Annotated in this window: 58 protein-coding genes (2 of these 58 cut by a window edge); 26 read left to right on the plus strand and 32 right to left on the minus strand. The window is 65.7% G+C overall.

Annotation, left to right across the window (positions count from 1 at the left end; all coding sequences use genetic code 11):
• On the minus strand, positions 1 to 320 hold the start of the coding sequence (locus F0185_RS06655) for a response regulator (protein ID WP_187362454.1). It extends 385 nt beyond the left edge of the window; only the first 320 of its 705 coding nucleotides appear in the window; its start codon is at positions 318 to 320; its stop codon lies beyond the left edge, outside the window.
• Positions 321 to 390: 70 nt separating this feature from the next.
• Entirely contained in the window at positions 391 to 948 is a 558-nt protein-coding gene (locus F0185_RS06660) for a Spy/CpxP family protein refolding chaperone (protein WP_167222727.1), read from the minus strand.
• A gap of 164 nt (positions 949 to 1112) precedes the next feature.
• Between F0185_RS06660 and F0185_RS06665 the strand changes: the two genes are divergently transcribed.
• Both F0185_RS06665 and F0185_RS06670 read left to right on the plus strand, forming a co-directional pair.
• The gene (locus F0185_RS06665; protein WP_167222729.1) at positions 1113 to 1445 is read left to right on the plus strand and encodes an ArsR/SmtB family transcription factor; all 333 of its coding nucleotides are present in this window, start codon (positions 1113 to 1115) and stop codon (positions 1443 to 1445) included.
• A 114-nt stretch (positions 1446 to 1559) separates the two neighbouring features.
• Entirely contained in the window at positions 1560 to 1784 is a 225-nt protein-coding gene (locus F0185_RS06670; protein WP_167222731.1) for a hypothetical protein, read from the plus strand.
• Positions 1785 to 1815: 31 nt separating this feature from the next.
• Here the strand turns inward: F0185_RS06670 and bla are convergent, their stop codons facing one another.
• On the minus strand, positions 1816 to 2724 hold the full coding sequence (gene bla, locus F0185_RS06675) for a class A beta-lactamase (RefSeq protein WP_167222733.1): 909 nt from the start codon (positions 2722 to 2724) through the stop codon (positions 1816 to 1818).
• Between the two features lie 188 nt (positions 2725 to 2912).
• Here bla and F0185_RS06680 point away from each other — a divergent pair, with 188 nt between their 5' ends.
• Together F0185_RS06680 and F0185_RS06685 are read left to right on the plus strand one after the other, a co-directional pair.
• On the plus strand, positions 2913 to 3992 hold the full coding sequence (locus tag F0185_RS06680; protein ID WP_167222735.1) for a cache domain-containing protein: 1080 nt from the start codon (positions 2913 to 2915) through the stop codon (positions 3990 to 3992).
• Between the two features lie 19 nt (positions 3993 to 4011).
• Positions 4012 to 4587 carry a DUF8082 domain-containing protein gene (locus F0185_RS06685; protein ID WP_167222737.1) on the plus strand — a complete coding sequence of 192 codons (576 nt, stop codon included), beginning with the start codon at positions 4012 to 4014 and terminating at the stop codon, positions 4585 to 4587.
• On the opposite strand, the gene F0185_RS06690 is transcribed toward F0185_RS06685, so the two are convergent.
• Positions 4584 to 4877 carry a hypothetical protein gene (locus F0185_RS06690; RefSeq protein ID WP_167222739.1) on the minus strand — a complete coding sequence of 98 codons (294 nt, stop codon included), beginning with the start codon at positions 4875 to 4877 and terminating at the stop codon, positions 4584 to 4586. The two genes, F0185_RS06685 and F0185_RS06690, sit on opposite strands and share 4 nt — an antisense overlap.
• 122 nt (positions 4878 to 4999) lie before the next feature.
• Between F0185_RS06690 and F0185_RS06695 the strand changes: the two genes are divergently transcribed.
• Together F0185_RS06695 and F0185_RS06700 are read left to right on the plus strand one after the other, a co-directional pair.
• Entirely contained in the window at positions 5000 to 5785 is a 786-nt protein-coding gene (locus tag F0185_RS06695; protein WP_167222741.1) for a hypothetical protein, read from the plus strand.
• An 83-nt stretch (positions 5786 to 5868) separates the two neighbouring features.
• Positions 5869 to 8304 (plus strand): hypothetical protein, encoded by a 2436-nt coding sequence (locus F0185_RS06700; RefSeq protein WP_167222743.1) that lies wholly within the window; start codon positions 5869 to 5871, stop codon positions 8302 to 8304.
• Positions 8305 to 8322: 18 nt separating this feature from the next.
• Here the strand turns inward: F0185_RS06700 and F0185_RS06705 are convergent, their stop codons facing one another.
• The 3 genes from F0185_RS06705 to F0185_RS06715 are packed head-to-tail and all read right to left on the minus strand — an operon-like array spanning position 8323 to position 11959.
• Positions 8323 to 9438 (minus strand): glycosyltransferase family 4 protein, encoded by a 1116-nt coding sequence (locus F0185_RS06705; RefSeq protein ID WP_167222745.1) that lies wholly within the window; start codon positions 9436 to 9438, stop codon positions 8323 to 8325.
• Positions 9435 to 11657, minus strand: coding sequence for a glycosyltransferase (locus F0185_RS06710; RefSeq protein ID WP_167222747.1), 2223 nt, complete (start codon positions 11655 to 11657; stop codon positions 9435 to 9437). The genes F0185_RS06705 and F0185_RS06710 overlap by 4 nt, the downstream gene beginning before the upstream one ends.
• On the minus strand, positions 11654 to 11959 hold the full coding sequence (locus F0185_RS06715) for a hypothetical protein (protein ID WP_166889331.1): 306 nt from the start codon (positions 11957 to 11959) through the stop codon (positions 11654 to 11656). Before F0185_RS06715 ends, F0185_RS06710 begins: the two co-directional genes overlap by 4 nt.
• A 123-nt stretch (positions 11960 to 12082) precedes the next feature.
• On the opposite strand from F0185_RS06715, the gene F0185_RS06720 reads away from it, so the two are divergent.
• Together F0185_RS06720 and map are read left to right on the plus strand one after the other, a co-directional pair.
• Entirely contained in the window at positions 12083 to 12670 is a 588-nt protein-coding gene (locus tag F0185_RS06720; protein WP_167222750.1) for a TetR/AcrR family transcriptional regulator, read from the plus strand.
• Between the two features lie 8 nt (positions 12671 to 12678).
• The gene (gene map, locus F0185_RS06725) at positions 12679 to 13473 is read left to right on the plus strand and encodes a type I methionyl aminopeptidase (protein ID WP_167222752.1); all 795 of its coding nucleotides are present in this window, start codon (positions 12679 to 12681) and stop codon (positions 13471 to 13473) included.
• 95 nt (positions 13474 to 13568) lie between these two features.
• Here map and F0185_RS06730 read toward each other — a convergent pair whose 3' ends face one another.
• Entirely contained in the window at positions 13569 to 14864 is a 1296-nt protein-coding gene (locus tag F0185_RS06730) for an endo-1,4-beta-xylanase (protein ID WP_223164456.1), read from the minus strand.
• Positions 14865 to 15195: 331 nt separating this feature from the next.
• Between F0185_RS06730 and gbpA the strand changes: the two genes are divergently transcribed.
• A complete protein-coding gene (gbpA, locus tag F0185_RS06735) occupies positions 15196 to 16611 on the plus strand; it encodes an N-acetylglucosamine-binding protein GbpA (RefSeq protein WP_167222754.1) in 1416 nt (471 codons plus the stop codon).
• A gap of 3 nt (positions 16612 to 16614) precedes the next feature.
• Here the strand turns inward: gbpA and F0185_RS06740 are convergent, their stop codons facing one another.
• From F0185_RS06740 to F0185_RS06755, 4 genes are all read right to left on the minus strand, one after another.
• Positions 16615 to 17181, minus strand: coding sequence for a DUF2939 domain-containing protein (locus F0185_RS06740; protein WP_370663984.1), 567 nt, complete (start codon positions 17179 to 17181; stop codon positions 16615 to 16617).
• Positions 17182 to 17256: 75 nt separating this feature from the next.
• Entirely contained in the window at positions 17257 to 17706 is a 450-nt protein-coding gene (locus F0185_RS06745; protein ID WP_167222756.1) for a hypothetical protein, read from the minus strand.
• A gap of 8 nt (positions 17707 to 17714) precedes the next feature.
• The gene (locus F0185_RS06750; RefSeq protein WP_167222758.1) at positions 17715 to 18932 is read right to left on the minus strand and encodes a sensor histidine kinase; all 1218 of its coding nucleotides are present in this window, start codon (positions 18930 to 18932) and stop codon (positions 17715 to 17717) included.
• The gene (locus F0185_RS06755) at positions 18922 to 20277 is read right to left on the minus strand and encodes a sigma-54-dependent transcriptional regulator (protein WP_167222760.1); all 1356 of its coding nucleotides are present in this window, start codon (positions 20275 to 20277) and stop codon (positions 18922 to 18924) included. Before F0185_RS06755 ends, F0185_RS06750 begins: the two co-directional genes overlap by 11 nt.
• 204 nt (positions 20278 to 20481) lie before the next feature.
• Here F0185_RS06755 and F0185_RS06760 point away from each other — a divergent pair, with 204 nt between their 5' ends.
• The 3 genes from F0185_RS06760 to F0185_RS06770 all read left to right on the plus strand — a co-directional run bounded on the left by F0185_RS06760 (position 20482) and on the right by F0185_RS06770 (position 24980).
• The gene (locus tag F0185_RS06760; protein ID WP_229476785.1) at positions 20482 to 21774 is read left to right on the plus strand and encodes an efflux RND transporter periplasmic adaptor subunit; all 1293 of its coding nucleotides are present in this window, start codon (positions 20482 to 20484) and stop codon (positions 21772 to 21774) included.
• Between the two features lie 70 nt (positions 21775 to 21844).
• A complete protein-coding gene (locus F0185_RS06765; RefSeq protein ID WP_167222762.1) occupies positions 21845 to 22525 on the plus strand; it encodes an ABC transporter ATP-binding protein in 681 nt (226 codons plus the stop codon).
• Positions 22526 to 22541: 16 nt separating this feature from the next.
• Positions 22542 to 24980, plus strand: a complete 2439-nt coding sequence (locus F0185_RS06770; protein ID WP_229476786.1) for an FtsX-like permease family protein — start codon at positions 22542 to 22544, stop codon at positions 24978 to 24980.
• Between the two features lie 13 nt (positions 24981 to 24993).
• Here F0185_RS06770 and F0185_RS06775 read toward each other — a convergent pair whose 3' ends face one another.
• Entirely contained in the window at positions 24994 to 25440 is a 447-nt protein-coding gene (locus F0185_RS06775) for a DUF3592 domain-containing protein (protein WP_167222764.1), read from the minus strand.
• 120 nt (positions 25441 to 25560) lie between these two features.
• On the opposite strand from F0185_RS06775, the gene F0185_RS06780 reads away from it, so the two are divergent.
• A complete protein-coding gene (locus tag F0185_RS06780) occupies positions 25561 to 26058 on the plus strand; it encodes a hypothetical protein (RefSeq protein ID WP_167222766.1) in 498 nt (165 codons plus the stop codon).
• 13 nt (positions 26059 to 26071) lie between these two features.
• Here F0185_RS06780 and F0185_RS06785 read toward each other — a convergent pair whose 3' ends face one another.
• A complete protein-coding gene (locus tag F0185_RS06785; RefSeq protein ID WP_167222767.1) occupies positions 26072 to 26581 on the minus strand; it encodes a GNAT family N-acetyltransferase in 510 nt (169 codons plus the stop codon).
• Positions 26582 to 26755: 174 nt separating this feature from the next.
• Between F0185_RS06785 and F0185_RS06790 the strand changes: the two genes are divergently transcribed.
• Entirely contained in the window at positions 26756 to 27397 is a 642-nt protein-coding gene (locus F0185_RS06790) for a DUF2238 domain-containing protein (protein ID WP_223164457.1), read from the plus strand.
• On the opposite strand, the gene F0185_RS06795 is transcribed toward F0185_RS06790, so the two are convergent.
• The 3 genes from F0185_RS06795 to F0185_RS06805 form a co-directional block, all read right to left on the minus strand.
• Positions 27394 to 27633, minus strand: a complete 240-nt coding sequence (locus F0185_RS06795) for a hypothetical protein (RefSeq protein WP_167222771.1) — start codon at positions 27631 to 27633, stop codon at positions 27394 to 27396. The genes F0185_RS06790 and F0185_RS06795 overlap by 4 nt on opposite strands.
• A gap of 18 nt (positions 27634 to 27651) precedes the next feature.
• A complete protein-coding gene (locus F0185_RS06800; RefSeq protein WP_167222773.1) occupies positions 27652 to 28932 on the minus strand; it encodes an arsenic transporter in 1281 nt (426 codons plus the stop codon).
• Between the two features lie 107 nt (positions 28933 to 29039).
• Positions 29040 to 29519, minus strand: a complete 480-nt coding sequence (locus F0185_RS06805) for an arsenate reductase ArsC (RefSeq protein WP_167222776.1) — start codon at positions 29517 to 29519, stop codon at positions 29040 to 29042.
• Positions 29520 to 29713: 194 nt separating this feature from the next.
• Between F0185_RS06805 and F0185_RS06810 the strand changes: the two genes are divergently transcribed.
• Positions 29714 to 30451 carry a DNA-binding protein gene (locus F0185_RS06810; protein ID WP_167222778.1) on the plus strand — a complete coding sequence of 246 codons (738 nt, stop codon included), beginning with the start codon at positions 29714 to 29716 and terminating at the stop codon, positions 30449 to 30451.
• Positions 30452 to 30455: 4 nt separating this feature from the next.
• On the opposite strand, the gene F0185_RS06815 is transcribed toward F0185_RS06810, so the two are convergent.
• The 4 genes from F0185_RS06815 to F0185_RS06830 all read right to left on the minus strand — a co-directional run bounded on the left by F0185_RS06815 (position 30456) and on the right by F0185_RS06830 (position 36721).
• Entirely contained in the window at positions 30456 to 30995 is a 540-nt protein-coding gene (locus F0185_RS06815; RefSeq protein ID WP_229476787.1) for a DUF2199 domain-containing protein, read from the minus strand.
• Positions 30996 to 31034: 39 nt separating this feature from the next.
• Positions 31035 to 31799: an SDR family oxidoreductase gene (locus F0185_RS06820; RefSeq protein WP_167222782.1), complete on the minus strand. Its 765-nt coding sequence runs from the start codon at positions 31797 to 31799 to the stop codon at positions 31035 to 31037.
• 207 nt (positions 31800 to 32006) lie between these two features.
• Entirely contained in the window at positions 32007 to 33971 is a 1965-nt protein-coding gene (locus F0185_RS06825; protein WP_167222784.1) for a hypothetical protein, read from the minus strand.
• Positions 33971 to 36721: a hypothetical protein gene (locus F0185_RS06830; protein ID WP_167222786.1), complete on the minus strand. Its 2751-nt coding sequence runs from the start codon at positions 36719 to 36721 to the stop codon at positions 33971 to 33973. Before F0185_RS06830 ends, F0185_RS06825 begins: the two co-directional genes overlap by 1 nt.
• Positions 36722 to 36900: 179 nt before the next feature.
• On the opposite strand from F0185_RS06830, the gene F0185_RS06835 reads away from it, so the two are divergent.
• Complete coding sequence (locus F0185_RS06835; RefSeq protein ID WP_167222788.1) at positions 36901 to 37362, plus strand: hypothetical protein; 462 nt, start codon at positions 36901 to 36903, stop codon at positions 37360 to 37362.
• Positions 37363 to 37387: 25 nt separating this feature from the next.
• On the opposite strand, the gene F0185_RS06840 is transcribed toward F0185_RS06835, so the two are convergent.
• Positions 37388 to 38329 (minus strand): LysR family transcriptional regulator, encoded by a 942-nt coding sequence (locus F0185_RS06840; protein WP_167222790.1) that lies wholly within the window; start codon positions 38327 to 38329, stop codon positions 37388 to 37390.
• Between the two features lie 155 nt (positions 38330 to 38484).
• On the opposite strand from F0185_RS06840, the gene F0185_RS06845 reads away from it, so the two are divergent.
• Positions 38485 to 39351, plus strand: coding sequence for an oxidoreductase (locus tag F0185_RS06845; protein WP_370663985.1), 867 nt, complete (start codon positions 38485 to 38487; stop codon positions 39349 to 39351).
• Between the two features lie 86 nt (positions 39352 to 39437).
• On the opposite strand, the gene F0185_RS06850 is transcribed toward F0185_RS06845, so the two are convergent.
• From F0185_RS06850 to F0185_RS06860, 3 genes are all read right to left on the minus strand, one after another.
• On the minus strand, positions 39438 to 39896 hold the full coding sequence (locus F0185_RS06850; RefSeq protein WP_167222792.1) for a hypothetical protein: 459 nt from the start codon (positions 39894 to 39896) through the stop codon (positions 39438 to 39440).
• 106 nt (positions 39897 to 40002) lie between these two features.
• Positions 40003 to 40752: an SDR family oxidoreductase gene (locus F0185_RS06855; protein WP_167222794.1), complete on the minus strand. Its 750-nt coding sequence runs from the start codon at positions 40750 to 40752 to the stop codon at positions 40003 to 40005.
• A 12-nt stretch (positions 40753 to 40764) separates the two neighbouring features.
• Positions 40765 to 41175, minus strand: a complete 411-nt coding sequence (locus F0185_RS06860) for a hypothetical protein (protein WP_167222796.1) — start codon at positions 41173 to 41175, stop codon at positions 40765 to 40767.
• An 18-nt stretch (positions 41176 to 41193) separates the two neighbouring features.
• Between F0185_RS06860 and F0185_RS06865 the strand changes: the two genes are divergently transcribed.
• Positions 41194 to 41454, plus strand: coding sequence for a hypothetical protein (locus tag F0185_RS06865; RefSeq protein ID WP_167222798.1), 261 nt, complete (start codon positions 41194 to 41196; stop codon positions 41452 to 41454).
• 284 nt (positions 41455 to 41738) lie between these two features.
• Here F0185_RS06865 and F0185_RS06870 read toward each other — a convergent pair whose 3' ends face one another.
• From F0185_RS06870 to F0185_RS06890, 5 genes are all read right to left on the minus strand, one after another.
• Positions 41739 to 42176, minus strand: coding sequence for a hypothetical protein (locus tag F0185_RS06870; protein ID WP_167222800.1), 438 nt, complete (start codon positions 42174 to 42176; stop codon positions 41739 to 41741).
• Between the two features lie 157 nt (positions 42177 to 42333).
• Positions 42334 to 42711, minus strand: a complete 378-nt coding sequence (locus F0185_RS06875) for a hypothetical protein (RefSeq protein ID WP_167222802.1) — start codon at positions 42709 to 42711, stop codon at positions 42334 to 42336.
• Between the two features lie 94 nt (positions 42712 to 42805).
• On the minus strand, positions 42806 to 43555 hold the full coding sequence (locus tag F0185_RS06880; protein ID WP_167222804.1) for a methyltransferase domain-containing protein: 750 nt from the start codon (positions 43553 to 43555) through the stop codon (positions 42806 to 42808).
• 92 nt (positions 43556 to 43647) lie between these two features.
• Complete coding sequence (locus tag F0185_RS06885; protein WP_167222806.1) at positions 43648 to 44220, minus strand: dihydrofolate reductase family protein; 573 nt, start codon at positions 44218 to 44220, stop codon at positions 43648 to 43650.
• A gap of 144 nt (positions 44221 to 44364) precedes the next feature.
• Positions 44365 to 44592 (minus strand): hypothetical protein, encoded by a 228-nt coding sequence (locus F0185_RS06890; protein ID WP_167222808.1) that lies wholly within the window; start codon positions 44590 to 44592, stop codon positions 44365 to 44367.
• A gap of 333 nt (positions 44593 to 44925) precedes the next feature.
• Between F0185_RS06890 and F0185_RS06895 the strand changes: the two genes are divergently transcribed.
• Together F0185_RS06895 and F0185_RS06900 are read left to right on the plus strand one after the other, a co-directional pair.
• Complete coding sequence (locus F0185_RS06895) at positions 44926 to 45807, plus strand: amino acid ABC transporter substrate-binding protein (protein WP_167222810.1); 882 nt, start codon at positions 44926 to 44928, stop codon at positions 45805 to 45807.
• Positions 45808 to 46060: 253 nt separating this feature from the next.
• Positions 46061 to 47146 carry a type II asparaginase gene (locus F0185_RS06900; RefSeq protein WP_167222812.1) on the plus strand — a complete coding sequence of 362 codons (1086 nt, stop codon included), beginning with the start codon at positions 46061 to 46063 and terminating at the stop codon, positions 47144 to 47146.
• 15 nt (positions 47147 to 47161) lie between these two features.
• Here the strand turns inward: F0185_RS06900 and F0185_RS06905 are convergent, their stop codons facing one another.
• Positions 47162 to 48523 (minus strand): sigma-54-dependent transcriptional regulator, encoded by a 1362-nt coding sequence (locus F0185_RS06905; RefSeq protein ID WP_167222814.1) that lies wholly within the window; start codon positions 48521 to 48523, stop codon positions 47162 to 47164.
• Positions 48516 to 50309, minus strand: coding sequence for a sensor histidine kinase (locus F0185_RS06910; protein WP_167222815.1), 1794 nt, complete (start codon positions 50307 to 50309; stop codon positions 48516 to 48518). Before F0185_RS06910 ends, F0185_RS06905 begins: the two co-directional genes overlap by 8 nt.
• Before the next feature lie 383 nt (positions 50310 to 50692).
• Between F0185_RS06910 and F0185_RS06915 the strand changes: the two genes are divergently transcribed.
• From F0185_RS06915 to F0185_RS06940, 6 genes are all read left to right on the plus strand, one after another.
• A complete protein-coding gene (locus tag F0185_RS06915) occupies positions 50693 to 50968 on the plus strand; it encodes a LysR family transcriptional regulator (protein WP_187362455.1) in 276 nt (91 codons plus the stop codon).
• A gap of 100 nt (positions 50969 to 51068) precedes the next feature.
• A complete protein-coding gene (locus F0185_RS06920) occupies positions 51069 to 52061 on the plus strand; it encodes a porin (RefSeq protein ID WP_167222817.1) in 993 nt (330 codons plus the stop codon).
• A 78-nt stretch (positions 52062 to 52139) separates the two neighbouring features.
• Entirely contained in the window at positions 52140 to 53090 is a 951-nt protein-coding gene (locus tag F0185_RS06925) for a transporter substrate-binding domain-containing protein (RefSeq protein ID WP_167222819.1), read from the plus strand.
• 30 nt (positions 53091 to 53120) lie between these two features.
• Positions 53121 to 53867, plus strand: a complete 747-nt coding sequence (locus F0185_RS06930) for an amino acid ABC transporter permease (protein ID WP_166889223.1) — start codon at positions 53121 to 53123, stop codon at positions 53865 to 53867.
• A 1-nt stretch (position 53868) separates the two neighbouring features.
• Complete coding sequence (locus F0185_RS06935) at positions 53869 to 54561, plus strand: amino acid ABC transporter permease (RefSeq protein WP_167222821.1); 693 nt, start codon at positions 53869 to 53871, stop codon at positions 54559 to 54561.
• 23 nt (positions 54562 to 54584) lie between these two features.
• Positions 54585 to 55144, plus strand: the 5' portion of a protein-coding gene (locus F0185_RS06940; protein WP_167222823.1) for an amino acid ABC transporter ATP-binding protein. It continues 166 nt past the right edge of the window; the window shows 560 of its 726 coding nt (coding positions 1–560); the start codon lies at positions 54585 to 54587; its stop codon lies off the right edge, out of view.

Genomic DNA, 55144 nt, shown 5'->3' on the forward strand with positions numbered 1-55144 from the left:
GGCTTGGGCAGGTAATCGTCGGCGCCCAGTTCCAGGCCCACCACGCGGTCGAACGGGTCGCCCTTGGCGGTGAGCATGACGATCGGCACCGACGCCAGCGGCGCGCCGAGGGCGCGGATGCGGCGGCACACGTCCAGGCCATCGGCGTCGGGCAGCATCAGGTCGAGCAAGACCAGCGCCGGGGCGCTCGCCTCCAACGCGGCCAGGCCGGCGGCGGCCGTGCCGGCGTGCGCCACCTCGTAGCCGTTCTGGCCGAGGTAGGTGACGACCATGCCGGCCAGGCGCTGGTCGTCTTCAATCATCAAGATACGCGGAAGCATGCTGGCGGCGACGTGTCGTCCAAAGTGTCGGAAGGCCCAAGGATACATGGCTGGGATTGGTCGCAGGCGTTCATTGCATGCGTTTTTTCATGTGCGCGGCGAAGCGCACGCGCTGCTCGGGCGTGAGCACCTCGGCCGCGTCTTCCACCGCCGCCAGGATGCGCTTGCTGATCTGGTCGACCCGCTCGACTTCCTGCACCCGCAACTGTTCCAGCGCGACCCGGTCGATGGCCGGCGCCATCAAGAGATCGTGGGCTTGTTCGTGGCCGGCCTTGAAGTCGCGATGCAAGGGTTGCAGGTCGGCGAAGGCGGACCTGGCGATGCTTGAGAGGCGCGCCTTTTGCTCGGCCGTGCCGTCGTTGAGCAAGTGCTCGACCATCCTGTCGATGTGCTTGCCGGCGGTGGCGGGGTCCATCGTGGCCAGGTGGGCGCGATGGCCGTACATGCCGCGTCCTTCGTTGGCAAAGCTGGCGCCGGCCAGGCTCAGGGCGCCGGCGGCCAGGCCGAGGGCGGCGCCGACCAGCCAGCGACGGCCGCGCCGCTGCGGTCCATGGCCATGGCCGTGGCCGTGATTGCCTTCATGATCGTGATCGTGGTGGTGGTGGTGCCCGTGTTTGTTCGGATGCATGGTTTTGCCTTTCGTGAGGCGGCGCCGGACTGGCTCCGCATGCTTGTACTGTAGGCGGCGCGGCTGTCCGCTTCATGTGTGGGCGGTAAAGTTTTGTAAAGCGGGTGCTTGCGTGCCTTCGATATTCCCAATAGGATGGAAATATCGACGACGGAGGTTTGAGCATGGAAAACAAGAACGCACTGGCGGCCCTGGCCGCGCTGGCCCAGGAGTCGCGCCTGGCGGTGTTCCGCCTGTTGATCGAGGCCGGCCCGGGCGGCATGTCGCCGGGCCAGATCAGCGAGAAGCTGGGAATGCCGCCGTCGTCGCTCTCGTTTCACCTGAAGGAACTGACCCACGCGGAACTGATCGCGCCAACCCAGAACGGGCGTTACCTGATCTATGCGGCGCACATGGCCACCATGCAAGCCTTGATCGGATTTTTGACCGAGAATTGCTGCGGCGGCAACCCATGCGGACCGGATGCCGTTCCGCCACCCGCGCCAACGCGACTGTAGTAACAACTGCTTACATATTGACTATCAGTTAAAAAATCTGAGGGTGAGATGGCGAACAGTGTTGCCTGATATATAGGCATACTCTGGCTGCAGGATTGTTGATACGGCCAGCACATGACCTACCGGGGCAAGAAAGATCGCAAGGCGTATGGCATGTCGCGCATGGTCAAGGCCATCGATCGCGCCATCGACGCCGCCTCGGATGAAGAGAAAGCGCGCGCGGCACGCTGGGCCTCGGCGTGGGGGGCGATCAGCGGGATTCACACGCGCGGGATCCGGCTGCGCCGCACCGATCTGTTCAAGCAGCTGCCGCGCAGGAAGACCGCCTCGACCGTGTGAGGGGCGCCGTGAACGATCACGCCGCCGCCGCTCACTCCTTTGCGAACGCCGCCATCACAATCCGCGTCGCCTGCGCCAGGATATCGCTGTTGGCCTTGGCCTGGGCATCGGCCTGCGTGTAGTACAGCGCCAGCACCACCGGGGCGCCCTTGGGCGGGAACACGATCCCGATGTCGTTGCTGGACCCGTAGGCCCCGGTCCCGGTCTTGTCCGCCACGGCCCAGCTGGCCGGCACCGCCGCGCGGATGCGGGCGGCGCCGGTGGTGTTGCCGCGCATCCAATTTTGCAGCTGGTCGCGCTGCGCTGCGGGCAAACCATCGTCCAGCGCCACGCGGCGCAGCAGCGCCGCCATCGCCGCCGGGGTGGTGGTGTCGCGCGGATCGCCCGGAATCGCCGTATTGAGCTCGGTTTCCCAGCGGTCCAGCCGGAACACCGTGTCGCCCATGCTGCGGGCAAAGCCGGTCACGCCGCCCGGGCCGCCAATCTTGGCCATCAGCAGGTTGGCGGCGGCGTTGTCGCTGTACTGGATGGTGGCGGCGCACAGCTCGCCCACGGTCATGCCATCGTCCAGGTGCTTCTCGGTGATCGGTGAATACGTCACCAGATCGGCCTTGGTGTAGCGCACCCGCTGGTCCAGCCAGCCGGGTACATTCTTGCCATGCGCGAGGATGGCGGCCGCTGCGATCGCCTTGAACGTGCTGCACATCGGAAAGCGCTCATCGGCGCGGTGACCGAGCCGGCGCCCGTCGCCGGTGTCGATCGCGCCCACGCCCAGGCGCCCGCCGGCCGCCGCTTCCAGCGCGACCAGCTCGGCCTGCGCCTCGGCCAGGGCGGCACCGGCGCCCGGCGTGGCGACGCCCGGCGCGCTGGCGCAGGCCGCCAGCAGCGGCGCACAGGCGCCGGCGATCAGAAGGGTACGGCGGCGCGGGGAAAATGGCATGCAAGTCGTCATGATGGCTTTCTGTTCAGGGGTCGGAGAGACGGTGTTGTATAGCCGCCATTCTCCACCATGCATTGTCGCACCTCAACCATTGTCTTGCGGAAATATGGTCTTCTGTGGATACCCCAACTTCGCTTGCGCACAGTGCGCAGGGCCGCCGGGCTGTCCACAAGAAAAGGAAACTCCCGATGAAAACAGAATCGTTCCGCCTGACTATTTTCCACAAGCTGGTGATGACCTTGCTGGCGGTGGCCTTGATCCCGCTGATCGGCGTGTGGTACGCAGGCAGCAGCCAGGCGCGCGCCGATGCGGCGGCCAATATTTCGCAGCATCTGGTGATGACCGCCAGCGGCATTGCCACCGGCATCACCAGCTGGGACGAGGCCAATGTGCGCGCGCTGCACCAGAGTGCCAAGCTGGAGGATATCCGCAGCATGCAGGCGGCGCGCCAGACCCCGATCCTGCGCACCCTGGGCGAGACCTACGAATGGGCATTTTTGGTGTTTACGATCGAGCCGACCGGCGAGAATATCGCGCGCAGCGACGACAAGCCGCTGACCCGCTTCGGCGAACGCAGTTACTTCCAGGGGGCGATGAAAGGCGCCGTATCGAGCCGCCAGGTGCTGATCAGCAAGTCGACCGGCCGCCCAGCGCTCACCATCGCCGTGCCGGTCAGGAACGCCATGGGCGGCATCGTCGGCGTGCTGGCGATGGCCATGAAGCTCGATGATATTTCCAAGGTCATCAAGGACACCCGCATCGGCGAGACCGGCTATGCGATCCTGCTCGACGCCGACAACAAGGTGATCGCCTCGGGCCGTCCCGACCAGGCCACCGACGCGGTCCAGGACATGGCCAACTACCCGGCCCTGAAGGTGGACGGCATCGCCGACCAGCCGACCGTGTATGTGTCGGGCGAGAAGCGCATGGTCGGCTATGCGCGCAAGCTGCCGCAGGGCTGGACCTTGCTGGTGGAACAGGACTACGCCGAAGCCTACGCCTCGCTCGACCGCCTGGAAACCGGCGCGCGCGCCCTGATCATCCTGACCGCCGCGTTGGTGGTGGGTGTGGCGGCGTTCCTGGCCAAGCAGCTGACGCTGCCGATCAACCAGCTGATCCTGGTCGCCGAACGGCTGAGCAAGGGCGAGTTCACCGAATCGATTCCGGGCACCGCGCGCGGCGACGAAATCGGCTCGCTGGCGCGCGCCATCGAACGGCTGGGGATCAGCATCCAGATGGCCATCAGCCGGCTCAGCCGCAGGGCGTGACGGATTCAGGGAGAACGCCATGACACACCAGGAGCTGATGCCGTTCGGCGGCATCGTGGAGCAATTGCGCCAATTCTGCAACCAGCGCCGCACCGGCACGGCGTTTATCGTCAGCGACGACAACCGCATGGCCCAGGTGCATCTGGACTGCGGCAAGATCGTCATGCTGCTGTGCCGTGGGCAACGCGGCGCCGATGCGCTGGCGGCCATGCGCACCATGCTGCGCGCCAGCGTGCGCTTCGACGAGAACTATGTGGCGAAGAAGGACAACCTCAAGGCGGCCGGGATCAACCTGATGGACTTGCTCAACGATCCGGCGCCGCTGGCGGCGCGCGCGCCGTTGCGGGCGGGGCCGCAGCCGCTGCGGGCGCGGCCGGCGCCGGCCGCGTTCGCGAGCGCCGACCTGCTCAAGCTCGAGCGCATGCTGGCCGCGCACATCGGGCCGATGGCGACTATCGTCTGCGCCGAGCACGCCGACGAGGCGAGCGACCTGCGCGCGCTGGTGATGGCGCTGGCGGCCGAGATTCCCGACAAGAAGCAGGCCGCCGACTTTCGCCTGGAAGCGGGGCGCGCGCTGGGGCTGGGGGCGGTTTAAGGGGGCGAGGGCGCGGACGGCGCGTTGTTCCACGACGTGGCCAGCCAGGCCGCCAGAAAGCCGCCGAGCAGCATCAGCCAGGCGATTCCCATCAACTGCATGGTCCAGGCGAATTTGAGCCATAGCGCCCCGGCTCCAGCCGCGAGCAGGCCGCTGCCGCCCAGCACCTTGCGCCAGAGCGACACGCCGGCACGATCTGGTGACGCGGTAGAGCCGCATTCTTCGCAAGTATCGTGCGCGGCGCTGTTGCTACAGGTGCAGACCTGGCATTGCCACTGGCAAGCTTGCATGGTCGCCTCATCCAGAAATTTATCGGAAGAAGTTTAGCACCAGTTACGGCTTCACATTGAGCGCATTCCCACTGCACAGGCGCTTGCTACGCTGATGGCCTGTTCAGTTTTCTTGGAATGCCATGAGCGCCCAGCCAGCCTGCATCAATCCGTCCGCCACCGCGCCAGCAACGTTCCCAGCGGTGCACTTTCCCATCCGCGCCGTGCTCTGGCTGGCCGGCGTGACCCTGCCGGTCGTCGCACTGACGATCGCCGTGTTTTTCTTGCTCGTGGTGGGCTTCGACCTGCCGCTCGCCATGCTCGTTCCGGCCTTGTCGATCGCCAGCGTACCGTTGGCCAATGCCCTGCTGATGCGCGCCTTGGGCAACGCCCGGCCTGCGCTGTCGCGCCGGCTTGGACACTTGCACGGCTTCGCCATCGGCACCAGCATCCTGTTTACCCTGTTGCTGCTGCCGCACATGGCGGCAGGCGTGGCCGGCCTGCGTTACTACGGCGCCGGCTTGCTTGTGCTGGCGCCGCTGCTGTCGCTGATGGCGGCGCTGGCCATGCGCCGCCTGCTCGAAGCGCACGTGCGACTGCCCGCCGTGTGGCCGGGGGCGCTGCTGGCGCTGGCCATCGTCGGCGCCCCCGAACTGCCGCAAGCCATTACCCAGGCCGGCGTCCACATGGCCAGCCGCGAAGCGCCCACCACCCGCGCGAATGGCTTACGCCTGCTGCGCTCGCTCGGCAACCAACAAATCCTGCTGCGTCTGTGCGATACGGGGAACGACCGCCTCGCCAGCCTGACCGACCTGTTCATGATCACGACTGCGGGAACGACCGCCAGCGATGCGCGCGACGCGTATTACCGCCTCACCGGCGCCACCTACGACGAGCTGCCTGATTCAATGAAGGATGCGGCCGACTAGCCATCCTCGCTTCACATTCAGCGCATTCCCAGCGCACACGCGCTTGCTACGCTCATGGCTTCTCAAGCTTCCCCTGGAACGCCATGATCGAGCATCACGACACCGCCAGTACCACCGTCACGCCAGCGGCGCTCCCCGCGCTCAATTCGTTTACGCGCGCGGCGTTCCGCTGGGGCGGCGTGATGCTGCCGCTGATCGCACTCGGGATGCTGTTCGCCTCGATGTACATGGCGCAGATGACACTCTCAAGCGGCTTCACCATCCACCTGTCCCTGATCGCCATCGTCGCGCTGGCCAACGCCGCGCTGATGTGCGCCATGCTACGCGGCCAGGACGCGCTGGCGCGTCCACTGGCGCTGCTGCACGCCGTGGCCACCGGAGCGAGCGCCGCCTACGCCTTGCTGTTGCTGCCGCTCACAGTGACCGGGGTGGCCAGCCTGGCCTGTCACGGGCGCGCTTTTCCGCTGCTCGCGTCGCTGGCGCCGCTGGCGGCGCTGAGCGCGACCTTGGCCGCGCGGCGCCTGCACGACCAGCGCGCGCGACTCAGTGGCGGCGCGCCGCTGCCCCGCGCCTGGCCGGCCGTGCTGCTGGCGCTGGCGCTCATCGGCGCGCTGGAGCTGCCGTCCGTCATCACCCGGGTCGGCATGCGCATGGCGGCCGGCCAGGCGCCTGCCACCAGCGCCAACGGGATACGCCTGCTGCGCTATCTCGGCATCGAACGCATCATCCTGCGCAGGTGCTATGACGAGCACAGGGAATCGGCCGACCTGGCCGCCATCGTGCTGGGCATGGACGGCGCGACCAGCATGGAGGATGCGCGCGCGATTTACTACCGCCTCACCGGCACCCCGTTCAGCGCCATGCCGCATCCGGTAGGCAATGCCTGGCTCCCATGGAAAATCTACGACAGAGAGCGGCACAGCGCGGTGGTGGGCGGGCGCGTGGCCAAGCTGCGTCTGACCGCGTCGCGCATCGACGGCACCATCGACGCCAGGGCGGCGCTCGGCTCGCTGGAGTGGACCATGCTGTTTCACAACGACGCCGAACATGTCAGCGAAGCGCGCGCGCGCATCATCGTGCCAGCCGGCGCGGTGGTGACCCGCGTCTCGCTATGGGACGACGTCGGAGAGCACACCTTGCCCGCCGCCGGCGGCGCCACGGCGCGCGAGGCGGAATTTGCCGAGCCCGACGTCCGGCGCGCCCCTGTGCTGGTGACCACGGCGGGCAGGGACCGCATCATGCTCAATCTGCCCAATGTGCCGGGCGAACGCGAGCTGACGGTGCGCATTGCGATGAGCGTTCCGCTGGTGCTCAATGAACCCGGGCTGGGCTATCTGCAGCTGCCCTCGTTCAGCGAGCACAATTTCGGGATCGCCCCGGACTTGCGCCACGCGGTGACGGTGCAGTCGGACAGCGCGCTGCGCGGCGCTCCCGGCATGCGCGAGGAAGCCGGCGACCCGCTGGCGTTCGCGGTGCGCGGCGAAGTCGCCGAGCCGCTGCCGGGCATGGGCGCGGCCATCATCGGCGCCTTGCGCACGCCGGCCGAGACCCATGCGTGGAGCCCCGACCCGAGCACGCCGGGCGGCGCGATCGTGCAAGTCATCGGCCAGCAAGCGGCGCGCATCCCGCGCCGGGTGGCGCTGGTGATCGACGGCTCGGCCGCGCTGGCGGCGCAACGGGAACAGCTGGCGCGCGCCGCCACCTCCTTCCCCGGCAACCTGGAACTGGGCGTGATCGTGGCCGGCGGCCAGGCCCCGCACGTGTTCCTGCACGATACCTCCGATTCGCTGGCCAGCGTGCGCCACCTGCAGGACATCGCCTTCGAAGGAGGCCACGACAACAGCGCGGCGCTGTTGATGGCGTGGGAATGGGCGGGGGCCAGCAGCGACGGCGCGGTGGTGTGGATCCATGGCCCGCAGCCGCTCATGCCCGGTTCGGCCGACGCGCTGCTGCAGCACTACCGCCAGCGTCCCAAGCAAGTGCGCATGTACGGCCTGGAAGCGGTGACCGGTCCCAACGTCCTGTGGGAAAAGATGGATGGCATCGCAGCGCTGGCGAGCGTGCCGCGCATCGCATCGCTGCACGACGACCTGGTGCGCCTGCTTACAGGCTGGAGGCCGGCGGCGCAGCAGGTCGTGGTCGAGCGCGGCCGCGCCAGCGCGGCGCAGCCGGCGCGGGAACAGGCGTCGGCGCACCTGGCGCTGCTGTGGGCGGGCGAGCGCGCCGCGCCGCTGCGCGAGCACGGCGCACAGGCCACGCCGGCGCAAGCCGAGGAACTGCAGGGCCTCGACGAGCTGCTGACCGACACGTGGAGCGCGCCGCCGCCCGCGCTGAAAACGCAAGCGGAGAAGGCGGAGGAGGCGGAGAAAGCGGAGAAGGCGGAGGAAATGGCGCCGTCAGGCGAGGACGGTGCGATCTCGGTAGGGGCAACCTGGCTGATGCTGGCGATCGCGCTGGCCGTGCTGGGCTGGCGCCTGCGCTTTCATCGGCGTACGCCGTATCCGGCCTCGCCCGAGTGATCCGGGCGATAGCGAAGCTCAGGGTTCGAGCACGCCGTTGACCAGGTCGGCCACCAGCGCGGTGAGGCGATGCCGTGCGCGCGCCGGCGCGAAGGTGTGCGCGTAGCGCCAGGCCTGGTCGGCGAAGTGGGCAAAGCCGTCCTGGCGCCACGCCGGCGAGCCGGCCAGCGCCAGCTCGGCGCCGATGGCCTGCGCCAGCAGCGCGACGTCGCCGGTCGGCACCAGGCGCGCCAGGCCGCCGGCGATGGCCGGCGTGTTCGAATTGTCGTAGCAAACCACGCGGCAGCCGGCCGACAGCGCTTCGACGATCGGCACGCAAAAGCCTTCGTGGTAGGTGGGCAGGACGAACACATCGCCGTCAAGCAGCAGGCGCTGTTTGACGGCGTCCGGCGCGTCGCCGTGCAGGCGCAGCGACACGCGCTCACCGTACAGGCGCGGCCACGCGTCGGCCGCGCTGCGCACTTGCTCGACCAGCGCCGGATCGGAAAAGCCCAGGTTGGCCACCAGGTCGAGCGCGATGCGCGCGCCGCTGTCGGCCTGCAGGCAGCGCGCCACGGCGTCGAGCAGGTCGGCCACGCCTTTCGAGCGCACCAGGCGGCCGATGAAGACCAGCCGCAGCACGCCGTCCGCATGCCCCGGCTTGGCGGCGCAGGGCTGCACCTGGCCATGCACGGCCAGCGGCAGCACGGAGGCCGACGTGGTCACGCGGGCCGCGCGCAGCACCGCGAGGTTGCTGGCGCTGTCGCAGGCCACATGGTCGGCGAACATCATGTTGCCCATCTGCGCGAACGACTTGTCGATGGTGGCGTGATGTTCGGCGCCGACGAACTGCTTGGGCGTGATGTTATGGAACACCACCAGGCGCCGCACCCGCTCCGGCACCAGCAGGATCAGGTCGAACAGCGGATAGAAAATCCCGAAATGGAAAATAACGGCGTCGCTGGCCTGGAAATGCGTATCGATCATGATGTCGGTCGCGTCGCGCACCAGCCGGTGCGGCACGGCGTGCTCGCAGGCGTAGGTGAACAGCACGACTTCGTGACCGGCTTCCTGCAACCAGCCGATGTTGTCGGCGATGGCGTTCGAGATGGCGTCGTTGCGCACGCAGATGCCGTGGATGACCGAGATTTTCATGCCGGCGCCTTTGCAAAACGGGCCAGCGCAATATCGTACAGGGGCAGGCTGTCCTTCGCCATACGGCGCGAGATGAATTTGTCTTCGAACAGCGCGCGCCCGGCGCGGCCCATGCGCTCGCGCAGCTCGGGCGAGGCGGCCAGCCGGTCGATGGCGCCGGCCAGCGCGGCGCTGTCGCCGGGCGCGACCAGCAAGCCATTGACGCCGTCGCTGACCACTTCGGGCATGCCGCCGGCGGCGCAGCCGATCACCGGGCGCGCCTCGCGCATGGCTTCGACGAACACCAGTCCGAACGACTCGTAGCGGCTGGGCGCGACAAACATGTCGCAGTCGCGGTAGGCGGCGCGCAGGGTGGCGTCGTCGACGCGGCCTTCGAAGCTCACGCGCTCGCCCCAGCGGGCCAGCTGGCCGCCCTGGCGGCAGTGTTCCTTGTAGCTGATCTGCGCACCCGACATGAGCAGCGTATCGTCGCCGATGATGCGAAAGCGCACCCGCGGATGCTGCGCCAGCACCGGGTCGATCGCCGCCAGCAGCACGTCGATGCCCTTGCGCGCTTCCAGGCGGCCGACGAACAGCACGGTGACGCCGTCATCGGCACGAGGCTGCGGCGCCGCCGCCGGCGCCACGTCGGGCATCCCCAGCGGCACCAGGCGCAGGCTGGCGTCGTCGAAGCGGAAATCGTAGGCTTGCTCGATGTCGCGCCGGATCGCGGCGCTGTTGGCGCGGATCGCCTGCGAACGCTGCATGAGTTCTTTTTCGAGCGCCAGCATGGGCGTGCCGAAGCGCGCCATCCAGGCCGGATCGTCGCGCAGCTCGGCGCGCCCCTGCAGCGAAAAATGCAGGGTCGTATGCAGGCTGGTGACCAGCGGCCAGCGCCCGTCGAGCAAAAAGGCCGCGCCTTCGGCGTCCCAGATGGGCGCTTCGACCAGGTCGAGCGGGCGGTGGCTGGCGATGCGGCGCGCCTCCATCAGCGCGGTCGCGCACCAGTTCCAGATTTCTTGCGGGATGGCGCGCTCAAACGCCTCGTACGGTCGCGCGTACTGGCCCAGCGCGACCCGGTGCACCCACACGCCACCCACTAGTTCGACCCGGCTGTGGGTGGTGCTTTCGGCGATCACGTGCACCTGGTGGCCTTCGGCGGCCAGCGCTTCGGCCAGGTCGCGGCTGAAGGTGGCGATGCCGCCGCGGTGATTCGGCGGGTAGTCGCGCGAAACCAGCACCAGGGTCAGCGCGTGCGCATGGCCGATGGTGGCGAACGGCAGGAACTCGCCCTGCCAGCGCGCGCGCTTGGCGGCGTCGATGCCGCCGGCCACCGGCGCCAGGCCGTGCCGCGTGCCGATTTCCCAGGCGCGCGCGCATTCGTCCTCGAAGCGGGCGCGCTGTTCTTCGGTGGCGCTGCCGTTGGCGATCAGGAAGTCGAGGTGGCGCCGGTGCGAGTCGGCCTTGTCGCGGTTATGGGCGTCGATGCGCTCGCGCGTGTCGTAGGCCAGGCCGTGCTTGAGCGAGAAGTAAATGGTGTTCTTGAGGATCGGATAGAACGCGCGCGGCAGCTGGGCGGAATCACGCACGCCGTTGGGCGCGGTCTTGTGGTGCACGTAGGCGTGCGTCAGTTGCCTGAGCAGGTAGCCGGCGTCGACCAGGCGGCAGCAGACGTCGGTCTCGTCGAGAAAATATTCGATCTCCTCGTCGAAGCCGCCCACTTCCAGCAAGGCCGAGCGCCGGAACGAGGCGTTGGTCCCCTGCAGGTAGGGGAACTGGCGCGAGCCCGGAAAACACAGTTGCGGCGTGTCCGTGCGGTGGCTGATGTCGACGTCGCCGACCCGGTTGGCGCTGGCGTAGTGGTACTGGAAGGTGTAGCCGCTGCTGTCGAGCACCCGCCCGCCGGCGCCGCCGACGCCAGCGTCGTCGTAGGCGGCCGCCAGTTGGGTGAGCCACTCGGGTTCGGGAATGGCGTCGTCGTCGATGAACGCGACCACGTCGCCGGCCGCCATGCAGATGCCGATATTGCGCGACACCGACAGGTTCGGGACCGGGCAACGCGCGCTGCGGATGCGCGGCAGCCAGGCGGCGATCACCTGTTCGGAATGGTCGGCCGACGGACCGTTGACGACAATGACTTCGAACTGCCCGGCGTAGCGCAGGCGGCACAGGCTCTCGAGCGTTTCCTGCAGCAGGTCGGCGCGGTCGAGGGTGTTGATCACGATCGAAAAGGTGATCATGAATGCAGCCCGGCCTCCAGCTGGTCGATGCGCTCGCGCAGCTCCGCTAGTTCGCGCGCCATCATGCGCAAAGCGACCGGGGTCGATTCGACCAGGTTGCCGGGGTCGCGCTCGGCGGCCAGCACGCGGGCATTCAAGTCGGCAATGTTCTTGAGCAGCATCGGCAGCTGTTCGCGCGCAAAGGCGTCGCGCCGCTCGTTTTCGTAGGGCAGGCGCGACACGGCCACGGCGATCCGGATCAAGCGCCCCAGCACGGGCAATCCCGCCATGCTGCGCACAACACGTTTGATCAGCATTTTCATCGGGAACGACCTATTAACCTGTACAAGACTGCGGATTTTGCGGGCTCATTAAATATCTGTCAATAGTGCTCCCCTTGAAACGGGCCGCTTGACGAACTCAAATAGAATCTATATTCTATTTGAATGGTCAGACTAGCTAAATACAACGCACACACCTTCATCGACGGCGCCATCTGCATTGCCGCCGCCTGCGGCATCGGCTCGGTGTCGATGTCGGCCATCGCCGTCAAGGCCGGCGCGCCGATCGGATCGGTGTATCACCGCTTCGATTCGCGCAGCACCTTGCTGGCGCATGCCTGGCTGACGGTCAAGGCCGATTTCCGCGAGCAGGTGGCGCGCCACTGGGATGAAGAAGACACCTGGATACCGGTGGCGGCGCTGCTCGACTGGTGCCGCAGCAAGCCGGTGTATGCGCGCTTCCTGCTGCAGTACGAAGACTGTCCCGACCTGGGCGCGCCGCTCTCGCCGGAACTCTCCGAGCTGCTCGAAGTGGAGCAGGCCCGCCTGGACGCCTGTTTCGAGCGCTGCCTGCTGCGCCGCCGCGCCGACGGCGACGATGCGGCGCACACCTTGCGCTTCATGCTGATCGACGCCCCGATCGCCATCGTCAAACCCTACCTGGCCCAAAACAAGGCGATTCCCGCCGCGCTCGACGCGATCCTGCGCGCCTCGCACGACGCCGTCGATGCGCTGGCCGCCTCACCTCACTGAGAAACCCCATGCGCTACTCCACACAAAAAGAACACGGCAAACCGATTCCCCTGTACGACGAGGCGGGCTTCGAAGCCATGCGCGCGGCAGGCCGGGTGGCCGCCGACACGCTCGACTTCATCGCGCCGCACGTGCGCGCCGGCGTATCGACCGCCACGCTCGACGCCATGTGCGAAGAATTCATGCGCGCCGCCGGCAGCATTCCGGGCACGATCGACTACCACGGCTACAAGCACGCCAGCTGCATTTCGGTGAACCACGTGGTCACGCACGGTATTCCGTCGGACAAAAAAATCCTGCGCGAGGGCGACATCGTCAACATCGACGTCACGCCCAAGCTCAATGGCTGGTTCGGCGACACCAGCCGCACCTTCGAAGTGGGTGAGGTATCGATCCTGCACAAGCGCCTGGTCAGTTCGGCCTACGAGGCGATGATGACGGGCGTGCGCACGGTGCGTCCCGGCGCCACCCTGGGCGACGTCGGCTCGGCCATCGATACCTATATCAAGGCGCAGGGTTATTCGTCGGTGCGCGATTTTTGCGGCCACGGCATCGGCCAGGTGTTCCACGATGCGCCGCAGGTAACGCACTACGGCCGCCCCGGCACCGGCATCGTGCTCGAACCGGGCATGATCTTCACCATCGAACCGATGGTCAACGTCGGCACCCACCAGGTGACGGTGTTGCCCGACAAATGGACCACCGTCACCAAGGACCGCAAGTGGTCGGCCCAGTTCGAGCACTCGGTGGCGGTGACCGACAGCGGCGTCGAGATCTTCACCCTGTCGGCGGCTGAGCGCTAAAGGCTGGCAAAAGCGCCGCATCGGCATGCGGCGCCGTTAATACCACATTTTCAGGCCTGGAAAATTGGTATGCATAGCACAGCACCACTTGGTGCTCAAATGCAGGCTTTGCCCGACAATCCGTCGGCCACGCCGCGCATGGCCGGCTTTTGCCGATAGGCGCCGTCGAACAGCAGCGGCCAGTCGGCATGCGCGTTTTTGAACAGGTCGCTGATCAGCCAACTGCTGGGATCGCTCACACCCCACACCGTCACGCCGCCGCGCAGGTTCGCCGGGACCGTGTCCATATACGCCTTGACGACTTCGCAGTAGCGCTTCTTCTGCGCCTGCGCCAGCGCCGGCGTCAGTTCGCGCTTGATGTCGCCGGCCTGGTAGGGTGGGCTGAACGGATTATTGATCGGGATATCGAGTTCGGTGATTTTCACCTTCAGGTTGCGGTCCACGGCCTGCTTGAAGGCCGCCGAGATGGTGCTCACCGACGGATAATCCATATAGATGTGCATCTGGAAGCCGACCCCGGTGATCGGCACCGAACGCGCCCTGAAACCGTCGAGCATGCCGGTCAGGGTGCGCAGCTTGGCGGCGTCGGCCTCGATGTTGTAATCGTTGTAGTACAAGTCGGCCTTCTGGTCGACCGCGCGCGCATTGATGAACGCCTGTTCGATGTAGTCGGCGCCGGTCTTCTGGTAAAACAGCGAATTGCGGTAGCCGCCGCCGTCGTTGATGGCTTCGTTCACCACATCCCAGCTCGCGACCTTGCCTGAAAAATGCGTGGCAATCGTTTGCACGTGGGTCTTGAGCATGGCCAGCCAGGCCGCCTTGTCTCCCTGGTAGTTTTTCATGAACGCCGGCACCTGATAATCCGAGTGCCAGATCAGGGTGTGCGCGTGCAGGGTTTTGCCATTGTCCTTGGCGAATTTGACAAAGTCGTCGGCCTGGGTGAAGTTGTAGGTATCGCGGTCCGGATGCAGATAACTCATTTTCATGATATTGCCGGCCGTGAGCTGGCTGAAATGCGTCTTGATGACCGCCTGCTGCGCCGGGCTGTTGGTGTAGCTGAAGGCTTCATTGCCGTAGGCGACCGACACGCCGACCGGGAACTTGGCCAGCTTGCTCAATTTGCTCACGTCGGCGCCGCTGGTTTTTTCGGACCAGCCGGAGTCGGAGCCGGTCATGACGTCGTCTATCTGGTTGGCCAACGCGGGCGCGGCCGGGTCACCCGGCATCTCAGCAGGCACGTCAGCAGGCGCGGCGATCACAGCGACGGCTTCGGCGGCGGCCGGTGGCGCCGGCGTGGCGGCGGGCGCGCCCGGGTCGGCATCGCCGCCGCAAGCGGAGACGCAGGCGGATACAAGCAGGCAAACACTGAAAGTGGCAGAAAAGAATCGCATCGGGTCTCCGGAGTGGTTTTTGTCAGTTGCAACATTGAATGCAAGGAATCATGAAAACGTTTTCATTAGTAAATGTATAACTTTTTCCTTTTTGGATTGTGCGGTAAACACCCTGCCAAGTCAATCGGGCCGCGCGCCGCATTTACCCTTGCAACATAAGCTTCCATCACGCACTGGTATTGCATGCAGGGGCAATTTTGAAAACCAGTTGACGACCAATTTCACGGCCATCATCCTGACGCCTTTTGAACTGCAAGCGAGCGCGCAATTTCGGCCAGCCCGGCTCCCTGCGTGCTTACCGATGTTGTCCCGCCCCAAAAGGTAAATCACCATGAAAACACTCACCACCATCGCCGGCGCCTGCGCGCTGTTGTGCAGCGCCAGCGCCATCGCGCACGGCTACATCACCCAGCCGGAGTCGCGCAACCTGCTGTGCAAACAAGGCGGTAACAGCGCGTGCGGCGCCATTCAATGGGAACCGCAAAGCCTCGAAGCGCCTTCCGGTTTTCCGGCGCAGGGACCGGCGGACGGCGTCATCGCCTCGGCCGCGCTGGCGCAGTTCGGCGAACTCAATGAACAGACCAGCAGCCGCTGGACCAAGCGCCCCATGACGGCCGGCGCCAGCGTCTTCAAGTGGCAGTTCACGGCCAACCACGCCACCCGCAACTGGCGCTACTACATCACCAAAAGCGGCTGGAATCCGAACCAGAAGCTCACCCGCGCCTCGTTCGACCTGACCCCGTTCTGCGTCATCGACGGCGGCAACCGCCAGCCGCCGGCGCAGGTCAGCCACAACTGCACGGTACCCGCGCGCAGCGGCTACCAGGTGATCCTGGGCGTGTGGGAAATAGCCGATACCCCGAACAGTTTTTACAATATGGTCGATGTGCTGTTCAAGGACGGCCCGACCGTGCCGGTGCCGGAATGGACCCAGCGCGGCGCGATCTATCCATCGGTCGACCTGGCCGTGGGCGACAGCGTGGCCACGCGCGTGTTCGACGCGGCCGGAGAAAAGCCGGAGCTGCAAACCAAGGTCACCATCAACAGCGCCAGCGACGGCCTGCGCAACAACTGGGCCTACCTGCTGGCCACGCGCGTGAACGCCGAACAGCCCTTGCTGCACGCGGGCCAACTGGGCCAGGACGGCAAGATCACGCCGGTGTACGGGCAGAACACGGTGTATGCAAAAACGAGCAGCGCGCTGACCCGGGTCGAAGTGCAGATCAACAAGGACCAGACGCCGCCGCCGGCGGAATTTACCGTGAGCGACCTGCGCACCTCGTATGCGATCAAGGGCGGTGAATTGACGATCAACTTCAGCGTCAGCGCCAATGCCGACATGGAGGTCAGCGCCTATGTGTACGACCAGGCGGGCGTGTCGAAAGGCTTCGCCACGGCGCCGCTGAACAACAACAGCGCGGCACTGGCGCTGAACCTGAACGCACCCAAGGCCGGCGCGCACCAGCTGGTGCTCAAAGCGGTGGTCAAGGATGGCGGCGCGGTGCTGCAGAAAACCTTCCCGCTGACCTTGACGGAAGACGACGGTAACGCGGCCTACGAGCACGTGTTCCCGGCGTCGCTGGCGACCTACAAGGCCGGCACCCGCGTGCTGCAGCCGAAGAACGGCAAGGTCTACACCTGCAAGCCGTTCCCGTACAGCGGCTGGTGCACGCAGTGGACGGCGGCGTCGACCCATTACGAGCCGGGCGTGGGCGCGAACTGGCAGGATGCCTGGATCGCCCCGTAATCGCTAGTTCGGCGCGGCGGGGGTGGGCGGCAGGAGCACGTCCGCCAGCTTCCACGATGCGAAGCCGTGCCGCTCCATCACCAGCGACAGGCCACGCTCGCCGCGATCGGTCTCGAGGTGCAGGATGTATTTGTCGAAGCCGATGCGCTCCGACGTGTACTTCGGATCGGGTTTGGCGGCGTCGTCCTTGTCCGCGCTGTCGCGGCGCGGCTCGATCGAGCCGCGCTGCATCGCGCCCATGACGAATTCGGGAGTGACCATGGCGTCGACCATCTTGTCGGCGAAGGCCATGCCCAGCATCTTGCCAAAATCCGCGCCGGCCTTGGCGGGGTCGTCGCCGCCGGCGCTGTGGCGCGGCTTGACCTGCTCGTTCATGGCCGCGCTCAGTTGCGCCTTGACGCTCGCGCGCAGGCGCGGGTAGTCGACGCGGGCGTTGAAGCCTTCGGCGTTGCGCTCATGGGCCGCCGTACGCAACTGGTGCAGCGCGATCACGGGGGAGTAGTACCAGTACGCGACGCCGGCGCTGACGCACAGCGCGGCGATGCCAAGTTTGAGGTGAGTAGCCTTCACGATTTCCTTCTGTGGGTTGACGCGTGCCGATCGCACACGCCGGATTCTACACGGGGCCGTCTACGCAGCGCGGCATCAGGATAACCAGATGTTCGTCGTGCATTCGAGGGCATTGGCGTGCGGGTCGTAGCGGTAGTGCGAACCACGTCCCCACAAGCCTCCCCAGATGTAATGCAGGACAATCAGATCGGTGCCTGCGATCGGTGCAAAGCCGGCCAGGCCGATGGGATGCCGCCCGGTGTTGCTGAAGATGCCGCGCGGCGGCGCTCCCCACGCCCAATGAATCCCCGATTGCACCGTCATGAAACGGACGTATTCCTGCGGGTCGCGTCTTTCCACGCCATGGTCATTGAGCAGCCATGCGTTCATCACAGGGGAAGGGTAGGTGTAGTCGTCCGTCGCCACGGCCAGCGTCACAGGCCCGTGCTCGGCGATCCAGACGCTGGGCGGACGCGATTCTTCGCCGATTTGCTTCCAGACTTGCAGTAACTCGCCCAGGCATGCCTGGCGCTGCGGATCGTTCATGGCGACAGTCAAAAGGTAATGATAAAGCGCGCGCCGCCGCCGATCGACCTGGCGTACCGCACCGCGCCGCCATTGCGGTGCACCAGCTGGCGCACCATGGCCAGGCCGATGCCGCTGCCTTTGCTTTTGGTGGAAAAGAAGGGCGTGAAGATATCGGCGATGACCTCGTCCGGCACGCCGGGGCCGTTGTCGCACACGTCGATGCGCAGGCGTCCTCCGCGCGCCAGTTTCGCGCTCACGGTGACCTGCGGCGCCTTGCCCGGCGCACTTGCTTCGGCCGCGTTCTGCAGCAGGTTCACCAGCGCTTGCTCCAGCTGGCCCGGATCGGCCATCAATTCGAGCGATCCGGGCTCCACCCGAAAATCGGCGCTGCCGCCGCGCGCGTGCCAGGCCGGCGCGATCAGGACCGACAGCCGCGCGAACATCTCCTGCACCACCACCCGCTGCGGCGCCGCTGGCGGCACGCTGGCCAGCGCGCGGTAGCCGCTGACGAAATGGGTCAGGCTGGCGGCGCGGCGGCCGATGGCGTCGAGCGCGAGCGCCAGGTCGTCCGCCACCTCGGCCGGCAGGCTGGCGCGCACGCCCTGCACCATGTCGCGCGCGCTGTGCGAGAGCGATGCCACCGGGGTGAGCGAATTCATTATCTCGTGCGTCAACACGTGCACCAGCTTTTGCCAGGCCTGCATGGCCTCGGCCGCAAGCTCGTTTTCCATCGGCGTGAGCGCCACCAGCCGTTGCGGCTTGCCTTCGACGCTCAATGCGCTGGCCGTGGCCAGGGCGCGCTCGACGCCTTGCTCGGTATCGACATCGATCATGCTGCGCCGGCCCGGCGCCAGGCCGGCCAGGGTGCGGCGCAAGGCATCGAGGTCGCTCGCGCGGCCGGGCGCCAGCAGGCGGCGCGCATTGGCGTTGAGCGGCTCGGCGCTGTGCGCGCTGTCGATGCGGAACAGGGCGATCGGCGCGTGTTCGAGCTGCGATTCGAGCGCCAGCACGCGCGCGGCGAGCAGCATCTGGTCCTGCGACAGGCCGACCGCAACTTCGAGCGGCGCCACCGCTTGCGCTGACAGGCCATGGCCGATCATGGCCACGGCCACCAGCGCCGCGAGCGCGCTGGCCGCCGTCGCAAGCGAGAGCACCGCCCCATGCGCGCCGGCGCTGACGGCGGCCGCGCCAAGCAGCGCTGTACCGGCCCAGGCCACGCGGCGCGCGGCGGCGTCAGAGGCCATGCTTGCTGCGCTTGCGGTACAGGGCGGCGCGGCTGATCCCGAGCAGGATGGCGGCATGACTGATATTGCCGCGCGCCTGCGTCATGGCGGCGGCCACCGCGTCGCGCTCGAGGGTGTCCAGGGCCAGCATGTCGGCGCCCGCCGCGCGCGGGCGCGCAACGATGGCCGGCGCGCCGCCATGCAGGCCAAAATCGGCCAGGCCGTAGGCGCCCGGCTGGCCCAGGATCACCGCGCGCTCGCAGGCGTGGCGCAGCGCGCGCACATTGCCGGGCCAGTGGTGCGCGCACAAGGCGTCGAACGCCTCGGGCGCGATGGTGCCTGGCGCCTTGCCGTACAGCTCCCGGTAATGCGCCAGGTAGTGGCGCAGCAGGGCCGGAATATCGTCGCGCCGCTCGCGCAGCGGCGGCACGCGCAGCACGATGGTGTTGAGGCGGAACAGCAGGTCGGGCCGGAACACCTGCGCGTCATACAGCCTGGCCTCATCGAGATTGGTGGCGCTGACGATGCGCACGTCGATCGCTTGCGGGCGGTCGGCCCCGAGCGGCGTGACTTCGCGCCGTTCCAGGGCCGTCAGCAGCTTCGATTGCGCGGCCAGCGGCAGGTTGCCGATTTCGTCCAGGAACAGGGTGCCGCCGGACGCCGCCTGGAAGCGCCCCGCACGGTCGCTGCGGGCATCGGTAAACGACCCTTTGCGGTGGCCGAACAACTCGCTCTCGAGCGTCGCTTCGGGCAGGCTGCCCATATCGACGGCGAGGAACTGGCCGGCAGCGCGGCGCGAGGCCAGGTGGATCGCGCGCGCGGCCAGCTCCTTGCCGACGCCATTTTCGCCCAGCACCATGACGTTCGCCTGGGTCGGGCCGACGCTGGCGATCAGGGCGCGCAACTGACGCATCGGCAGCGAATCGCCCATCAGCGGATCGTTGGCGGCGGCCGGCGCGGCCGCTGCAGCCTGCATGCCGCGTTGCGCCAGCGCGCCTTCCACGACCGCGAGCAGGCGCGCGTTATCCCACGGCTTGGTCAAAAAATCGCTGGCGCCGCGCTTCATCGCCTCGACCGCCAGGGCCACATCGGCGTACGCGGTCATGACGATGACCAGTGGCGGCTCGGGCAGCGCGCGCAACTGGTCGAGCAGCGCCAGGCCCTCGGCGCCGTCGGTGCGGCCGGGCGTGAAGTTGAAGTCGAGCAGCACCACGTCGGGCACGCCGCCCAGCAGGTGGCGCGCCAGCTGGCGCGGATCGGCAAGAGTGGCCACTTTGCCCGCGCAGCGGCGCAACACCAACTGCGCCGCGTAGGCCACGTCGGCGTCGTCGTCGAGGATCAGGATGCGGGCGGGGTTGTCGGCCATGGCGGGGAGGGTGGAAGCAGGTGCGCCGATTCTAGCAGCAGCATGCCGGCGCCACCAATCAAAACGGGCCGGGTGTCCGAAAGCGCACACCTGCGCTGTGCGCTTTCGCACGAATGCGCCCGAACACGCGACCATCGCCCCGTGCGGCGCGCATGGCACGGATGTTGCGATCAGTTCCCGCATGACTTCGCAACCCGAGCCGCCATGATTGTTCCGATCGCCCCAGCACCAGAGCGCAGCAGCGGCGCCGCCATGGACCAGCCGTTGCGGCAGCGGCGCGGCAGGCGCGTGCTGCTTGGTGCGGCCATCGTGCTGGCGCTGGCGCTTGGGGCGGCGGCCCTGTGGCAGCAGATCCCGCGCGGCTTGCAGGTGGCGCGCGCCGACGCCCGTATCGCCACCGTGGCGCGCGGCGTGTTCCGCGACGACGTGGCCCTGCGCGCCACGGCCGCGCCGCTGCATTCGGTGATGCTCGACGCGGTCGAATCGGGCCGCGTGGAAGAAGTCTTCGCGCGCGACGGCGCACCAGTCAGGCAAGGCGAGGTGTTGTTCCGGCTGTCGAACCCGCAGCGCCGGCTGGACCTGCTGGCGCGCGAGGCCGAACACGCGCAGCAGATTTCGAACCTGACCAACCTGCGCATCGCGCTCGAAGCGAGCCGCATGGAGCGCGAGCGGCGCGGCGCCGAGCTGGCGTTCGCATTGACCTTGGCCGAAAAGCAGCACGCGCGCAACGCGGCGCTGGCGCAGAAGGGCTTCGTGTCGCCGAACGCGCTGGAGGATTCGCTGGACCGCGTGGCGCAGCAGCGCCGCCTGTACCAGAGCGACAACGCCGGCTACAAAACCGAGGCCGCCACCCAGCGCGACGCGGTGCGCCAGATGGAACAGGCCATCGGCCGCCTGGAAGCGGGCCTGCAACTGGTCAACGCGACCATCGACGCGCTGGCGGTGCGCGCGCCGGTGTCCGGGCGCCTGACCGATTTTCATTTGCAGGTCGGCGAGACCGTCAAGCCCGACCAGCACCTGGGCCGCATCGACGACGTGGACCAGTTCAAGCTGTCGGCCCAGGTGGACGAGTATTACCTGAACCGGGTGGCCGTGGGCCGCCAGGGCACGGCCACCATCAACGGCCGCGCGCATGCGCTGACGGTGAGCCGGATCTACCCGCAGATCAAGGACGGCCGCTTTACCGTGGAGCTGGCGTTCGCCAACGGCCAGCCCGAGACGCTCAATCCGGGCCAGGCGGCGGACGTGCTGGTGACCCTGGGCGGCGCCAGCGAGGCGCTGCTGCTGCCGAACGACGCCTTCCTCAACGACAGCGGCGGCGTGGCGGTGTATGTGCTGGACAAGGATGGCAAGACGGCCGAGCGGCGCGCGCTGCGCAGCGGCCGGCGCAACAACAGCCAGGTCGAGGTGCTGGCAGGGCTGGCGGGCGGCGAGCGGGTGATCGTGTCGTCGTACGCGGCCTACGGCAAGGCGGCGCGGCTGCAGTTCACGGAGTAGACTTTTTTTCATAATGGATCGACGCGGAGATGACACAATGAACAACCCCACACCACACCGGAAGGACGGCATGCTCAAGCTACTTAACGTCAGCAAAACGTTCCAGGGCGGCGACGTGCGCACCACGGCGCTCGACCGCATCACGCTCGATATCGACGCCGGCGAATACGTGTCCATCACCGGGCCGTCCGGTTGCGGCAAGTCGACCCTGCTGTCGGTGCTGGGATTGCTCGACACGCCAGACAGCGGCGAGTACTGGTTCGACGGCCAGAACGTGGCCGGCTGGCGCGAAGCGCAACTGAACGGCCTGCGGCGCGGGCGCGTCGGCTTCATCTTCCAGAGCTTTAACCTGATCGAAGAATTGTCGGTGGCCGAGAACGTGGAACTGGCGCTGGAGTACATGAACGTGCCGGCCAGGGAGCGGCGCGAACGGGTCGCGGCGATGCTCGACAAGCTGGGCGTGGCGCACCGCGCCAAACACCGGCCGTCGCAATTGTCGGGCGGGCAGCAGCAGCGCGTGGCGATTGCGCGCGCGCTGGTGGCCAACCCGGCGATGTTGCTGGCCGATGAACCGACCGGCAACCTCGATACCGCGCATGGCGATGAGGTCATGCGCCTGCTGCGCCAGATTAACGCCGACGGCACCACCATCGTGATGGTGACGCACTCGCCGGCGCACGCGGCGCAGGCATCGCGCACCTTGCGCCTGCTCGACGGGCGCATCCTGGTCGACGCACTGCAAGCGGCGTGAGGGAGCGATGATGATCATGAGGGATTTTCGTATCGGCTGGCGCACCTTGCTGCAGGACCCGGCGTATTCGCTGGTCGTCATCGCCGGGCTGGGAGTGGGCTTTGCGGCCGCCCTCCTGCTGCTCGGCTTCGTGCGCTATTCGTGGCAGTACAACGCCGACGTGCCGGACGCCGACCACGTCTACATCGTCAAGCAGCGCTTCAACGTCGACCCCAAGGCGCCGTGGTTCGACCAGGCGCCGATGCTGCTGCGCCTGGCGGCGGCCAGGGCGCCCGGCGTGGTGGCGTCGACCGCGTACATTCCGACCCGGCCGCGCGTGATGGGGCTCACCGCAAGCATCAACGGCCAGTTGCACGGGATGGACGGATTGACGGTGATGCCGGGCTTCGCCGATATCCTGGGCCTGCGCGCGTTGCGCGGGAACCTCAAGATGGCGCTGGAGCAGCCGGAAGGCTTTGTCATCACCGAAGAAGCGGCGCTGCGCCACTTCGGCAGCGGCGACATCGTCGGGCGCACCATGCTGGTCGAGGGCAAGCTGCTGCGCGCCGGCGCGGTGCTGCGCACGCCTGGCGCGAACACCACCATCCCGTTCGAGGTGCTGGTGGGCGTGCAGTCGGTGCTGGCCGAGGCGCCGGTGAAAGAGGAGATGATGACCGGTAAGGCCGGCTGGTGGGGCAAGGTGCTGGTGCGGGTCGATCCCGGCGCATCGGTGCCGGCGTTGACCGCCTCGCTGCAGCAGGCCGTCGACCGCTCGCCGGCGGTGCAGGACGTGCCGCCCGAAACCAAACAGCGGCTGGGCACGAGAAGGGTGATGGATGTGGCGCTGCTGTCGCTGCGCGACGCCTATTTTGACCGCGACGTGGGCCAGAACGAGATCAGCGCGGTCGGCAACCGCGGCAGCCGCGTGGTGATCGCCGCGCTGGGCGCGATGGCAGCGCTGATCCTGGCCATGGCCGCCATGAATTACGTCAACCTGGCGGCGGTGCGCGTGCTGCGCCGCCAGCGCGAGGTGGCGATCCGCAAGGTGCTGGGCGCGGGCATGCGCCAGCTCGTGCTGCAACTGCTGGCCGAGTCGATGCTGGTGGCGCTGCTGGCGACCGGGCTCGGACTGCTGCTGGCGTGGCTGGCGCTGCCGCTGTTCGCGCAGCTGGTCGACCGCAAGCTCGATGGCATGCTCTCCATCGCCAATATCGGCGCGGCGCTGGCGCTGGGCCTGGCGCTGGGCGCGCTGACGGCGGCGTATCCGGCGTGGATCGCGCTGCGCGTTCGCCCGGGCGCGGTGCTGGCCGGGCGCGGCGACAGCGAGTCGGTGCGCGGCATGCAAGTGCGGCGCGTGCTGACGGTGGTGCAGGTGGCCGCGGCGATGGGCCTGGCCGGCGTCACCCTGGCCATTGCATGGCAAACCGCATTCGCCATGCGCGTCTCGCCGGGCTTCGATCCGGCGCCGCTGATGATTGTCGACCTGCCCGAGACGGTGCGCGACAGCGCGCGGGCGCGCAGCTTCATCGCGGCCCTGTCGGCCCAGCCGGGCGTGGCCGGCACTGCGGTGTCGGAAGACGCTGTCGGGCGCCACCAGGTGTCGTGGCTGCGCGACCTCAAGCGCCCGGGCGGGATCAGCGCATCGATGGAAATGAAGTCGGTCAGCGCCGCGTTTTTCGAGCAGTACCGGATTGCGCCGCGCGCGGGACGGCTGTTTTCGGCGCGCACCGACAAGGAAGACGATCCGGTGCCGCTGGTGCTCAACGCCATCGCCGCGCGCGAACTGGGATTCGCCACGCCCGAAGCGGCGCTGGGACAGACGCTGTTGTTTACCGGCTTCGATAACAAGACCCTCGAGAAGCGCGTGGTGGGCATTGCGCCGGAGCTGCGCTTCCAGTCGCTGCGCGAAACACCGCATGCGATGGCCTACGAATTATGGACCGCCGGGATGACGCTCTCCGTGCGCGCCACGGGCGATCTGGCGCCGGTCGAGGCGGCGGTGCGGACCTTGTGGCCGAAGTATTTTCCGGACGCGATGATCAAGACGCACCGGGCCGACGCGATCCTGGCGCTCAATTACGCGGAAGATGCGCGGGTGGCCAGGGTACTGGCGATTGCCACCGCCATCGCGCTGGCGATTGCGGCCTTCGGCACCTATGTGCTGTCGGCGCACACGGTGCAGCGGCGCTCGAAAGAGATCGTGCTGCGCAAACTGCACGGGGCGCGCCGGACCGCCATCGGCCTGCTGGTGGTGCGCGAGATCGGCGCCTTGACGCTGGTGGCGGCGGCGATCGGCTTGCCGCTGGCGGGGCTGGCGATCAACAGCTACCTGGCGACCTATGTGGAACACGCCCCGGTCGGCTACTGGACCTTGCTGTTCGCACTGGCGTCGACCGTGGCGGTGGCCTTGGCGGCGGTGGCGCGCCATGCGTGGCTGGCGATGCGCATGCTGCCGTCGGACGCGCTGCGCTTGTAGCGGCGAGCTTGACTCAGTAATAGAAAAACAGGTATCTGAACCCGGTAAACAGCGCCATGCCGACGCAAATGCCGAGCACCAGGAGCACGGTCGGATGCACGTTCGGCACCAGCACCGCTTCCTCGGGCCGCTCGGGGCAGTAGTGCGCCAGGATGCCCAGGCCGGGTGGGTAGGTCGCCAACATCGACTCCGGGGTTGGCTGCCATCGGTCATCGAACGGGCCACTGAAGCCGATCCGGGTGCTGACGTACTTGCTGCCGTCGACGGTGTACTCGTAGGAGACGACGAAATCGTAGCCCGGGCCGTTTTGCCGCCGTTGCGCCGTCGAGGTGAGGATCACGGCGTCGGCGGTGGGCCAGGCACGGGCGCGCCGGCTTTCGCGCAGGCGCACGATGAACAGGCCGGTGGCGCCGGCGGCGAACAGCAGTGAGACGATGGCGGCGCTCTGTGGATTGAACATCGTGTTTCTTTCGTGAGTGGGGAGGGTTGCCGCCATCTTACCGCGTGGCGGGATGCCGTTTTCGGAAACCGAGGCCGTACGCTAGAATTGATCCACACCGTCATTCATCATGGGCCGCGCGTGCAGACACTGATCCAGGTCATCGAAACATCATGGAGCGCCGCCTCGCGCGGCGCGCCGGGAGCGCTCGCGCGCAACGCCGTACCGGAGCGCGTGCCGGTGCCCGATTGCGCGCTGGACGATGCACTGCTGCTGCACCTGGTGGCGTTCCACGAGTGCCAGCAATTCGCCCTTGCGCGCGCGGTACCGGTGCTGCGTTTCGCCCAGCAGCACCAGGAGCGCTTTCCACTGGCGGTGGCGGTCGATGGCGCGGGCGCGCACATCGATTTCTTTGGGTATCCGGCGCAGCGCAGGCCGAGGAAGGCCATCTCCAGCGTGCTGCTGGAACCGCACAACTGGGTGCGCATCGTCGGCAATTTTCGCGTATCGCAAGAGACGGCCTGGGTCTATCACAAGTTCGTTTTCAACATTTTTCACGGGCCGGCATACCGTGCCAATGAACTCATGGCCAGCAAGGCGCCGGTGGCGCGCATCGATCATCAGCGTCACCTGTGGTGAAACGGCGTGGCGGTCAGGGCGCGTCGACCTCGCGCAGCATGTAGATGGTGTCGTAGAACACGCCGTCCACGCACAGCGCGCGCGGCTCCTGGCCGAACACCCGAAATCCCATGGAGGCATACAGCGCCAGGGCGGCGCCGTTGCCGGCGGTGATGGTCAAGGTCACCTGGCGCAGGCCGGGCATGGCGTCGGCGAAGGCCAGCGCGTGCGCCAGCAACTGGCGGCCGACGCCCTTGTTGCGCCAGGCCGGGGCCACCACCATGCCGCCCACGAAACCCTTGTGACGCAGCTTGGCCGCACCCTCGCGCCCCACGCCGACGACGCCGACCAGCGCATCGCCATCGAAGGCGCCGAAGCGGTTGCGCCCGGAGTCCGGCGCCATGTGCGCCTCGATGGTCGACAGCGGCGTGTCGCACTCGTCCTCGTAACTGGAACTGAAGGCGCTCGGGCATTCGCGCAGGGCGGCCAGGCGCAGCGACTGGTACGCGGGTGCATCGGCGGGAGTGAGGCGGCGCAGGAGCATGGGCAGGTCGGTCAGTGGAATGGAATGACAATCATAACCCGACGGCCGTGGCGTGGCCGCTGGCATCCTGATGTGATCAAGAAAATATTCTTGATGGACAATAACGCGGCATCGCATACCATAGCGGCCGTAGCGAACCGCCGGCCAGGGGTGGTTCTTGTTCAACTCTTTCTCATGTTTATGATCCCGTCCAAACGCATCACCACCGTCATCATGCTGCTCATCTTCGCCGCCACCTGGATCAATCCGCCGTGGCCGATGGAACAGGCGCTGCACAGCTCGCTCACGGTGATCGGCTTCGCACTGCTGTGGAGGTTTTCCGCGCGCTGGGGCATCAGCGCGCGCGACTTCCTGCTCATTGCCGTGTTCCTGTCGGTGCATTCGATCGCGGCGCGCTGGCTGTATTCGAACGTGCCCTACGATGCGTGGGGACAAGCGCTGTTTCACTTTTCCATCGACCAGCGCTTGGGATGGACCCGCAATCACGCCGACCGGGTGGTGCATTTCCTGTACGGCCTGTGCCTGACGCCGGCCGCCGTCAATTACCTGGCAACGCGGCGCGGGCTGTCGCGGCGGCTGGGATTCTATATCGCCATCTCGGCCGTGATGGTGACCAGCCTGTGGTACGAATGGTTCGAGTTCGCCATCGCGATGACCTTGTCCGATAACGACGCCGAGGCCTACAACGGCCAGCAGGGCGATATATGGGACGCGCACAAGGACATGTTGCTGGCCACCGTGGGCAGCCTGCTGTGGGCCTGGCCGACCCTGCGCACGGCGGCGGCGCGGCCGGATGGTTCCTCACCGAACCATTAGTCGTCGTCGCGCAAACGCGCGCGGGCGGCGTCAAGCGCCTCCTGGTAGCTGCCCTGGAAGGCGCCGACGCTCGATTTTTCGAAGACGCAGCAAAGATTCCAGAGTGCGCGCTGTTCCGCCTGGTCTTCGATGGTCAGCCGATCGGTGTCGCTGAAGCGTTGCAGGAACGCGAACAGCACCAGCGATTCATCGCTCGTCAGGGTCAGCGTGACGTGGCTCGGGTCGGATTCGTTCATGTTTTTCTCACAGCGGGTTCATGACAGGCGCAGCGCCAGCGCGGCCAGGCTGAGCAGCAATACCGGCAAGGTCAGCACGATGCCAACGCGGAAATAGTATACCCACGATATCCGGATTTCCTTGCTTGCCAGGACATGCAGCCACAGCAGGGTGGCCAGGCTGCCGATCGGGGTGATCTTTGGACCCAGGTCGCTGCCGATGATGTTAGCGTAGATCATCGCTTCGCGCACGGCGCCGCTGGCGTGGCCGGCATCGATGGCGAGCGCGCCGACCAGCACGGTCGGCATATTGTTCATGAGCGAGGACAGCAGCGCGCTGGCGAGACCGGCGCCGAACGCCGCGCCCCACACGCCGTGGCTGGCACACTGATCCAGGAACGCGGTCAGGTAGCTGGTCAGGCCCGCATTGCGCAGGCCGTACACCACCAGGTACATTCCGAGCGAAAACACAACCACCTGCCACGGCGCGCCGCGCAACACCGCGCGCGTGGCGATGCGCTGTCCGCGCGCGGCCACCAGCAGCAGCAGCAGCGCGCCGGCGCCGGCCACCGCGCTGACCGGCACGCCGAGGCGCTCGAGCCAGAAGAAGCCGGCCAGCAGCAGGCCCAGCACCCACCAGCCGGCGACAAAGGTGGCGCGGTCGACGATGGCGTCGCTCGGATGCTTCAATTGCGCCAGGTCGTAATCGGCCGGAATATCCTTGCGGAAGAACCAGCACAGCACGCCCAGGGTCGCGCCCACCGACACCAGGTTGACCGGGACCATGACGGCGGCGTAGCGCGCGAAGCCGATGCCGAAGTAGTCGGCCGAGACAATATTGACCAGGTTCGAAACCACCAGCGGCAGGCTGGCCGTGTCGGCCACGAAGCCGGCCGCCATGACATACGCCAGCATGGAGCGCGCCGAAAAGCGCAGTGCGCGCAGCATGGCGATGACGATCGGCGTGAGGATCAGCGCGGCGCCATCGTTGGCGAACAGGGCGGCCACGGCCGCGCCGAGCAGCACCAGCAGGATGAACAGGCGCCGGCCATGGCCTTTGCCCCAGCGCGCCACGTGCAGGGCGGCCCATTCGAAGAAGCCGGCTTTGTCCAGCAGCAGGCTGATGAGGATGACGGCGACGAAGGTGGCGGTGGCGTTCCAGACCATGTGCCAGACCACCGCGATATCGGCGACCTGGACCACGCCGGCCAGCAGGGCGGCGAGCGCACCGGCGGCGGCGCTCCAGCCGATGCCGAGGCCGCGCGGCTGCCAGATGACGAGGACCAGGGTGGCGAGGAAGATCAGGGAAGCGGCAAGCACGGCAATATCCTTGGCGGTGGTGCGGACAACAGGAAACCTGCCATCCTCAAGGGACGGAAAGTCAGGTCAGGTTCGGTTCAACGTGCGGCGCGGGCCGCACGCGGCGTTCAGGCGTTCAAGGCGCCGATGCTGTCGAGCTCGGCCTTGAAACGGACCGGGTCGTGTCGCAGCTGCTCCAGCGGCAAGCGCAAAAAGGCCTCGATGCGGGCCCGGATGATGGCGTAGGCCGCTTCGAAGGCGGCCTCGATCTGTTGGTCGGCGCCGCTGAGGTGGCTGGGGTCGTCCACGCCCCAGTGGGTGCGCAGGACCGGGCCGAGGTAGGCCGGGCAGGCCTCGCCGGCGGCGCTGCCGCACACGGTGACGACGATGTCTGGCGTGAGCGGCAAGTCATCCCACGATTTGCTGCTATAGCCTTCGGTGGAGATGCCCTTGCGCGCAAGCAGGGCGAGCGCGCGCGGATGCAGCTGCCCGGCCGGCTGGCTGCCGGCGCTGATGGCGCGCAGGCCCTCGGGCGCGAGGTGATTGAAGGTCGCTTCGCTCAGGATGGAGCGGCAGGAGTTGCCGGTGCAGAGAAACAGGATGTGCATGCCAGTTCCGATGTGGTTTGCTTGGGGACGAATGCGCAGGGCGCCGCTTCATTTCGATTTTACTGGAAACATCAAAACAATGGAAGCACTGGCGTGAACGTGGGTAATGCGCTACAAACAGAAGGGTGCGCGGCGGATGAGACGGGCAGCGTATGATGTTAGCTATCGACAACGAGATCTTTACCGGAGACGCTATGGCACGTCAGGAAGTTACCTACGAGGAGGTTGCTGCGGCAGCCATCAGCTTGCAGGAAGACGGCACGCGGGCCAGCATCGACGCGGTGCGCGCGGCGCTCGGCGCCGGATCGCCCAACGTCATCCACCAGCATCTGCTCGAATGGCGCGCCAGCGAGGCTACGCCGCCGGCGCCGCCCTCGGCGGAGATTCCGCCATCGGTCGCCAGCGCGCTCGGCAACTGGGCGCAGCAGTTCGCGCACGAAGCCGGCGCCGGCGTGCGCGAGGCGCTGGCGCAGTCCGAGAGCGACATGGCGGACTTGCTGGCGTCGAGCCAGCAGCTCGAAGCCGAACGCGACGAATTGCGCGCGCAGCTGACCGGCATGACGATCGCGCGCGACCAGGCGCTGGCCACGGTGACCGAGCGCGACGAAGATATCCAGCGCCTGACGATGGAGTTGCGCAACGCGCGCCTGGTGGCCACCGAGGCCCTGGTGGGCAAGGCGAAGGATCAGCTGGCCATCGAAGGCAAGAACGAGCAGCTGGTGGACTTGCGCGCGCAGATCGAGCGCAACGTGGCGTCGCAGGCGACGGTGTCGGATGCGCGCCTGACTGCCGAGATGGAACTGATCGGCGCGGTGACCGCGCGCGACAATTTCGAGGCCGACATCAAGGAATTGCGGGCCCGCTTCGACGCCTCGAACGCCGAACGCAGTGCCTTGCGGGCCGAGCTGGAAGTGCTGCGCTCCCGGCAGTAAGCGGCTAGTGGCCGTGCCTCATGAGGGTGAGTATCTCGGCCAGGCGCGCGCGGCTGATGCCGTCGCGCTGCTCGATGGCGAGCGGGTGGCCGTTCTGTTCGAGTTCGATGGAAGGACGCGCAAATCCATCGCGCAGGCGTACCCTGGCTTTGAGATTGACGGTGGTCGGATACAGCGTCAGCTCGGTATCGAGCCAGCCGAAGAACGGGCCGATATGCGATCGCTTCTCCAGGTCGAAGGAGTGTCCCCACTCCATGAAACTGACCTCGCTCAGCGACACCCACACGCCCCATATAAACGGTTCGGCATCCCCGTCGACCGGAATGTCGATGCAGCCCCGGACAAAATACCTCGTGTCGTCGATCACGCAATCGTCGCTACCCAATACGGCCCGCGCCGCGCGCTCGCTTTCGGGAATCTGCTCGTAGCTGAGCGGGGCGAGGGCGGCATAGCTGGGAATGCCTTCGTGAATCCCGCCACATGCGGTGCATTTATAGGAAAACATGGCGGAACGCGCCTTTCGATCGATGAAGTAGGCATTCATCTTGTCACGGCGCGCCCGCGTTGGCAATCCTGCAACAGCTTATGTCCGGTTAATCGACACCCCGCCATCGACGATCAGGCTCGATCCGGTCGTGAAACTGGACGCGTCGGACGCCAGATACAGCGCCGAACGCGCGATTTCCTGCGGCTGCGCCAGGCGCTTGAGCACATACAGGCCTTCGACGAAAGCGCGCGCTTCGGGGGTGTTGACGACGGCGCGACCCATCGGCGTGTCAGTGCCGCCGGGCAGCAGCGCATTGGCGCGGATGCCCCGCGCGCCATATTCGACGGCGATCACTTGCATCAGGCCGATCAGGCCGGCCTTGCTCGCCGCATACGCCCCCATGCCCGGAAAGCCGACCGTGTGGCCGACAAAGGTCGAAGTAAAAATGAGGGAGCCGCCCCCGCGCTTGAGCATGGCCGGAATCTGGTATTTGGCGTTCAGGAAGGCGCTGCTCAGGTTGGTGGCCAGGATGGTGTTCCAGGCGCCGACGGACAGCTCGGCCAGCGGCGTGCTCTCGCCCGTCATACCGGCGTTGTTGAAGGCGATATCGAGTCCGCCGAAGCGGCCGACGGCGACCTCGACCAGGGCGCGCGCGGTGTCTTCGGCGCAGATGTCGCCGGCAACCGCGATTGCCTGGCCGCCGCCGACTTCGATCTCGGCGACCAGCGCGTCCAGTTCGGCCTGGCGGCGCGCGCTCACGACCACCTTGGCCCCCTCGCGCGCGAACAATTTGGCCGTTTCATAACCGATGCCGGAGCTGGCGCCGGTCACAATTGCCACTTTTCCTGATAATGCGTTCATTTGCCGATCCCTTTGCTGGTTGTCGTTCGGAGTTCCAGCTTAGGGAAGGCGGTGGCGGCGATCTATCCGTTTCTTGCTGTTGTATGCGCGCCATGGTGCGTCATGGGGCAACCAGGCGGAACCAACCGCAAACCGAGGTGTTTCAAATTTACCGGCACGGATGATTAGGTTTGCGATTGAAGGCGCGCAGCGGGAGCGCTGCGCTATTCAAGGCCAGCTCAGCGAAAACACCCCTTCCCTGGCCGAACCGATGAGCACCTCGCGCGAGCCGGGCACGTAGAGCAGCCGCCGGCTCGACGGCGCGATGCCGGCGCGCTCGTCGAGCGTGGCCACATGGCGCAGCTGCGCGTCGAGCAGGATCACCTGTCCCCCTGAAAACAGAATCACCCAGCGGCCCGCGTCGTCGATGACCAGGTCGACCGGATGCCCCAACGCGCGGGCCGGCTTGGGCTCGATCGCAAACAGCACCGGCGCCATGCGTTCGCCATCCCAGCGCTGCACGCTGGCGCCGACCGCGCCGATGATATTGCGCGTGCTGTTGCGAAACAGCGCTTCAACCCGGTCCGCCGAGATGCGTCGCGCAGCGCCCTTGGCATCGGCTTCGATGATGCCCATGCGCGTGCCGGCCCAGATGCGCCCGTCGGGCCAGGCCAGTAGGCGCCCGCTCGGCTGCGCCTGGCGGTCGGGCAGCGCCACGAAGCGGGCGAGTCCATCGTTGCCCAGGTAGTGCAAGCCGGCCGCGCCGCCGAACGGCGTGCTGCCGGCCGCGATCCAGATGCCGCCGGGGGTGACCGCCACATCGAGCGGCAACGCGCCTGCGTCGAGCGGCACCGCTTGCGCTTGCCCTTGCCGCAAACGCAGCAGGCCCTGCGACAGCTGCACGGCCAGCACCTGGTCCGGGCCGGCGTAGGCGGCCGGCCCGTACACGGCCGACGGCAGGTCGACGCCGGCGCGCCACTGGCGCACCACGCGCCAGCCGCTGGGGGTGCGCGCCAACTCCAGCGGGCCGGTGCCCGGCGAACTGAGAAGCACCAGATCGCCGCTCGCTTTCGCTTCCATCGGCAGGGCGTCGATGGGAATTTCACGCCCTGGCGCGGGCGTCATGGCCAACGGCGCGCCGTCCGCACCGAGTTGCCAGACGGCGGCATCGGTCGCCACCAACAGGCCCAGGCGGGCGTCGCGGATGAGGGCGGTGGCGTTGCTCACGCGGGCGTCGTCGGACAGCGGCCTGGGCTCGCCGCAGCCCAGCGCATGCACGCCGGCGCCGGCACGCGCGACGATCAGTTCAGGACCCGAATGCAGCAGTCCGGTCACCGGCTCCCTGAAGCTGGCCTGCGAGCAATGGGGATGAAGGCGGCCGTCTTCGTCCAGGGTCATCAGTACATGCCGGCGCGAGGCCGGGTCGGCCGACGGCTGGGTGACCATCACCAGCGCGGTGGAGCGGCCATCCGGCGCGCGGGCGAGGGCGGCAATGCCGACCGTGGCGGCGGGCGCCCCCTCGGCCAGGCGCCAGCTACGCAGCTGGGCGCCGCACTGGCGCGCGTACCAGGGCTGCTGCGCCGCGCCATCGACCCGCATGCCGGCCACGTGGAAACAGCCGTCGCCACGGTCCACCGTGCCGGCCGTGGCCACCAGCGCCCCGCCCAGGCCCGGGTCCCATGCTTGCACGCGCTCGCCGTCCCAGTGCCACAGCGAGGCGCCGGCCTGGCCTTCGGCGCCGTCGGGCTCGCGGGCGGTGAGCTGGAACAGTACCGAGCTGCCCCGGCTGGACGCCAGCACCAGGTCGGCCGTCATGTCGTGCCCATCCATGCCCGGCGGCGCGATCGCCTTGCTGGCGCCATTGCGCGGGTCGAGCAAGACCAGCCCGGCCTGGGTGCCGGCGGCCAGGCGGCCATCGGGCAGGCTGGCCAGTTCCTGCACCACGGCCGACGGCAAGCCCTGCCCGAGATCGAAGCGCATGCTGCGCGCCCCGCGTTCGAATCCGATCAGGCCGCCGCCACGGCTGGCCACCCACAGGCGGCCGTCAACCACGGTCATGGCGGCGCCCGCCAGGGGCGGATCGAGTACGCGCCGCGCCGCCGGCGCAGGAGCGGCGGCGGCGGCCTGGCCACAGGCAAGGGTGGCGAGCAGGGCGGCGAGCAGGCGCCCGTTCAGCTTGGAAGGTGTGCGCATCAGTAGTCGGACCCTCCGGTGGTGGTGATGACGGCGTACGGCGGCGGCACGGTCCACAGGCCGGCGCCGGGCGAGGTGGACAGGCGTTCGTTGGCGTCCAGGGCGTCGCGCGTGCGGGTGCGGTAGTACACGCGCGTCAGATGCCCGCCGGCCTGCAAGGTGGTCCACTGGGCCGCGTTCGGGGTCCAGGTGCCGGAGCACTCGGGCGAGGCCGGGGTGGCGGTGTTCAGGTCCACATTGATCCAGCCGCTGTTGACGGTCGAGGCGGGCGAGAAGGCCTGGTCGGTGGACGCTTCGACGATGTATTTGGCGTTGCAGATCGCGGTGCCGCTGACCGGGCGCGCGCCGGTGCCGGTAAAGCGAAAGCGCGGACCGGTCCAGACCTGGAAGGTCGGCGCCGGGCCGCCCAGCTTGAGGAAGTCGGTTTCGCGGTGGGTAATGCCGTCCACCGTCAGGTCGTCGCCGAGATCGTTGTCGTTCATGTCGATCACGGCGTCGCCGCCGTTCTCGCCAGTCGGGCAGATGGCCGCGTCCGAGGTGCCGGGGTCGTTGTCGATGCAGGCCGAGGGCATGGCGAACACGCCGCCCTTGGCGAAGCCGGCCAGCACCTTGTTGGTGGTGTGGTTGCCGTTGTGGGCAAACGCCGGCGGTCCGCCGGGCAGGCCGGAGGTGGCCCATTGCTCGACCATTTCGAGTTCGAGGTCGCGCAGCAGGTTATAGATGCCACGGTCGCCGCCGCCCACCGCCCCGGACAGGCCGGCGTTCTTGAGCGCGCGCGTAAAGCGCACGAAATACTGCGGATGCCCGGACGGCCGGCACTTGCTGCGCATGCCCTCGCGCACTTGCCACAGGATCGCCGAACCGATCTGCATGTCGGCGTAGGGGCCGCTGGCGAGGTCGCGGTGTTCCGGGAAATGGTCGCCCGGCGTGGCGGGATTGAACGGCGTGCTCACTTCGTGCAGGCGCGGCAAGCCGCCGCCCTCGTGATGGCCACGGCTGCCCTGGCAGTTATTGCTGGCGTTGACGCCGCCCAGGTTCTTGGCGGTCCAGCCGGCGGTGCAGTTGGTGTTGTCGAAGTGGTCGGCCCAGGCGTCGGCCAGGTCGTGCATCAAGCCCATGCCGACGGGAATCGGGCACGGTCCGACGCCGCACCAGTTGGCCGGGCGACCGTCGGTGAAGCGCTGCACGGCGTTGTGCGCCAGTTCGTGGCCGACGATGGTGTTGTCGTGGGCGAAGTTCATGTAGTTGGGGGCGTTCGCGGTGCCATCCGAAAAGTTCGGGCAGGCGGCGTCGAAGTAGCCCTGGCAGGCGCCGAAGTCCATGCTGGACCAGGCGTTGCAGCCGGCCGAGACCGATTCGAGGCGCGGATTCCAGGGGTTGGTCGGGAAGGGCGTGAAGATGCCGTGCGAGATCGATTGCTTCCAGTTCAGGTGGAACACACCGAAATAGTTCACTTGCTGGAAGGTCGGGTTGCCGCCGCTGGCGCAGATCCCGGTGGCGCCGTTGTTGATCGGGGCCTGGTTGAAGTTGGCCAGGGTGGCGCTGCTGCCGCCCAGGGTGCTCGAGACCGACACGTCCTGGGCGTCGAAGCCGTCGGCCTGGTGGTCCACGCGCGAGACCACGCCGGCCAGCTTGAGCGTGTACTGGCCGCCGACCGCCGGGTCGACCGCGAAGCTGCGCACCTGGGACGCGCCGGTGCCGGGATCGCGCCGCCACACCGTGCCGGTGGCGGTGACGTCCGAGACCAGCGGGCGCATTTTGAGGATGGCGCCGGTGGCGGCGTCGGACCAGACCCGGAACGGGACCGGCCGGCCGAAGCTGACGCCCTCGACCACCATGCGCCAGGCGTAGCGCAGCGAGACGCCGCCGGCGGCGTCGTTACCATACGGCAGCAGCACCAGCGAGGGACCATCGCTCACGCGACGCCCGTCCACGCTGTCGATGCCGCGCACGGTTTTCAGGGCGGCGTAGGCGCGCAGTTCGGCCCCTTCGGCGCTTTGCGGGCGCACGTTGGCGAGGGTGTAGCGGTTGATGAGCGAACCGCGCACGCTGGTGACGCCCTGGCCTTCCCAGCGCGAGGCCAGCAGCAGGGTGTGTTCGATCGGCACGCCGCCTTCGACCTGGGTGAAGGGATACGTGATTTCCTGGCGCTCGATGTCGGCCTTGAACTGGGCGTAGGTCAGGCCGCGCGCGATCAACAGGTTGCGCTCGACATCGTCGGTGGGGGCGCGCTTGCCGAGGAAGGCGTCGACCATGTCGAGGGTGCGCGGGCGGGTGGCTTTTTCGTTGCCCTGGTATTCGGTGGCAAGCAGCTCGGCCACGCCGGCCAGTTGCGGGCGCACCTGCGGCAGGCCGGTTTCGGGGACCCGGCCGAAGCGGCGCAGGCCGCCTTCGAACTTGAGCGCGGCCAGCAGCGGCGCGATCACTTTATCGGCCACCTCGGTGGAGGACAAGGTGTCGGCCAGGGTGGGCGGCACGCGCATGAAGATGTGGCCCATGTCCTGGCTGGGCAGGGACACTTGCGCTCCCTTGGGCAAGGCGCGCAGATCGACCGCCGGGGCGCGGGCCGGCTTGATGTCGGGCGGGTCGATCGAGGGGAACACGATGTCCGCCGGGCCGGAGCCGTTGGCGGCGCGGCGCGGGTCGGTGGGAGCGGCGGCCAGGGCGGCGCAGCTGAACGCCAGCAGGGAGATGGCACCGAACAAGGGGCGCAGCTGAAAGCGGGGCGGGAGCGGGCGTAGAGAGTCCATGTTGCATCCTTCCAGGGAACATCGAACAAGTGACTCACTGAGTATAGGTGGCGTATTTACATGCAATCTCACACATTGTCACTGTGGTGAAAATGGTAAAAAAATGCTAACGCCGCTGGCGTCGGGTCCGGCCGGCGAACGCAGGATATGATGAAAGTTATCTATTGTTTGGAGTCAACATGGCAGCATCCCTGGCAACCGCCGCACTTTACTTTCGCGTGGGCCTGGAAAGCGGCGTCCTGCAAGCCGACCAGGCCAGGGCGTGGGCGATCGCGGTAATCGACCGGATGGACGAACCACCCGGCGAGATGATCGAACTATCCTGGCAACAGCCGCTGGCGCAGCTGATTGCGAATCTGAAAGCGGTGCAAGGCGAAGCGGATCGGGACCTGGCCTGCCGGGCCTTGCTCGGCGTGCTTAGGGAGCACATGCAATCGGCCGACGCCGACCTCGACAGCACGCTTCTCAAGGCGATGATGGTCACGAGCATGTTCGCATTCACCGATCGTTTCGATACCTTCAACGGTATTGATGATCAATTGCAGCTTGCGCAGTGCGGTACGTTCGGGACAGTGCAAGAGTGCCGGGAAGACTTCGACAACGCGATGAAGGAATATGCTTCTGCCGCGCAGGCGTGGTAAGCAGCGCCGATAGCGTATCGCCCGCTTATACGGAACCGGTCGCCAGGCCTGGGGACGCAGCCGGCGGAGGCGACTGCACGAAGTCAATGAAAGCGCGCAAGGGCGCGGGCAGGTGGCGCCGGCCGGCATAGTACAAAAACGGGCCGGGAAAGCGCAGCCACCATTCCGGCAGCACCGGCTGCAGCTGGCCCGACGCCAGGTAGGGCGCCAGCCAGTCTTCGAACAGGTAGATCAATCCGTGCCCCGCCACGGCGGCATGCACCGCCAGGTCGGCCACGGTGGGCGTGACGATCAGCGGCCCGCCCGGGTCGACCGTGAGGGTCTGGCCGTCGCGCCCGAACTCCCATGGATACACCAGGCCACTGAGGAACTTGCCGCGCAGGCAGGCGTGCTGCAACAGCTCGCGCGGGTGTTGCGGCACGCCGCGCCGCGCCAGGTAGGCGGGCGCGGCGGCCAGGGCGAAGCGTTCGGTGCGCGGGCCGATCGGCAAGGCGATCATGTCCTGCTCCAGGCGCTCGCCGTAGCGGATGCCGGCGTCGCAACCGCTGGCGACCAGGTCGACAAAATTATTGTCGACCACGATGTCGAGCGTGATGTCCGGATACAGTTCCATGAAGCGGCTCAGCATCGGCTGCAGGAAATGGCGCGCCGCGCTGACCGGCACGTTCAGGCGCAAGGTGCCGCGCGGACTGTCGCGCAGCTCGTTGAGTACATCGAGCGCGCTGGCGACCTGCATCAAGGCCGGTTGCAAACGGCCCAGCAGCAGTGCGCCGGCTGCGGTCGGCGCCACGCTGCGGGTGGTGCGCTCCAGCAAGCGGATGCCGAGTTGCGTTTCCAGCCGCCGTAGCGCCTGGCTCAAGGCCGAGGCCGACTGTCCGCTGGCGCGCGCGGCCTGGCGAAAGCCGCGGTGCTGCGCAACCAGCGCAAAGGTCGATAAATCGGCCATGGAAGGGAGTTCTGTACTCATCGGTGCCATCCTCATTGTGCGCAATTGTGTACAGCTCGTGCGCGATTACCCCGATTATCACATGCAATGATCCCCGCTAGACTGTGTGCATGTGACGACCTGCAGGCGACGCGCAGGTCGCACCTTCATCCATCCCACCCCAGCCAAGGATTTCCGTGAACACCTATTCGCCTTCCCAACACCCATTCACGCCGGCCCATTGCGAGCGTCATTTCAACCGCATCGGTTACGGCGCCATGCAACTGGCCGGCCCGCATGTGTGGGGTCCGCCGGCAGACCGCGCCGCCGCCGTGGCCGTGCTGCGCGAGGCGATTGAACTGGGGATCAACCATATCGACACGGCGGATTTTTACGGCCCGCATGTGACCAACCAACTCATCCGCGAAGCGCTGCATCCGTACCGCGACGATCTGACCATTGTGACCAAGATCGGCTTTCTGCGCGGGGCGGACCAGTCGTGGCTTCCGGCGGCGGCGCCGGCGCAACTGCGCGACGCCGTGCACAGCAATCTGAAGAACCTGGGCCTGGACGCGCTCGACGTGGTGAACTTTCGCGCGCCGGGTCTGGAAGGCGCCGATGGGTCGTCGATCGGCGAAGCGCTGGCGGTGCTGGCCGCCTTGAAGAAAGATGGGTTGATCCGCCATATCGGACTGAGTAACGTCAATGCGCGCCAGGTGGCCGAAGCGCAGCAAGTAACCGAGATCGTCTGCGTGCAGAACCACTACAACCTGGTCCATCGGGGCGACGATGCGCTGATCGACACGCTGGCGGCGCAGGGCATCGCCTACGTGCCGTTTTTCCCGCTGGGCGGATTCTCGCCGCTGCAATCGGGCGCCCTGAGCGAGGTGGCGGCGGCGATGGACGCCAATCCGATGCAGGTGGCGCTGGCGTGGCTGCTGCAGCGCGCGCCGAATATCCTGGTGATACCGGGCACCTCGTCGGTGGCGCACCTGCGCGAGAACGTGGCGGCGGGCGGCCTGCGCCTCGATGCGTCGGCCTTGCAGGCGCTCAACGCCCTGTAAGCACCTGCGTCAAGCGCTCCGCCAGCATCCGGCGCCGTGCCGGCACGCCAGGCCGCGATCGACCCTGCCTGGCGCTAACGGCGTTTTTACGCAAGCGCCGGCTGGGGATAGATGAAATTCGGGCAGACGTCGCCATCATCCCGGCAATACCGCATGAGCAGCCGGAGCGCCTGTTCCACCTCGCCGTAGCTGGCGAGATGGTCGATCCCTGCCTGGTCGGTATCGCGCTCGCACGACAGCATGGCCGTGGGAACCTGCCGCAGGATGCGCAACAAGGCGTGAAGGAAGTCATCGGCGCCCGGCCAGTCGTAGGGACGCATGCGGTCCAGGTGGGGAAGCAAAGCGATGGTCAGCACATCGGCCGGGTCGTCGTGACGTGACAGGAGCCTGCCCATCAGCACACCGCCGGCATGGCACAGCAGTTCCCCGGTTTCTCCCCATTGCGACACATAGGGCCGGACCGTCATGCCAGCCTCGCCCGCCGGGCAAATGAGCCAGAAGGAATCGGGGGACCGGGTGAATGGGACTGTCGCGGTACGGTTCATCGGCAAGCGCTCCTACTGTTTTTCCATCATGAACTTTTCGACGCCGGCGCCCAATGACCGAGCGCCCCACGCGTGGGGGCGGATGTCCAAAACCCCGGCGGTGGCCTCATCTGCCGCCGGCAATATCGAGAAACGAGCCGGTGACATACGATGCTTCGTCGGAGAGCAGCCACAAGATGGCGTAGGCCACTTCGTCGGCCTGCCCGCCGCGTTGCATGGGAATCAGGGAGCGCAAGCGGTCCACCCGGCCGGGCTCGCCGCCGCTGGCATGAATGTCGGTATAGATGAATCCCGGCCGCACGCAGTTGACCCGGATCCCCTCGCTGGCGACCTCCAGCGACAGCCCGGTCGTGAAGGTGTCGATCGCGCCCTTGGAAGCGGCATAGTCGACATATTCCCCGGCCGCCCCCAGGCGCGAGGCGGCCGACGACACATTCACAATGGCCCCGCCCACGCCGCCATTGTTGCGCGACATGCGCCGCACAGCCTCGCGCGCGCACAGGAACTGGCTGGTGATGTTGCTCGAAAAGATGCGGTTCAGGCGCGCCATGTCCATCTCCACGATGCGCATCTTGTTTTCAAGCACGCCCACGTTATTGACCAGCGCGCTGACCGTGCCGAGCTGCTCGTCGACGCTGCGAAACAGTCGCACGACCTCGTCTTCGTCGCTGACATCGGCCCCCACCGCGATGGCCGTGCCGCCAGCGGCGTGAATCTGCCCGACGATTGCTTGCGCGGCCGCCGCATCCTTCAAATAATTGACGCAGACGGCATAGCCGCGCGCTGCCGCCTTCAAGGCAGTTGCCGCGCCAATTCCGCGCCCGCCGCCGGTGATGATCATGACTTTGCTGTTCATGGAACCTTCTAATCAGGACTTGAAAAAAGTCTCGAACCTGGCATGCTGGAATGCCGGAACCAACAGCGGCACGAATTCCGGATCGCGCAGGGCGATCCACCAAGCTCGATGTCGCCCGTCCTGAAATTCAAATGAATTGTCGCCGAGCATCTTGACCCAGCTGACCTCGATGCCAGAGTCTTCTGCTTGCCCCTGAAAAATCCGGGAAAGCCGGTCAAGACGTGGCTGCCCAGGTGTGAAATCGTACTGGCAATTAATCAGGCTGTTCCGCATCCATCGCTTGAACTGCTCCGAAGTAACACAAATAAGTTTCCAACCATTAATTTTTTTAAGCTCCGGTTCAATCGCGCCAGAATACGGCTTGATGGTCAAAACGATTGCCGCAGGATCCATTGGGTCTGAACTGTTGAGTACGACGCGCATGCGATATCGACGAGAACCATGGAAATTCCCTGGCAGCTAAGCCCGGCGATCGTCAAGCCATGCTATCACGGCATCTTCTTCCTTCAAGACACAGGGAATACGCATGCCGTACCGCTTTTTTCCGCGAACGAATACGACCAGGCATGGGTCACCATTGGGGATGCGCACCTTCCTGTAAAAGCCGATATCGAACAGCGGCAATTGCAAGGAGTTCATCAAGCCGCAGCGGACGTTTCGCGAGCGTTTCAAGAATCGAAAAGTCAAGAGGAGAGAAATTAGTCTTCATCGTGCATCACCAGCCACATCTGAGCAGCACAATCACAATGAAACACATACTGAACCCTGATGGGTTGTAAGGTTAGCACCAATGACCGCTCCTGGCCGACAACTGCCGATTGTACTCGACGGCTGCGGTACGGTCCGATCTCGGCAGCTGCCGCCCCAAACCGGACATTCTAAAACGGGCTCGTAACGCACATCTCAAGCTACTCTTTCCATTCACCTGGCGCGGCTAGGATAGTCAATCTCGATAGCGTCGTTGAAGACCAACGCGAAGGCAGTCGTTACCAACACGCCGAATCGGCCTTGGCTGGATCGAATGAATCCTCCCGCACTTCCATCACGAGTTCGTATGGTGAAAGCGGCGAGAACGCGCGGCGAAGATAAATGCAGTCCCCTGATGATGCAGTATCAAGACGAGAAATAATGGTTAGCGCGAGCCCTTGAATTTCGCCCAGCGGACCAGCGATCCAATGGTCCGTTATTTCCGATGTTGTCCAGGTGCCGATCGCAAGGTAACCGTAGGGACCAAAGTGTTGATGCTCAGATACTAGCTCGTTGCCAGGGTGCGATGCATATTTTTTCATTGCGTGAGCGAAGTGCCGGAGTCCTGCCTTCGACCCTATCAGTCTCCACTCTTTCGACTCGTCGTGGCGGTCATAGAAAAAGCCAAGTTCTCGCCACTCACGCTGAGTCATTTCGTTGATTTCGGTACTGGGCATGTCTTTTCTAATCGTCCCTTCAACGGCCGCTCCTGGCCGACAACTGCCGATTGCACTAGACGGCAGCGGTGCCGTCCGATCTCGGCCGCTGCCGCCCCAAAGCGGACCTGCACGACAACGCTAGCAATTCAGTGGCATCACACTAATTCGTCTACCCCTAGCCGAGACCGCGCAAACGCGTAACAGCAGCATTAATGCGGGACGCCTCAGCGTGGGCATCGGGCACACCAATAACCAACCGAGTCCATTCCTTGTGTGCTACCTCTATCACGACCGTTTGTAGCTTGCGCCGCATGAAAACAAATTGTCTTTCGCCACTACGAACGAACGTACCAGCTGCAACAACGAAAGGAATATGAGTTCCGGGAATGCGCCAGCCGAGCTTCATGCCCCCAGGACCACCGAAGCGGGAATCTTCCCTGGCGCTCTTAATTTGTGCAATTTGAACGCGGATATTATCCGTAAAGGCCAACATCTTATCCCATTTTCCGAGATGAACGATGAGTTCGCGATCGGTCAATTCTAGTCGAGGCATTCTTACTCCTGAGCGTAAAAGTCTTAATCCAAATGCAGGAACTTCATACGTCTGCTTCTGGCCGATAGCGGCCGTTCGAAAGCGCAGGTCCGGTTCACCGCCGTGCCTCGATGAGGTGACGTGTCGAGTAGCTCACGAAGGGCTCGCCCTGGCGCATCTGACGGTCCAGGGCCAGCAGCTCATCGTGGTACTTGGCCACCGAGAAATCCGGTACCCACCAGACGCACTTGCGAAGGATCCAGACCACCGCGCCGACATCATGGAAGAGCATACGGCAGCGCGCCGTGCGCAACTGCGTTACAGTCAGCCCTGCGACCATTGCCGCGGCCGCTTCATCCTGCGGATCACGACGCTGCCGTTCGACCGGCAGCGGTCCCAGGAAATGCTCGATCAACTCAAAGGACGAAGCAGGGCCCACATGTTGCCCAAAGTAGTGTCCGGCGGGCTGAAGAACGCGATGGATTTCCGCCCAATCCGGGCACACCGGGTGGCGCGACGTGACAAGCGCGAACGACCCATCGGCAAAGGGCAGCGCAGCGCCCGCCACTGTTTCCACCACCTGCACGCCGCGCGCGCCCAGGCGCGCTTGCGCCTTGCGCGCGTTGGGCGACCAGGCTTCAGTCGCATACATGCGGGGAGGAAAACACGGTGCCTCATCCACGACTTCGCCGCCACCCGTATCCAGATCGAGCGCCGATTCGACGCTCGCCAGCTGCTGCGCGAGCAAGCGGGCATAGCCCCAGGGCGGGCGTTCTTCGCTGGCGCGCCCATCGAGCCAGTCGAAGCCCCAACCGCTCACGTCCGCCGCTTCGGCTTCGGCCACCAAGGCCTCAAAAGGTTTCATGCATTTTTCCTCGATCTGTCCTTGAACCTCACGTATCGCTGTCGCCGCACTGCGCAGTAACAGGGATAGGGAGTCATTGTTTTACTTCACATTCATGTTTGCTTCTCGCTCAGCACGCGCCGGTAATGCACGGCGAGCGCGCCGCTGCGCAGCGCCCTCGCCGAAATCAATTCAAGCCGTCGCGTGCCGGGCAGCCCGCTCTCGTACAGGGTCGGGCCGTGGCCGGCGATCCTGGGGTGGACCAGCAATTTGTATTCATCGATCAGATCCAGGCGATCGAGTTCGGTCGCAAGCTTGCCGCTACCGAGGAGTACGCCGTCCGGGGTTGCGTCCTTGAGCTTCTGTACGCCTGTGCGCAGATCGCCGGCGATGTGGTGGCTATTGGTCCACGGAAAATCCTTTCGCGTCGACGACACCACGTACTTCGGCTTGGCCTCCAGCTTGACCGCCCACTCGCGCATCGCCGGTGGCGCCTCCGCGTCGCCGCAGGCGACCGCTGGCCAGTAACTTTCCATCATCTCGTAGGTGACGCGGCCCCAGAGCATCGCCCCGCTCTCATCCATGAGGCGGGTGAAGTAAGCGTGTGTCTCGTCGTCGGCGATGCCTTCCTGATGGTCCACGCATCCATCCAGAGTCACATTGATGCTGAAGGTCAAGAGTCCCATGCTGTCCTCCATTCAAGAGACGCGATGAGCCGCCCGCCCGATGATCCCAAGGGCTCGAGCAGAGGGTCCATGCAGACAAACGAACAGGTGCTGGACATGAGATCGCGACTAGTCATGTATTTGTCCGAGAACGGCGCAAGGATTTCACAACACGGACATCCAATCGCCTCTCTCGAGCAGGTCAAAGAAGTCGTTCAAGGACTCTTCAGCGACATTCAACGTCACCCGATACCCGCCTTTGGGATGCAGTCCCTGGAAATCAATGTCAGACACGCCGCGCGCGTCCTTCAGCAGCGTTAACAATGCATCGAGTTCGTCCTGGGATTGAGCAGTCACACTGTGCCGACGCATCAGCCTTAAATATTGTCTCACCTGTACACTCCAAACACATCAAGGTCCGCTTCTGACCGTAAGCGGAAGTTCCCATGCGCATGTCCACCTCGGCGCCTTGGGTCTCACCTTATTGTTGTGTGTCCGACTTTATTGTTTTTCCACAACAGATTATCGGCGAATAAAGAGTTTGACACTATCACTTCTATAGAATCAAGGATTTAAGATCAACGGCCACCCTGGCATCGAAGAATAGCGTTTGACGCATCATCGCCTCCCATGTGAATTTTGCATAAGCATTGTCGTTGCCACCTGTTCATGGGAATATTGTGTCATGCGACGGCTGGAATTCCCGGGCCGTAAGGAAAAAACGACGTGAACACCAGACACCTGCTCTTCGCATTTGCCGCACTGCTCCCGCTCGCCCCCCATGGCGCGGCGCAGGAGTCGCCGACTTTGCGAAAAATCGCGGAAACGGGCGTCATCAGCATTGGCTTTCGCGACAAATCGATCCCGTTTTCCTATCTCGACAAGCAGCAGCGGCCGACCGGCTATTCGATCGAACTGTGCTATCGCATCGTCGACGCCATCCGCACCCGGCTCAAGGCGCCCGGCCTGGAAGTGATGCTGCGCCCGGTCACCTCCGCCAACCGCAGCGCGTTCATGCTCAACGGCATCGTCGACCTCGAATGCGGCTCGACCACCAACACGCTCGAGCGGCAAAAGGAGGTGGCGTTTTCGGTGACGACCTTCGTCGCGGCCACCAGCCTGGTGGCGAAAAAGGCAGCCCGCATCGATTCGCTGCAAGCGCTCAAGGGCTCGACCGTCGTCTCGACAGCCGGCACCACGGCCATCAACGCACTGGGGGACACCGCCCAGGCACAGGGGCTCGACCTGCACATCATTCCGGGCAGGGATCACGCCGAAGCGTTTTCGATGGTCGAGGCCGACCGCGCGCTCGCGTTCGTGATGGACGATGTGCTTCTGCACGGGCTGGTCGCCGCCGCCAAGGACCCGGGCATGTATGCCATCGTCGCCACCGATTTGCCGGTGCAGCCGTACGGGATCGTGGTGCGCAAGAACGACCCCGAATTCAAGAAACTGGTGGACGAAGCCATCGTCGCGCTGTTCAAGTCCGGCGAAGTGCAGCAGATCTACCGCAAGTGGTTCGCGCCACTCCAGTTGCCGATGAGCCCTGCGCTGAAAAAGGCGATTGCCGCCCCCACCGATTCGGGCGACCCGGCCGCCTACCGCTAAGTAAGTGTGCAGAAATTATTGTCATTTATAGCGAACAGAAGCGGATGCCTGGCAAGGCGCACGCCGCGACGCAGTGCGAGCACTGCTAGCGGTGGGCAACGCAGCAAGGCGCCGCTTATGGAAGCTGGAAATGACAAGAATTTATGCGCACGTACGTAATCCTCGAACAGATTTTTCGCCGTCCCGCAGCAGTAAAACGCGTCATGAACAATGGCGTCGCCTGCAAAAAACCCTCGTCCCTTTAGGAGATCGCATGCTTCACAAAAATCCCGCGCAATCGATGATCGCGCTGTTTGCCCTCTTGTTCTGCATGGCCTCGGCCACGCAGGCGCAACATGCCGCGCCCAAGCTGGCCAACGTGACCATCCTGGCCACCGGCGGCACCATCGCCGGCTCCGGCGCCAGCAGCACCACCACGGTCGGCTACACCGCCGCCACGGTGGGCGTGCAAAACCTGATCAAGGCGGTACCGGAGCTGTCGAAGGTGGCCAACGTCACCGGCGAACAGGTGTTCCAGATCGCCAGCGAGAACATGAGCAACGAGCACTGGCTCACCTTGGCCAAGCGCGTCAACGTCCTGCTGGCCCAATCGAACGTGGACGGCATCGTCATCACCCACGGCACCGACACGCTGGAAGAAACGGCTTACTTCCTGAACCTGGTGGTCAAGAGCCGCAAGCCGGTGGTGCTGGTGGGCGCGATGCGGCCATCGACCGCGATCTCGGCCGACGGCCCGATCAATTTGTACAATTCGGTGATGCTGGCGGCCAGCCCCGAGGCGGTCGGCAAGGGCGTACTGGTGGCGATGAACGACCAGATCCAGTCGGCGCGCGATGTGACCAAGGTCAATACCTCGACGCTGGACTCTTTCCGCACGCCGGAACTGGGCCTGCTTGGTTATATCCAGGGCAGCAAGCCATTCTTCTATCGCCAGCCAATGCGCAAGCACACCAGCGAGACCGAATTCGACATCGGCGCGCTGCAATCGCTGCCGCAGGTCGACATTGTGTACGGCTACGCGAACATGAATCCGGTGGCGCTCGACGCCTTCATGGCGGCCGGCGCGAAGGGCATCATCCACGCCGGCGTGGGCGATGGCAGCCTGGCTGGCAAAGTGGTGCCATCGTTGAAGGCGGCGCGCGCCAAGGGTGCGGTCATCGTGCGCGCCAGCCGCGTGGGCCAGGGCATTTTGGCACGCAACGGCGAAGCCAATGACGACGAGCTGGACTTCGTGGTGGCCGACACCCTGAATGCGCAGAAGGCGCGCATCCTGCTGATGCTGGCGCTGACCAAGACCACCAGCACCAAGGAGATCCAGCGGATGTTTTATACCTACTAAGTTCTGCCCGGGCTGCTAGAGCGCGCCGCCCGGCGCCGGCCGGAAGTCGTCGATGACGATGCCGTGCCGGTGCAGCTTGTCGTACAAGGTCTTCTTGCCGATGCCGAGCGCATCGCAGATCGCTTGCGGACGTCCGCTGTGCTGTTTGAGCGCCTGTTCCACCAGGGTCTTTTCGACCATGTCCATCTGCTGCGCCAGCGTCATCGGGGCCGCGCTCGCATCGGCGGCGTCCAGGTGCATCCCCGGCAGTCCCAGCACGAAACGGTCGGCCGCGTTGCGCAGTTCGCGCACGTTGCCGGGCCAGTCGCCAGCCATCAGCTTGAGCATGTCTTGTCCGGCCAGGGCCGGGGCATCGCGCCCGTAGCGCAGCGCCGCCTGCAGCGAAAAATGTTCGAACAGGATCGGAATGTCCTCGCGCCGTTCGCGTAGCGGCGGCAGTTCGAGCACGGCGACGTTGAGCCGGTAATACAGGTCGCTGCGAAACTTCCGCTGCACGCTCAGTTCCTTCAGGTCGCTCTTGGTGGCGGCGACGATCCTGAAGTCGACCGGCACGCCCTGGTTCGAACCGAGCCGCTCGATCTTGCGTTCCTGGAGCGCGCGCAGCAGCTTGACCTGGAGCGCCATCGGCATGCTTTCAATTTCATCGAGCAGCAAGGTGCCGCCGTCGGCATGCTCGATCTTGCCCACGCGGCGCTTGCTGGCGCCGGTGAACGCGCCCGCTTCATGCCCGAAGATCTCGCTCTCGAACAGGCTTTCGGGCAGGCCGCCGCAATTGATCGCGACGAAGTTAGCCTTGCTGCGTTTGCTGTGCTCGTGCAGGCAACGCGCCACCACTTCCTTGCCGGTGCCGGTTTCGCCGAACACCAGCACGTCGGCCGGCGTATCGGCCAGGTTCAGTATCTGGCGCCGCAGTTCGCGTATCGCCGGCGAGTTGCCGAGCAAGGTCGCCTCGATCCCGCGCCGGTCCTGCAACTGGCGCTGCAGCGTGTCCACTTCGAGGCGCAGCGCGCGCTTTTCCATGGCGCGCGACACCACCTCGACCAGGCGCTCCATCGCGAACGGCTTCTCGATGAAATCGTAGGCGCCGCAGCGCATTGCCTCGACCGCCATCGAGACGTCGCCATGGCCGGTCACCATGATGACCGGGATGGTGGCGTCGAACGCGCACACCCGGCGCAGCAGTTCGAATCCGTCCATGCCGGGCAGGCGCACGTCGCTGATGAAGACGCCGGCAAAGCTGCTGCGCAGTTGCCCGAGCGCGTCCTCGGCCGACTCGAACGGCGCCACGTCGAACCCGGCCAGCTCCAGCGTTTCGGTAACGCTGCTGCGCACGGCCAGGTCGTCTTCGACGAACACGATGGTGAAACCTTCATACATGACTTGTTTCCTCTACTAGTGTCAGGTCCAGTTCGAAGGCGGCACCGCCTTGACAATTCGACGCGCGCAAGGTGCCGCCGAAATCGCGCACGATGTCGGCCGAAATGGCCAGGCCGAGTCCCAGTCCCTGGCCCGGCAGCTTGGTGCTGAAAAACGGCTCGAACAGGCGCGCCATCACGGCTTCCGGAATACCGGCGCCGCTGTCGCTGACCTGGATGTGCGCGCGTCCGCCCGCGCTCCACAGGCGGATGGCCAGGTTCTTGACCGGCGCGTCCAGCATGGCGTCGAGCGCGTTGGCGCACAGGTTGATCAGCACTTGTTCGAGCCGGTTGGCGTCGCACATGGCGCGCACCGACGGCGCCAGGTCCAGCTGCACGCAGGCGTGTTCGGTGCGGATCCGGTTCTCCAGCAGCTGCAAGGTATTGTCGACCGCCTTGGACAGGGTGAGCGGGGCCATGGCCAGGGGCGTCTTGCGCGAGAAGGACTTGAGCTGCTCGGTCAGGCGGCCCATGCGTTCAGTCAGGTCGCTGACCGAGCGCAGGTTTTTTTCCACGCGCGCCAGGTCGCCGCGCTTGAGCAGCAGCTGGGCATTGAAGGAAAGCGAGCGCAGCGCGGTGAGCGGCTGGCTGATTTCGTGCGTGATACCGGCCGACATCTGGCCGAGCAGGGCGAGTTTGCTGGCGTGTAGCAGGTCGTCCTGGGAAGCGCGCAACACCTGTTCGGCGTGTTCGCGTTCGCCGATTTCGCGCAGCAGCTCGCGGTTCATCGCATGCAATTCGGCGGTGCGGTCGGCCACGCGCAGTTCCAGTTCGTCGTGCGCGCGCTGCAGCGCTTCGCGCGCGTGCAGGCGGCTCGCTATCGCGCGCCGGCGCATCGCCACGAACATCGCGAGCAAACCGAGGAACCCGGCCAACAGGCCCGCGACCACGGCGTTTTGACCGGCCTGCAGCTTGACCGGCGCGGCATTGGTGAGCGTGAGCAGGCGCCAGCCCTGGCGCGCCATCGGCCGGCTCTGGCTTGCGTAGCGGGTCGATGGCGCGGCCGGGTTCAGCGCACGCCACGCGACGACAGGCCCTCCCTGGTCGATGGCCTGGAGATCGGCCTTGCGGTTGCGCCACTGGGGCGCGGACGAGAGAACGATCACGTCTTCGGCGTCGAGCACCATGAAAAAATCGTTGTGCGACTGCGCCGCCGACGCGACCCAGGTCGACTCGATCGGGTCGAGGCTGATCTTGACCACCACCACGCCGAGCACCAAGCCGCCTTGCAGCACTTGCTGGGCAAAATAGTACTCGGGCGAGTTGCGCGCCGCTGCGCGCGAAAAATAGCGTGCAGGCCCGCCCTGCATCGCGCCGGAAAAATATGGCAGGGCTGCCAGGTCCATGCCGACGCTGGTCTCCGGCTGGTACCAGTTGCTGGCCGCTTGCACCAGGCCCGCCGTGTCGAGCACGAAGATGGCGAGCGAGCCGGCGCGCGCGTTCAGGCTGGTCAGGCGCTTGTTGGCGCGCTCGCGCAGGCCGGCGCCGCCCGGGTTCTTCAGCAGGGCATGGACGTCATGATCGAGGGCGACGATGCCGGGCAGGTATTCATGCCGGCCCAGTTCGCTTTCGAGGGCCGCCGCGTACAGGTCGAGCTGCTGCGCCTGGACCTCGCCAAGCTGCGCATAGCCGCGCCGTTCGCTCCATGCATACACGAAGACGACGGCGGCGCAGAGGCCGATGATCGCGGCCCATGCCGCGACTGTGCCGGCGGAGCGGGAAACGGCAAATTGTCGGAACGCCTGCAAGGCTCACCTCGGCGCGTGTGGTTGTGTTGGCGCGGTCCGGCAAGAGGAGGCGACTGCGCTCTATATTACCCCAGAAAATTCTGTCGGATATTAATTTTCGGCAATATCAAAAAAGCTCAGGTTTCTAAATCCACACGCCTGGAAACGGGTTTGTGTGGAATACCGCACGCGCGTTGCCGATCGGCGCTTCCCGAGAATTGAAAATATCTATTCCAATCAAGGCGGTGGAGCGGTTCTCGGAATATTTACATTGCTGGCATGCAAACTGCTATGGATAGGAGGCAGGGATGGAAACACATGTCGAATAATCGGCAGTGCAATGGGTGACGGACAATCGCGCCGCCCCATTAAAAAATATATAAGAGCAGGAGACAGCAGTGGATATGAAATGGGTCGAAGACTTTCTTTGCCTGGCCGATACGCGAAGCTTTTCGCGTTCCGCCAGCGAGCGGCACTCCAGCCAGCCGGCATTCAGCCGGCGCATCCGCTCGCTTGAAACCTGGCTCGGCGCCACGCTCGTGGACCGCAGCTGCAACCCTCCCTCGCTCACGCCGGCAGGCCACGTATTCCGCGGCCATGCACTCGGCATTATGCAACAGGTCCACAAGGCCAAGCATATCCTGCGACACGCTTCGGATTATCCCGGCGGCGCCATTTAGATAACTCGCCAGCGCGGCAATTCAGCTGTTCCATGCACCGCATGGAATGGACCGGTATTGCCGGTCAAATATAAAAAACGATAAACAATTAAGGAAACAAATGAATAAGATCATTATCGCCATCATGGCATCGAGCCTGGTTCCGGCGGCCGCCATGGCGCAGTCGGCGGTGACCGTGTATGGCGTGGCCGACGTCGGATTCGTGCGCGAAACGGGCGGCGCGGAGGGCAGTGTCAACACGATCAACAGCGGTGTCGCTTCCGGTTCGCGGCTGGGCTTCAAAGGCACGGAAGACCTCGGCGGCGGCGTCAAGGCCTACTTCGTCCTGGAAAACGGCATGAAGATCGATACCGGCAGCGCGGCCCAGGGCGGCCTGCTGTTCGGACGCCAGGCCTACCTGGGCGTGTCCGGCCAGTCCGGTGCGGTCAGCTTCGGGCGCCAGTATTCGCCGTACTACCGCGCCATGCGCGACATCGTCGATCCGTTCTGCGACGGCCTGGCCGGCCAGGCCGGCAACATCACGGCCTCGAACGCCCGCCTCGACAACATGGTCGGCTACGCGTCGCCGACACTCTATGGCTTTGCGGCGGAACTGGCCGTGGGCGTCGGTGAAGTGCCGGGCAATTCAGCCGCCAAGCGCGCCTACAGCACGGCGCTGTCGTATACCGCCAAGACCCTGGTCGTCACGCTGGGCTGGCATCAGCAGCAAAATGCGCTGGCCACCGACAGCAGCGCCAATACCCTGCTCGGCGCCAAGTACGACTGGGGCGTGGCCGAGGGGCACCTGGGCTACGCGCGCAACAAGGGCCTGCTCGGTGCGCGCAGCAACGATGCGATCGTCGGCGCAAGCGTGCCTTTCGGCCCGCACAAGGTGGTCGCCTCGTATGTAAGGCATGACGACACCACGCAGGCCAACCGCGACGCATCCCAATGGGGGCTCGGCTACACCTATGCACTGTCCAAGCGCACCGACCTGTACGCGGCCTATGCGCGCATCGGCAACCGCAATGGTGCCACCTTCAAGGTCGGCAACGCCACCACGGATGGCACCGGCAACACCGGGGCAAACCTTGGCATCCGCCACACCTTCTGATCCTGTTGAGTTCCCCCCGGCCGCCGGGCGGCCGGTTTATCGCTTCGTGCCTTCTTCACCCCTTTGGAATCATCTGACATGAAATATGCAAACTATCTCGTTGTACTGCTCAGTGCAACCCTGTTCGGCGCCGCCGCGCAGGCGCAGGAACCGACCGGCACGCTGGCCAAGATCAAGAAAAGCGGCGTCATCACGCTGGGCGTGCGCGACGGCTCCATTCCCTTTTCCTACCTGGACGACAAGCAGCAGTACCAGGGCTATTCGATCGACCTGTGCATGAAGGTGGTCGCCGCCCTGCAAAAGCAGCCGGGCCTGGCCTCCTTGAAGGTGGCGATGAATCCGGTGACCTCGGCCAACCGCATCCCGCTGATGGCCAACGGTACGATCGACCTCGAATGCGGCTCGACCACCAACAACCTGGAGCGCCAGCAGCAGGTCGCCTTCGCCCCGACCATGTTCGTGGTCGCCAACCGCCTGCTGGCCAAAAAAGCGTCGAACATCCATACGCTGGCCGACATGAAGGGCAAGACCTTGGTGGCCACGGCCGGCACCTCGACCCTCAAGCAGATGACGATCCTCAACCGCGAGCAAAACCTGGGCATGAACATCGTCGTCGGCAAGGACCATCCCGAATCGTTCCTGATGGTCGAGACCGGGCGCGCCGCGGCCGAGGCCAACGACGACATCTTGCTGGCGTCGCAACGCGCCAACGCCAAGAAGCCGGACGACTACCAGATCACGGCCGACGCGCTGTCGGTCGAGCCGTACGGGATCATGCTGCGCAAGGACGACCCGGCCTTCAAGAAGGCGGTCGACGACGCCCTGATCGCCTATTACAAGTCGGGCGACGACGTGTATCGCCTGTACCAGAAGTGGTTCCTGTCGCCGATTCCGCCAAAGGGCATCAACCTGCGCTTCCCGATGCCGCCGGAGCTGATCAACGTGCTCGCCAGGCCGACCGATTCGGCCGACCCGGCCGCGTATGCGGTGGTGCCGGATGCGCAAAAAGCGGCATCCAAAAAGCGTTAATTTTTCTGTAGCCCAGCCTGGAACAATACTATGAATTATCACTGGAACTGGCGCATCTTCTGGGAGATTGCGCCCGATGGTGCCGGCACGTATTTCGACACCTTATGCTCAGGCTTGATGTGGACCCTGGCCACCGCGCTCACGGCCTGGATCATGGCGCTGGCGCTCGGCCTTGTGGTCGGCACCGTGCGCACCCTACCGAACAAATGGCTGGTTCGCCTGGCCAACGGCTATGTCGAACTTTTTCGCAACGTGCCGCTGCTGGTGCAGATGTTCCTGTGGTATTTCGTCGCTCCCGACGTGCTGCCGCAAGCCGCCGGCGACTGGATCAAGGCCCTGCCCAACGCACCGTTCGTCACGGCGGTGCTGTGCCTGGGCTTGTTTACCTCGGCGCGGGTGGCGGTCCAGGTCTCGACCGGCATCGCCGCTTTGCCGGGCGGGCAAAAAATGGCCGGCACCGCGCTCGGCCTGACGCTGGCGCAGACCTACCGCTACGTGCTGCTGCCGATGGCGGCGCGCGTGATCCTGCCGCCGCTGACCAGCGAGTTCCTCAACATCATCAAGAACAGTTCGGTGGCATTGACCATCGGCCTGATGGAACTGACTGCCAGCGCCCGCGCGATCCAGGAGTTTTCGTTCCAGGTATTCGAGGCCTTCAGCGCCGCGACGCTGGTCTACGTGCTGGTCAACGCCGTGGTCGTGTTCATCATGCACCGGATCGAGAAAAAAGTGGCGATTCCCGGCTTGATCGTCGCCGGCGCGGCGGGGGGACACTGAGATGGCGCTCGACTTTGATTTCGACGTGATCGCCCGCTCGTGGGTCTATCTGTTCCAGACCGGGATGGTCTTCACGCTCAAGCTGACCGTGCTGGCCATGAGCGGCGGGATCGTCCTCGGTACGCTGCTGGCGCTGATGCGCCTGTCCAGCATCCGCGCGGTGTCGCTGCTGGCGTCCGGCTACGTCAACCTGGTGCGCTCGATCCCCCTGGTGCTGGTGATCTTCTGGTTCTACTTCCTGGTGCCGTATATCGCCGCCTGGATCATCGGCGCCGATACGCCGGTACAGGTGGGCGCTTTCACGTCCGCGCTGATCACCTTCATCATGTTCGAGGCGGCCTACTACTGCGAGATCATGCGCAGCGGGATCGGCTCGATCCCGCGCGGCCAGGTATGGGCAGGGCGGGCGCTGGGCATGACCTACTGGCAGACGATGCGCCACGTGGTGCTGCCGCAGGCGTTTCGCAACATGATTCCCCTGCTGCTGACGCAGACGATCGTCCTGTTCCAGGACGTGTCGCTGGTGTACGTGCTGTCGATTCCCGATTTTGTCGGCGCCGCCAGCAAGATCGCCCAGCGCGACGGCCGCCTGGTCGAAATGTACAGCTTCGTGGCGCTGGTGTATTTGGTCCTGGGCCTGGGGCTGTCGTCCCTGGTGCGCCGCCTGCAGCAGCGCGTGGCGATCATCCGCTAGCGCTTTCCAATTGGAGAAGAAAAATGATAAAAATTCACAATATCAGCAAATGGTACGGCAAGTTCCAGGTGCTCACCGAGTGCACCACGCAGGTCAGCAAAGGCGATGTGATGGTCATCTGCGGCCCCTCGGGTTCCGGCAAGTCGACCCTCATCAAGACCGTCAACGGCCTTGAGCCGTTCCAGAAGGGGGGCATCAGCGTGGACGGCGTGGCAGTGGGCGACCCGAAAACCAATTTATCCAAGCTGCGCGCGCGGATCGGGATGGTGTTCCAGAATTTCGAGCTGTTCCCGCATTTGTCGATCCGGGAAAACCTGACCATCGGGCAGGTCAAGGTGCTGGGGCGCAGCGCCGACGAGGCCAACGCCAAGGGCCTGAAGTACCTGCACCGGGTCGGCCTGCTGGAGCAGCAGGATAAATTTCCGGGCCAGCTGTCGGGCGGCCAGCAGCAGCGCGTGGCCATTGCCAGGGCCTTGTCGATGGATCCGATCGCGATGCTGTTCGACGAGCCCACCTCCGCGCTCGACCCCGAAATGATCAACGAAGTTCTCGACGTGATGGTCGGCCTGGCGCAGGAGGGGAT

The sequence above is a fragment of the Massilia rubra genome, assembly GCF_011682065.1.
Taxonomy (GTDB): Bacteria; Pseudomonadota; Gammaproteobacteria; order Burkholderiales; family Burkholderiaceae_D; genus Telluria_A; species Telluria_A rubra.

Bases quoted from the DNA above. Each gene is read 5' to 3' on its own strand.
- F0185_RS06660 (WP_167222727.1), bottom strand. From the start codon at position 948: ATGCATCCGAACAAACACGGGCACCACCACCACCACGATCACGATCAT.
- F0185_RS06665 (WP_167222729.1), top strand. From the start codon at position 1,113: ATGGAAAACAAGAACGCACTGGCGGCCCTGGCCGCGCTGGCCCAGGAG.
- F0185_RS06670 (WP_167222731.1), top strand. From the start codon at position 1,560: ATGACCTACCGGGGCAAGAAAGATCGCAAGGCGTATGGCATGTCGCGC.
- bla (WP_167222733.1), bottom strand. From the start codon at position 2,724: ATGCCATTTTCCCCGCGCCGCCGTACCCTTCTGATCGCCGGCGCCTGT.
- F0185_RS06680 (WP_167222735.1), top strand. From the start codon at position 2,913: ATGAAAACAGAATCGTTCCGCCTGACTATTTTCCACAAGCTGGTGATG.
- F0185_RS06685 (WP_167222737.1), top strand. From the start codon at position 4,012: ATGACACACCAGGAGCTGATGCCGTTCGGCGGCATCGTGGAGCAATTG.
- F0185_RS06690 (WP_167222739.1), bottom strand. From the start codon at position 4,877: ATGCAAGCTTGCCAGTGGCAATGCCAGGTCTGCACCTGTAGCAACAGC.
- F0185_RS06695 (WP_167222741.1), top strand. From the start codon at position 5,000: ATGAGCGCCCAGCCAGCCTGCATCAATCCGTCCGCCACCGCGCCAGCA.
- F0185_RS06700 (WP_167222743.1), top strand. From the start codon at position 5,869: ATGATCGAGCATCACGACACCGCCAGTACCACCGTCACGCCAGCGGCG.
- F0185_RS06705 (WP_167222745.1), bottom strand. From the start codon at position 9,438: ATGAAAATCTCGGTCATCCACGGCATCTGCGTGCGCAACGACGCCATC.
- F0185_RS06710 (WP_167222747.1), bottom strand. From the start codon at position 11,657: ATGATCACCTTTTCGATCGTGATCAACACCCTCGACCGCGCCGACCTG.
- F0185_RS06715 (WP_166889331.1), bottom strand. From the start codon at position 11,959: ATGAAAATGCTGATCAAACGTGTTGTGCGCAGCATGGCGGGATTGCCC.
- F0185_RS06720 (WP_167222750.1), top strand. From the start codon at position 12,083: ATGGTCAGACTAGCTAAATACAACGCACACACCTTCATCGACGGCGCC.
- map (WP_167222752.1), top strand. From the start codon at position 12,679: ATGCGCTACTCCACACAAAAAGAACACGGCAAACCGATTCCCCTGTAC.
- F0185_RS06730 (WP_223164456.1), bottom strand. From the start codon at position 14,864: ATGCGATTCTTTTCTGCCACTTTCAGTGTTTGCCTGCTTGTATCCGCC.
- gbpA (WP_167222754.1), top strand. From the start codon at position 15,196: ATGAAAACACTCACCACCATCGCCGGCGCCTGCGCGCTGTTGTGCAGC.
- F0185_RS06745 (WP_167222756.1), bottom strand. From the start codon at position 17,706: ATGAACGATCCGCAGCGCCAGGCATGCCTGGGCGAGTTACTGCAAGTC.
- F0185_RS06750 (WP_167222758.1), bottom strand. From the start codon at position 18,932: ATGGCCTCTGACGCCGCCGCGCGCCGCGTGGCCTGGGCCGGTACAGCG.
- F0185_RS06755 (WP_167222760.1), bottom strand. From the start codon at position 20,277: ATGGCCGACAACCCCGCCCGCATCCTGATCCTCGACGACGACGCCGAC.
- F0185_RS06760 (WP_229476785.1), top strand. From the start codon at position 20,482: ATGATTGTTCCGATCGCCCCAGCACCAGAGCGCAGCAGCGGCGCCGCC.
- F0185_RS06765 (WP_167222762.1), top strand. From the start codon at position 21,845: ATGCTCAAGCTACTTAACGTCAGCAAAACGTTCCAGGGCGGCGACGTG.
- F0185_RS06770 (WP_229476786.1), top strand. From the start codon at position 22,542: ATGAGGGATTTTCGTATCGGCTGGCGCACCTTGCTGCAGGACCCGGCG.
- F0185_RS06775 (WP_167222764.1), bottom strand. From the start codon at position 25,440: ATGTTCAATCCACAGAGCGCCGCCATCGTCTCACTGCTGTTCGCCGCC.
- F0185_RS06785 (WP_167222767.1), bottom strand. From the start codon at position 26,581: ATGCTCCTGCGCCGCCTCACTCCCGCCGATGCACCCGCGTACCAGTCG.
- F0185_RS06790 (WP_223164457.1), top strand. From the start codon at position 26,756: ATGTTTATGATCCCGTCCAAACGCATCACCACCGTCATCATGCTGCTC.
- F0185_RS06795 (WP_167222771.1), bottom strand. From the start codon at position 27,633: ATGAACGAATCCGACCCGAGCCACGTCACGCTGACCCTGACGAGCGAT.
- F0185_RS06805 (WP_167222776.1), bottom strand. From the start codon at position 29,519: ATGCACATCCTGTTTCTCTGCACCGGCAACTCCTGCCGCTCCATCCTG.
- F0185_RS06810 (WP_167222778.1), top strand. From the start codon at position 29,714: ATGGCACGTCAGGAAGTTACCTACGAGGAGGTTGCTGCGGCAGCCATC.
- F0185_RS06815 (WP_229476787.1), bottom strand. From the start codon at position 30,995: ATGAATGCCTACTTCATCGATCGAAAGGCGCGTTCCGCCATGTTTTCC.
- F0185_RS06820 (WP_167222782.1), bottom strand. From the start codon at position 31,799: ATGAACGCATTATCAGGAAAAGTGGCAATTGTGACCGGCGCCAGCTCC.
- F0185_RS06825 (WP_167222784.1), bottom strand. From the start codon at position 33,971: ATGCGCACACCTTCCAAGCTGAACGGGCGCCTGCTCGCCGCCCTGCTC.
- F0185_RS06830 (WP_167222786.1), bottom strand. From the start codon at position 36,721: ATGGACTCTCTACGCCCGCTCCCGCCCCGCTTTCAGCTGCGCCCCTTG.
- F0185_RS06835 (WP_167222788.1), top strand. From the start codon at position 36,901: ATGGCAGCATCCCTGGCAACCGCCGCACTTTACTTTCGCGTGGGCCTG.
- F0185_RS06840 (WP_167222790.1), bottom strand. From the start codon at position 38,329: ATGAGTACAGAACTCCCTTCCATGGCCGATTTATCGACCTTTGCGCTG.
- F0185_RS06850 (WP_167222792.1), bottom strand. From the start codon at position 39,896: ATGAACCGTACCGCGACAGTCCCATTCACCCGGTCCCCCGATTCCTTC.
- F0185_RS06855 (WP_167222794.1), bottom strand. From the start codon at position 40,752: ATGAACAGCAAAGTCATGATCATCACCGGCGGCGGGCGCGGAATTGGC.
- F0185_RS06860 (WP_167222796.1), bottom strand. From the start codon at position 41,175: ATGCGCGTCGTACTCAACAGTTCAGACCCAATGGATCCTGCGGCAATC.
- F0185_RS06865 (WP_167222798.1), top strand. From the start codon at position 41,194: ATGGAAATTCCCTGGCAGCTAAGCCCGGCGATCGTCAAGCCATGCTAT.
- F0185_RS06870 (WP_167222800.1), bottom strand. From the start codon at position 42,176: ATGCCCAGTACCGAAATCAACGAAATGACTCAGCGTGAGTGGCGAGAA.
- F0185_RS06875 (WP_167222802.1), bottom strand. From the start codon at position 42,711: ATGCCTCGACTAGAATTGACCGATCGCGAACTCATCGTTCATCTCGGA.
- F0185_RS06880 (WP_167222804.1), bottom strand. From the start codon at position 43,555: ATGAAACCTTTTGAGGCCTTGGTGGCCGAAGCCGAAGCGGCGGACGTG.
- F0185_RS06885 (WP_167222806.1), bottom strand. From the start codon at position 44,220: ATGGGACTCTTGACCTTCAGCATCAATGTGACTCTGGATGGATGCGTG.
- F0185_RS06900 (WP_167222812.1), top strand. From the start codon at position 46,061: ATGCTTCACAAAAATCCCGCGCAATCGATGATCGCGCTGTTTGCCCTC.
- F0185_RS06905 (WP_167222814.1), bottom strand. From the start codon at position 48,523: ATGTATGAAGGTTTCACCATCGTGTTCGTCGAAGACGACCTGGCCGTG.
- F0185_RS06915 (WP_187362455.1), top strand. From the start codon at position 50,693: ATGAAATGGGTCGAAGACTTTCTTTGCCTGGCCGATACGCGAAGCTTT.
- F0185_RS06920 (WP_167222817.1), top strand. From the start codon at position 51,069: ATGAATAAGATCATTATCGCCATCATGGCATCGAGCCTGGTTCCGGCG.
- F0185_RS06925 (WP_167222819.1), top strand. From the start codon at position 52,140: ATGAAATATGCAAACTATCTCGTTGTACTGCTCAGTGCAACCCTGTTC.
- F0185_RS06930 (WP_166889223.1), top strand. From the start codon at position 53,121: ATGAATTATCACTGGAACTGGCGCATCTTCTGGGAGATTGCGCCCGAT.
- F0185_RS06935 (WP_167222821.1), top strand. From the start codon at position 53,869: ATGGCGCTCGACTTTGATTTCGACGTGATCGCCCGCTCGTGGGTCTAT.